We start from the raw sequence: 56646 nt of genomic DNA on the forward strand, positions 1-56646 counted from the left end.
TACGGCGTGGGCATCGTCCCGTGGAGCCCCCTGGCCGGCGGGCTGCTCGCCGGTGTCCTCGCGAAGGGCGAGGGTGACCGGCGCCGCGCCGCCGAGGAGCGGGTCGAGCGGCACCGGCCGGCGCTGCAGGCCTACGAGGACGCCTGCCGGGAGTGGGGCCTCGCGCCGGCCGACGTCGGCGTCGCCTGGCTGCTGCACCAGCCGGCGGTCACCGCGCCCATCGTCGGCCCGCGCACGATGGCCCAGTTCGAGGGTGCGCTGGGCGCCCTCGACGTGCGTCTGGACGACGCCCAGCTCGCCCGGCTGGACGAGGTCTTCCCCGGCTACCGCGCGGCGCCCATGGAGTACGCGTGGTGAGTTCTTTCCACTCCTCGTGACCGACTGAGCACGCAGCGCCACGCACGATCCCCCTGTTCCCCAACTCTGGGGGCCGTCGACCCCCGCGGCCGCGTGTGGCCTGCGCCTTCGCGCCCAGGGAGGGTCGACGGCGCCGAGAGCTGCCGCAGGGGGCGGGCTCTCCTCTGCGCCGGGGGGCGTTCATGCGCGAGTTCGGGGACGGGTCCGGGGGCGGCTGCCCCTTCAGCGGGGCCGGCGCGGGGGACGACGGGGGCGCGCGCGGGCGGCTGTCCCGGCGGTCGGTGCTGGCCGCGGGGCTGGCAGGCCTGGCCGCGGTGCCGGTGATGGGCGGGACCGCGTTCGCGGCGCCGGAGCGGCGGGCGGCGCCGGCACCGGCGTCCACGACGGCGCTCCAGCCCACGCGCCGGACGGCCCGGGCCACCAAGGGCGCGCACGCCGTGGGCAACCCGCGCGGCGCGGACATCGCGGTGCGGGTCGGGCGCGACCGGGAGGCGCGCTTCGGCGTCATGTTCAAGCAGCTGCCGGCGTTCAGCCCGCCGGACGCACTGCTCACCGCGCTCGCGCTGAAGATGAACGACGGCAAGCTGCCGCTCAGCGACGTCAAGGACTCCGACGTCGCGTTCGACAACCCGGGCATGCCCGCCGGCTACATCTACCTCGGCCAGTTCATCGACCACGACATGACGCTGGACACCACGCCGCTGACCGAGCAGCAGTACGACCCCCGGGGCATCACCAACTTCGACACGCCCCGCTTCGACCTGGCCAGCGTCTACGGCAAGGGCCCCACCGGCAGCCCGGAGCTCTACGACCCGGCCAAGCCGGGGTACTTCCTGGTCAACGACCACGACGGACTGCACGACCTGCCCCGGGACGTGGTGGGTGCGGCGTTCCTGGGCGACCCGCGCAACGACGAGAACCTGATCGTCGCCCAGCTGCACGTGGCCTTCCTGCGGCTGCACAACAAGCTGCGGGACGAGGGCAGGACCTTCGAGCAGGCCCAGCAGCAGATCCGCTGGACCTACCAGTGGCTGATCGTCAACGACTTCCTGACCCGCATCGTCGGCGGCGACGTCGTGCGCAGCAAGGTCACCCGCCGCCGCAACGGGCCCATCGAGTTCGTGGGCAAGTTCTACAAGCCCCGCGACCGGCAGCGGCCCTACATGCCGATCGAGTACTCGGGTGCGGCCTACCGCTTCGGGCACAGCATGATCCGCGCGGAGTACGAGATGCAGGACGGCCACACCGTGCCGATCTTCGGCCGGGACGGCTACGAGGACCTGCGCGGCAGCCGGCCCATCCCGCACGACCTGTGGGTGGACTGGAACTACTTCTTCGACATCCCCGGCATGGACACCCCCGACGACCGCAACATGGCCCGCCGCATCGACACCCAGCTGTCGCTGCCGCTGACCACGCTGCCGTCGACCGTGGTGGCCCCGACCGCGGGGGCGATCATCTCCCTCGCCGAGCGCAACCTGCTCCGCGGCAAGCGGCTGGGCCTGCCGGCCGGCCAGGACGTCGCGACCGCCATGGGCATCAAGCCGCTGACCAACCAGGAGCTCGGCCTGACCGAGCCGGGGTGGAACGGCAAGGCGCCCCTGTGGTTCTACATCCTCAAGGAGGCCGAGCTGCTCGGCGGCACGAAGCTGGGCCCGGTGGGCGGCGGCATCGTGGCCGAGGTGGTCCTCGGCCTGCTGGCCTGCGACAGCACCTCCTACTTCAACGCCAACCCCGGGTTCACCCCCGGCAGCGGCTACGCCATGGGCGACTTCCTGCTCTGGGCCGACGCGATCGACCCCCGCGCCCTCGTGAAGGCCGACGAGGAGGACGAGGTCGAGGACGGCACCGAGGAGGAGCCGGAGGAAGGCGAGGAAGGCGAGGAGGACGAGGTCGAGGACGGCACCGAGGAGGAGCCGGAGGAGGGCGAGGAGGGCGAGGAGGCCGAGGAGGCCGAGGCCGACCGCGGCGCCCAGCCGCTGGAGCCGGACGAGCGGATCAACCCCGACGCCACCTCGCCCGTGGAGGGCCCGGTCGTCTGAGGCCGGTCAGCCCTCGAGGGGCCAGGCGGCGAGCCGCTCGTAGCGCGCCGCCGGCCCGAGGTGGCTCTCCAGCAGCTCCACCTCGGTCACCGGCCAGCTCGGACCGCGGTAGCCGGCCAGCCGGTCGGGCAGGTCGCCGTCCCCCGGACGCCCCGGGCGCCAGCGCCCCAGGGTGAGGTGGGCTCGGAACGGCCGGTCCTCCACCGGCAGGCGCAGCCGCCGGGCGGCACGGGCCAGCCGGACGGCGAGCGCACCCAGCTCGCCGACGTCCCCGCCGAGCCCGGCCCAGCACACCTGCGGCCGCCGGCGGGAGCCGAACCGGCCGCCGCCGGCCAGCTGCAGGGTCAGCGGTGGCGTGCCCGCCACGGCCGGGGCGGCGGCCGCGACGAGCGGCTCCACCGCCTGCTCCGGCACGGCGCCGAGGAACAGCAGCGTGAGGTGCCAGCGGCCGGGCGCGGTCCAGCGGGGGGCGCCGGGGGCGTCCCGCAGCGGCGCCAGGGCCCGGTCGAGGTCGTCGCGCGCCGCAGCCGGTGGGGTGACCGCGAAGAACAGCCGCCGCGTCGCCGGGCCGGTCAGTCCTGCTCCACCAGGCCGGCGTCGGCCAGCGCCGCGCGCACCCGGAGCCGCTCCACGTCGCGGGCCAGCCCGGGCGGTGTGCCGGTCATCGTGTGCGGCACCTCCAGCAGCTCCGCGGCCTCGACGAGGACGTCGTCGTAGGCGGCCTGCAGCCCGCGCCGGCGGGCCATGGGAGCACCGGCGGGCACGCGGGCCAGCTGGCGGCCCAGGCGGCGCAGGTCCGCGGCCACGGCCTCCACCGGGCGGTGCACCGGCCGCAGCGGCTCCTGCGCCCGCCGCCGGGACGGGACCGGCAGCCGCGCGGAGCCGAACAGCCAGCGGGCCAGCCAGCCGAGGCCCGCCACCGCACCGACCACGCCCACGACGATCGACCCGAGGTACAGCAGCGAGGGGGCCATGTCGCCTCCGCGGACGACTCGACGGGAACCCCCGTCACCGTACGTCGGAGCGGCGTCCACCGGCAGCGCGGCGCTCATCCGCCGCTCGCCGCCTGCTGCCCGGGTGCCTGCTGCGCCGCGGCCTCCGCCGCGGCGCGCACCTGCGGCGGGGGCACCGCACGCGGGCCCACGTGCAGCTGCAGCCGTGGCGGGGCGAGGGAGGCCTCCAGCCGGACCCGCCGCCCCCGCGCCAGCCACGCCGCGCCCACGCACCCGGCGAGGACGGCCACCGCACCGCCGATGATCAGCCCCCACGGCGCCCCGAGGTGCTCGGAGACCCAGCCGATCGTCGGCGCCCCCAGCGGCGTCCCACCCATGAAGCACATGAAGTACAGCGCCATCACCCGGCCGCGCATCTGCGGATCGACGCCCAGCTGCACGAAGCTGTTGTTGGCGACGCTGAACACCAGCCCGGCCGCACCGGTGGGCACCAGCAGCACCGCGAACGCCCAGTACCCGGGCACCAGCCCGCAGGCGATCGTGAGCAGGCCGAAGACCGCGGCGGACACGACCAGGAAGCGCTGCCGCGGCCGGGTGCTGCGGCGGGTGGACAGCAGCGCGCCGGACAGCGAGCCGACGGCGAAACAGGTCGACAGCAACCCGAACGCCTCAGCCCCCAGGTCGAACACCTCGCGGGCCATCAGCGCGATGGTCACCTGGTAGTTGAAGGCGAAGGTGCCCAGCACGAAGGCCAACCCCATGGCCAGCCGCAGGTCCGGGTGCGCCCAGGCGTAGACCAGCCCCTCCCGCAGCTGCCCCTTGGCCCGCGGCACCCGCGGGCTCGGGTGCAGCTCGCCGGGCCGCATGCTCAGCAGGGCACCGATGGTGAAGGCGAAGCTGGCGGCGTTGACGAAGAAGGCCGGCGCGGTGTCCCCCGACGCGGCGCCGATGAGCAGCCCGGCGACCGACGGCCCCACCAGCCTGGCCCCGTTGAAGATCGTGGAGTTGAGGCTGACCGCGTTGGTCAGCAGCTCGGGGCCCACCATCTCGGACACGAACGCCTGGCGCACCGGCGCGTCGATGGCCGAGACGGCGCCGAGCGCCCCGGCGAGCACGAACACGTGCCACAGCTCGATGCCGTCGGCGGCGACCAGCAGCCCCAGCACGAGGGCCAGCAGGCCCATCAGCGCCTGGGTGACCACGAGCACGCGGCGCTTGGCGTAGCGGTCGGCCAGCACCCCGCCGTACATGCTCAGCAGCAGGGTGGGCCCGAACTGCAGGGCGGTGATCAGCCCCAGGGCGATGCCGCTGTCACCGGAGAGCTGGAGGACCAGCCAGTCCTGGCCGATCCGCTGCATCCACGTGCCGGTGAGGCTGAGCAGGTTGGCCGATGCGTAGATCCGGTAGTTGCGGACGTGCAACGACCGGAACATGCCCGTGCCCTCGGTACGGGCGCTCACCCACTCGCCAGCTTGCCCATGATCGCCGCGGCGTCCCGCAGGACGGCCCGTTCCTCGACCGTCAGCTCCTGCAGCCGCCCGGACAGCCAGGCCTCGCGGGCGCGGGCCTCGACGGTGAGCAGCTCCTCGGCGGCGGGGGTGAGGTCGATGACGACCTGCCGACCGTCGGTGGGGTGGGGGCTCCGGGTGACCAGGCCCATCCCCTCCAGGGCGACGACGACCCGGGTCATCGACGGCGGCTGCACCCGCTCGTGCGCCGCCAGCTCCCCCGGGCTCATGGCGCCGTGCTGCTGGAGCGTGGACAGCGCCGCGAGGTGGGTCAGCGTGACCGACTGGTCGACCCGCTGGTTGCGCAGCCGCCGCGAGAAGCGCATCACCGCCAGGCGCAGGTCATGGGCCAGCGCCGCGGTCTCCAGCGTCGTCCGGCTCACTTCATCAGCCTAGCTAACGGTCTCCCCGGCGGCTCAGAACAGCTGCTGGAGCGGCTCCAGGGCGAAGTAGACGAGGAAGAGCACCGCGATGACCCACATGAGCGGGTGCACGTCGCGGCGCCGTCCGACGATCGAGCGCAGCAGCACGTAGCTGATGACGCCGGCGCCGATGCCGTTGGTGATCGAGTAGGTGAACGGCATGAGCGCGATCGTGAGGAACGCCGGGATGACCAGGGACATGTCGTCCCACTCGAGGTTGCGGATCTGGCTGATCATGAGCGCGCCCACGATGACCAGGGCCGGCGCGGCGGCCTCCGACGGCACGACCTGCACCAGCGGCGTGAACAGCATCGCCAGCAGGAACAGCACGCCGGTGGCCACGCTGGCCAGGCCGGTGCGGGCACCGTCGGCCACACCGGCGGTGCTCTCGACGTAGGTGGTGTTGGAGGACACGCTGCCCGCGCCACCGGCGGCGGCGGCCAGGGAGTCGACCAGCAGCACCGGCTGGGACTTGGGCAGGTTGCGGTTCTGGTCGAGCAGGTCGCCCTCGGCGCCGACGGCGGTCACCGTGCCGACGGTGTCGAAGAAGTCGGCGATCATGATCGAGAAGACGATGAGCAGGGCGGCGACCACGCCGATCCGCTCGAAGCCGCCGAACAGCGAGAACTGCCCGATCAGTGAGAGGTCCGGCGTGCTGACGACGTCCTCGGGCAGCGTGGGCACCTGCAGCGCCCAGCCGCGGGGGTTGTCCTCGCCGACGCGCGGGCCGATCCCGGCGACCGCCTCGATGACGATCGCCAGCACGGTCGAGACGACGATCCCGATGAGCAGGGCACCCTTGACCCGGCGGACGACGAGCACGCTGGTGAGCAGCAGGCCGACGACGAACACCAGCAGCGGCCACCCGGCGAGCTGCCCGTTGACGCCGAAGCTGATCAGCGGGTTGCCCGGCCGGATCACGCCGGCGTCGGCCAGGCCGATGATGGTGAGGAAGAAGCCGATGCCGACCGCGATGGCGGTCTTCAGCTGCGGCGGGATGGCCTCGAAGACCGCGCGGCGGAAACCGGTGAGCACCAGCACGGTGATCAGCAGGCCCTCCAGCACGACCAGGCCCATGATCTCCGGCCAGGACAGCTGGGTGGCCGCGAAGACCGCGACGATGGCGTTGATGCCCAGCCCGGCGGCCAGCGCGAACGGGTACCGGCCGACGACGCCCATGAGGATCGTCATGACGCCGGCGATGAGCGCGGTCACCGCGGCGACGGAGGCGAACGGCAGCGAGCCGCCGGTGACGTCCGTGCCCGACAGGATGATCGGGTTCAGGATCACGATGTAGGCCATCGTGAAGAAGGTCGTCAGGCCGCCGCGCAGCTCCCGGGCGACGGTGGAGCGCCGGGCGCTGATCTCGAAGTAGCGGTCCAGGCCGTTCCTCGGCTTCACCCGCGGACCGTCGCTGCGGCGCGGCGTGCGCACCCCGGCGGCGACGTCGGCCGGCGTGTCACCGGGGGCGTTGCTGCCCGTGGACGGGCCGGACTTCTCTGCCATGGAAGGACTCCCGGACGGGTGGCCGGGCGGGCGAGCGGCGGGGGAAGCGCGCGCCGGCCGACCGGTGGGGTCTGCAACGAGCGGCGACAGCGTGCCACACGCGGTGAACAGCGGTGTGCAGGCAGGGGCCGTGCAGCGCCTAGGGTCGGGGCGTGCCCGGTCCGACGAAACAGGCCCCACCCCCGCTGCGGGTCGACACCGTCCGCGTGGTGCTGGCCGGGACGGCGGTGTGGGCCGTCGCGCTCGTCGTGCTCCTGCTGCTCGGCGACCGCGTCGACCGCGTCTGGACCTGGACCTGCGTGGCCGGCATCGCCCTGGCCGCCGTCGGGCTGGGCATCATGCGCGTGCAGGGCCAGCTCGACGACCGCCCCAGGCACTGAGGCGGGACCGCGGGAGCCTCCGGCGGCGGCCGGCCTCAGTCGGTCAGGACGTCGAAGGCGCCGGTGTCGTAGCGCGCCGAGGTGACCACCTCGGTGGCCTCGTCGGCGACCAGCGTGGCCTGGCTGTGCGCACCGCAGCCGTAGTCCACGGCGACGACCCGACCGTCGGCCGGGGCGTAGACGTTGCCGCAGGCGCCGTAGCCGTGCCGCAGCGAGCCGGCCAGCGGGAGGAAGAAGCCGCAGGTGCCGCACGGCCCGGGCGCGTGCCGGGCCATCGCCGAGCCGGGGCCGAACTCCCCCGCGCTCCACCGGGCGGCCGCCTCGCTGCGCCCCTCGCGGGACATGACCCGCTCCCGGCCGAGCCCGATCTCGGCGGCGACGACGGAGCCCTCCGGGTCCTCGGCGGAGTCGTCGTCGACCGCGTAGGCCGGGACCAGGCGGGGGTCGTCCTCCGTGGCGGGCAGGACGTCGCCCACCGAGAGGTCACCCGGCCGCAGCCGCTCGTGCCACGGCACCCACGCCGGGGCGAGCAGCGCCTGCTCCCCCGGCAGCAGCACCACCTCGTCGACGGTGACGGTGTCCTCACCCGGCACCCGGGCCAGCGTCACCGCCCAGTGCCAGCCCACGTAGCCCGGCAGGCGGCTGGCGAAGGAGTGGGTGACCACGTCGCCGAGCTCGGCGGGGCCGGCCACCTCGGGGGTGGCGCCGAGGTGCTCCCCGACGACGTCCGGGGAGCCGGCGGTCTCGACCGCCGCCGCCCGGGCCTGCTCGACCGCCGCGGACAGCACGTCGTTCCCCGCCGCGGCGGGGTCGGAGAAGTCGGTCACGCGCCCATTGTCGCTGACGCCGGCGCCCCGCCCGTCGGCGCGGGGGCGACTCGTCGACCGCCTGCTCAGACGGGTGCGGCACGATGGGCGGGTGCCCAGCTCCCGCCCACCCGCGCCCCGGCGCGGCGTCCTGCGCGGGCGTCCGTTGCCGCCGGGCGCGGAGCGGATGGACACCACCCCCATCGACGTCCCCCGGCCGGCGACCCGCCCGCTCCCCGAGGCGCAGGCGGGTGGGGCCGGTGCACCGCCGCCCGCGCTGCCCCCGGGGCCGCCGACGCCGCCCCCGACCGCGCCGCTGCCGCCGCGCAAGCTGACGGTCACCCGCGTCGCGGCGGCCCGGTCGCGGGAGCTGACCGGCGCTGCGGTGCGGCGGGTCCGTGCCGCCAGCCGGGCGGACGGCGCGGGTGAGAGCGGGCTGACGCACCTGCTGTGGGTCAACGCCCTGCACATGGCCGGGGACGCGATGATCGCCGTCTCGCTGGCCGGCACGCTGTTCTTCGCCGCGACCACCGACGCCCAGCGCGGCAACGTGGCGCTCTACCTGCTGGTCACGATGGCGCCGTTCGCCGTCGTCGCCCCGGTGATCGGGCCGTTGCTGGACCGGCTGCAGCGCGGCCGTCGCTGGGCGATGGGCGCGAGCCTGTCCGGCCGGGCCGTGCTGGCGCTGGTCATGGCCGCCCACTTCGACGACTTCGCCCTGTACCCCGCCGCCCTGGGCGTGCTGGTGCTGTCGAAGGCGCACAACGTGCTGCGCGCGGCGGTGGTCCCCCGGGTGCTGCCCGGGGCGATGTCGCTGACCTCGGCCAACGCCCGGACGTCGGTGTTCGGGTTGCTCACCGCCGGGGTGTTCGGCGGCATCGGGGCCGGGCTGGCGTGGGCGCTGGGCTTCGAGTGGCTGCTCTACGCGACCGCGGCGGTGTTCGTGGTCGGCGCGGTGGCCGCGGTGCGGCTGCCCCGCCACGTCGACGTCCCGACCGGGGAGCTGCCCGCCGACGTGCTCACCACCGCGCCGCAGCCGGCGACCGGTGGACGGCGTCGGCGGGCGGTCAACCCGCACGTGGTCGTGGCGCTGCGGGCCAACGCGGCGCTGCGCGGGCTGGGCGGCTTCCTGACCATCTTCTCGGCGTTCCTGGTGCAGGCCACCGTCGACGGCGGCTGGCCGGCGACCCTGGCCCTCGGCGCGGTCGCCGGGGCGGCCGGGCTGGGCAGCGTGGTCGGGACGGCGGTCGGCTCCCGCCTGCACCGGGTGAGCCCCGACCCGATCGTGCTCTGGTCGGCCGGCACCGCGGCGGCGATCACCGTGCTGGCCGCGGTCTTCTTCAGCCTCGCGATGGCCGCCGTCGTCGCCGGCGTGGCGGCCGTGGCCAACGCGCTGGGCAAAGTGGCCCTCGACGCGATCATCCAGCGGGAGGTCCCCGAGAGCCTGCGCGCCTCCGCGTTCGCCCGCTCGGAGACCATGCTGCAGCTCTCCTGGGTGGTCGGCGGCGCACTGGGCATCGCCCTGCCGCCCACCGGCTGGCTCGGGTTCACCGTGGCCGCCGCGCTGCTCGTGCTCGCCGTCGGGCTGGTCCTGTGGCGGCCGCGGCGCCGCACCGCGGCCGCTCCCGACGCGTGGGCGCCGGGTGCGGCCGACCCGGCCCCGGGGTGGCAGCAGTGAGGCGGGCGGCCGGGCCGGCCGTCGGCGTCCTGCTGCTGGCCGGGTGCGGCTCGGGGCCGACCGGCCCCGAGGAGGTCGTCGTGGTGGCGGGGGCGCAGGAGGTGGGCGTCTCCCCGACCCAGACCTGCCTGGACGGCGAGGGGCAGCGCTACTCGACGACCCCGCCGATCCTCGAGGTCTCCCCCGACACGACGATCCGGCTCACCGTCCCCGAGTCGGTCGCCGAGCGCGGCTGGAGCGTGCAGGTCTTCGACGAGCAGCTCGAGCAGCAGCTCGGCGTGGTCGACGTCGACCGCGGCGCGACGGTCCTCGACGAGATCAACAGCTCCGACGTCGTCCCGCCGGCGTTCTACCTCGTCGTCGTCGAGGACGCCGTCGAGGACTGCGACGGTTTCAGCGGCGCGTGGCCGGTCGGGTTCGTCCGCGCCGGCGGCGCCGTCGGCGGCACCGCGACCGCCCCCGCGCCGTGACGTGCCGAAACGGCCCCCGTGCAGGGTCCCGCCGCGAGCGAGCGGTGGGGGCACGGGGGTCCTCGCTCAGTGCTCCAGGTCGGTCGCGACCGCGCGCAGCACCGAGGCGACCTTGCGGGCCACCGCCTTGTCGGGGTGCCGGCCGCGGCGCAGGCCGTTGGAGACGTCGTCGAGCAGCTTGATGAGGTCCTCGATGATCGGCACCAGCTCGTCGGGCTTCTTGCGGGTGCGCTCGGCGTGCGCGGCCGCGACCGACGGCAGCGGGTCGAGCACCCGCACCTGCAGCGCCTGGTCGCCGCGACGGCCGGCGACGATGCCGAACTCCACCCGCTGGCCGGGCTTGAGCTCGCTCGTGCCCGTCGGCAGGGCGTCCTTGTGCACGAAGACGTCGGGACCGTCCTCGCGGGAGAGGAAGCCGAACCCCTTCTCCGGGTTGAACCACTTGACTCTGCCGGTGGGCACGTTGATCCCTCAGTCGGTCGCGGACGGACCCGGCACCGGGCCGGGCGGACGGTCGCGGCACGGGGCCGCCACCTGCCAGGTTAGTCGTCGTCCCGGCCAGGCTCCGCGTCCTCTCCGCCCGGCGCCCTAGCCTGGCCGGGTGCCGACCGCCGACCAGCCCGCCGGCCACCCGGACTACCGGTTCACGCTGGCCAACGAGCGCACGCTGCTCGCCTGGCTCCGGACCGGGCTCGCCCTCGTCGCCGGCGGGGTGGCGGTGGCGCAGTTCGCCCCCGACCTGGGCGTGCGCTGGGGCAGCGCGGCGGTCGCGGTGGCGCTGGTGCTGGCCGGCCTGGGTACCGCGCTGGGCGGCTACCGGCGCTGGCGGGGCAACGAGCGGGCCATCGCCGCCGACCGGCCCCTGCCGGTCAGCCGCGTCCTGCCGACGGTCGTGGCGGCGGTGGCCGCCGTCCTCGTCGTCGTGGCGGTGCTCGTCGGCATCGAGGTGGTCGGCGGGTGAGCGACTCGTGAGCGGGGGGCCGGTCCGGGAGACCCAGCCCGAGCGCACCCACCTCGCCTGGCAGCGCACCGGACTCGGGGTGCTCGGGGTGGCCGGGCTGCTGGCGCACTCGTCGGCCGAGGCGGCGGCGCCGGTGCGGCTGGTGGTGGCCGGGGGCGTGGCGCTGCTGGGGCTCGGCGTGCTCGGCGGGCTGGCGCCGCTGAGGGCCCGGCAGGTGCGCCGGGCCCTCGCCCGCGGCCGGGGCGCGACCGCGGCCGGGATGGCCGCCCTCGTCACCGCCGTGGTCGTGGTCGTGGCCGCGGCGGCCCTGGTCGCGGTCCTCGCCCCACGCTGAGGTCGCGGGAAGTCGGTTGCCCGCCCGGCGACACTGCGTCCATGCGCATGACGTTCCAGCGGATGGCCGACCGTCGCCCGGTGGAGACGGTGGTCGAGCGGGACGACGGCGTCACCTTCGCCATGCGCGGCGCGGGCGGTGGCACCGACCTGCCGCACGACCTGGTGCACGCACTCGTCGAGACCGGGCTGGGCGTGACGGACGGCGTCTGGGGGTGCGTCGCCGACGGGGTGGTGTGGGGCAGCATGCGGCACGTCACCGGTCGCCGGCCGCCGCACGCCACCGAGCGGTCGGAGCGGCTGAAGCGCGAGCGCGCCGCCGCGGTGGACCGGGCCGAGCACCTGGCCGACCTCGTCGGCCGGCTGGCACGCGGGGCGGAGGTCCTGCCGGGCCAGGTCGCCGCGTCGGGCGTCCCGCCGGAGCGGCTGCAGGCGGTGGTCGGGGCGCTGCGGGAGGCGGCCGCCCGCTGGGCCGCCCTGGCGCCGGGAGAGACCTGGGTCGTCGAGTGGGTCCCCGCGCCCCGGGCCCGCGGGCCGCGGCGGACGTCCGGGAGCCGGCCCGGCCGGCTGCCCCGCGCTGCGGGGCTCAGTCCTCGCTGAGCGCCCCCTCCACGACCCCGAGCCGGTCCAGCAGGATGAGGAAGACCGCGGCGAAGTCGTTGGCCTCGACGTCGCGGCGGACCCGCGCCCAGTCGACCTGCTCGCGCAGCGCGCGGGCCACCGGCAGCAGCCGCGAGTAGTCGCAGTAGTGCTCGTCGAGGGCCATCAGCTTGGTGACGACGATGTCGGTGGCCTCCAGCACCGGCATGTGCACCGAGAGCACCGGCAGCTCCTCGGCGCGGTCGATGAGGTCCATCTCCACCGGGTCGCCGCAGGTGCGCCACAGCACGTCGACGAACGAGTTGCCCTGGACGACCTTGGTCAGCCAGTCCTCCGCCGGGTCGACGACCTCCAGCCCGGCCTCGGCCAGCACCTTCGCCGCCCGCTCGGCCTCCGCGGCCGGGACGAGGAAGTCCGCGTCGTGGTCGGGCTCCGGTGCGCCGCGGACCCACGCCGCGTAGCCCCCGCACAGCGCGAAGGGCACGTCGCCCTGCTTGAGCGCGACGGCGGTGCGCTTGAGGAGGTCACGGATCTCGTCCCGGTCGTCTGGCAGCACGCGGGACTGCTACCCGGCGTCGCGTCGTCGGAACGTGCCGGTGTGGACGCCGCGGGCCGGGGCACTGGAGGTCCGTGCGGATCGCGACGTTCAACATCCTCCACGGCCGCTCCCCCGTCGACGACCGGGTCGACGTCGAGCGCCTGGCGGCCGCGGTGAAGACCCTCGACGCCGACGTCCTCGGCCTGCAGGAGGTCGACCGCGACCAGCCGCGGTCCATGGGCGCGGACCTGACGGCGGTCGCCGCCGAGGCGATGGCCGCCGTGGACTCCCAGTTCGTGGCGGCGCTGTCGGGCACCCCCGGCGGCACCTGGATGGCGGCCACCGGCGACGAGCAGCCGGGGTCGGCCAGCTACGGGATCGCGCTGCTGTCGCGGTACCCGGTGGTGTCCTGGCGGGTGGTCCGGCTGCCGGCGCTGCGCAGCCGGGTGCCGGTGTGGTTCCGCGGCGCGCCCCGGCCCAAGCTGGTCGGCGACGAGCCGCGGGTCGCCGTCGCCGCGGTCCTGGACGGGCCGGACGGACAGTTCACCGTGGCCAACACGCACCTGTCGTTCGTCCCCGGCTGGGGCGCGCTGCAGCTGTCCAAGCTGGTGCGCTCGCTGACCGGCACCCGCGAGCCGCTGGTGCTCATGGGCGACCTGAACATGGAGCGCGGGCAGGCGGTGCGGGTGAGCGGGCTGCAGCCGCTGGGCCGGGCCGCCACCTTCCCGGTGGACACCCCGACCCGGCAGCTGGACCACGTGCTGGCCCGGGGCCCGATCACCGCCACGGGGCCGGCCGAGGCGGTGCGGCTGCCCCTGTCGGACCACCGCGCCCTCGTCGTCCCGGTGCGGATCGGGACGGCTCCGGCATAGACGAACCGCCCGGCCCCGTCCAGAGGCTCGCCGCGAGCCTGCGAGTGGTGAGGAGGACGGGGTCCTCTCTCAGGCGTTCCGGACCGCCGCGGCCGCCTGCAGGCCCAGCTCCTCGACCGAGACCTCCCGCATCTCGACCTTGCGGACCTTGCCGGTGACCGTCATCGGGAAGGCGTCGACGATCTTGACGTACCGCGGGATCTTGTAGTGGGCGAGCTTGCCCGTGCAGAACTCGCGCAGCGCCTCGGCGGTGAGCGGCTCGGCGCTGGACCGCAGCCGCACCCACGCCATGAGCTCCTCGCCGAACCGCTCGTCGGGGACGCCGATGACCTGGGCCTCGATGATGTCCGGGTGGGTGAAGAGGAACTCCTCGACCTCCCGCGGGTACACGTTCTCCCCGCCGCGGATCACCATGTCCTTGATCCGGCCGACGATGTTGAGGTAGCCCTCGGCGTCCATCACCGCGAGGTCCCCGGTGTGCATCCAGCGAGCGGCGTCGATGACCTCGGCGGTCTTCTCCGGCTGCTCCCAGTACCCGAGCATCACCGAGTAGCCGCGGGTGCAGAACTCCCCCGGCGTCCCGCGGGGCACGGTGAGCCCGGTCTCGGGGTCGACGACCTTGACCTCGAGGTGCGGGTGCACCCGGCCGACGGTGGAGGTGCGCCGGTCCAGGTCGTCGTCGGCGCCGGTCTGGGTGGAGACCGGCGAGGTCTCGGTCATGCCGTAGCAGATGGTCACCTCGGTCATGCCCATCTCGGCGACCACCCGCTTCATCACCTCGACCGGGCACGGGGAGCCGGCCATGATCCCGGTCCGCAGCGACGAGAGGTCGTAGGTGCCGAAGTCGGGCAGCGCCAGTTCGGCGATGAACATCGTGGGGACGCCGTACAGCGAGGTGCAGCGCTCCTCCTGCACCGCCTCGAGCGTCAGCGCGGGGTCGAAGCCGGGTGCCGGGATGACCATCGTCGCGCCGTGCGAGGTGGCCGCGAGGTTGCCCATGCCCATGCCGAAGCAGTGGTAGTAGGGCACCGGGATGCAGATCCGGTCGGCCTCGGTGTAGCCGCAGCCCTCGCCCACGAAGAACCCGTTGTTGAGCAGGTTGTGGTGGGTGAGCGTGGCGCCCTTGGGGAAGCCGGTCGTCCCGGAGGTGTACTGGATGTTGATCGGGTCGTCGGCCGACAGCTGCGTCTCGCGCTCGGCGAGCAGGCCGCGGTCCCCGCCCCGGCCGGTGGCCACCAGCTGCTCCCACTCCGGCGAGCCGAGGAACAGCACCTCGCGCAGGTCCGGGCACTCGTCGCGGACCTCGCCCACCATGGCCCGGTAGTCGCTGGTCCGGAACTCGGGGGCGCTCACCAGCACCGAGATGCCGGCCTGCTGCAGCACGTAGGCCAGTTCATGGGTGCGGTAGGCGGGGTTGATGTTGACCAGGATCGCGCCGAGCTTGGCGGTGGCGTACTGGACGAACGCCCACTCCGCGCAGTTCGGCGCCCAGATCCCGACCCGGTCGCCCTTGGCCACGCCCAGGGCGTCCAGCCCGAGGGCGACCGCGTCGACCTCCGCGACGAACTGCGGGTAGCTGAACCGGCGGCCCGTGGCGCACTCGACGAGCGCCTCGTGCTCGCCCACCCGCGCCGCCGTCCGGTCCAGGTTCGCCCCGATCGTGTCCCCGAGGAGGGGGACGGTGGAGGTGCCACTGCTGTAGGACGGCAGCGCGGGCTGGGTCATGCTCTTCCTCCTCGATGTAGGCCCCCCTGCAGGGGCCCGCTGCGAGCTTGCGAGCTGCTGGGGGCAGGGGGTCCTTCTACTACTCGCCCGCCATGACGCCGGCCCGGTTGGGCTTGTCGGTGGGGTGCGCGTACCGCAGGCGGCTGGGCGGCAGCGGGAACTCGTGGTCCTCGCCGAAGGGGTTGAGCGGGCCGGCCGGCTCGGCGGTGAACTCGGTCAGCGGTGGGCCGCCGTCGTCGGACCGACCCCAGGTGGGCTCCACCAGGTGCGCGTGCTTGGTCTTCCGCTTGGCCATGTCGCCGTTGCCTCCGTTGCCGTGTCTGCGAGCACCACGCGGTGCCGCGTCGCTGGACATCTTCTCGGACGCGGTACCCAGAACGCACGCACTACGCCACGGCAGCCGCCTCAGCGGCGCCGGACCGCCCGTGCGCCGTACACCGTGCTCACGCCGTCGGCGGTGATCACCCACTCCCGGGGCCCCACCGGCGCGGCCCGCACCACCGCGTCGTGCAGCTGCTGGACCGCCCGCGTGCGGAAGACGGTGGTGCTCTCCAGGCGCAGCCGCACCGGCTCGGCCAGCGGGTCGGTCTCGTCGTAGCCCTCCGGCTCGAACGCCAGCACCGCGGGGCCGGCGATGCGCAGCACCCCGGTCTGCCAGCGCACCGTCCGCAGCGCCCGCCGCCAGCGGCGGTGCCGCAGCAGCGCCCCGGTGCCGGCGACGACGGCGACGGTCCCCGAGACGACCAGCACCACCACCGCGAGGCCGACGCCGGGGATCCCCTCGCCGCGGTCGCGGGCGATCGTCACCGCCGCGGCACCGAGCAGGACCCCGAGGACGACGGCGATCCCGCCCCCGGCCAGCCAGCGCAGCGCCCCGGCCTGGTAGCCGGTCAGCGCGCTGCTGGTCTGCGGGTCCTCGGCGGCGGGGTGCACGCGGTCATGCTGGCCCAGCACCCGGGGACGGCGCGGCACGGGGTGGCGCGGGCGACGTAACTTTGACCGGATGTCTGCCGACCGCCCGGCCACGCTGGCCGCCTGGCTGCGCACCCGCAGCGACGAGCAGCTCGGCGCGTTGCTGGCCGCCCGTCCCGACGTCGCCCGGCCGGCGCCGTCCGACGTCGTGGCCCTGGCCAGCCGGCTGGCGGTCCCGGTGTCGGTCGACCGCGCGCTCGACGAGCTGGACGCCGCGACGCTGCAGGTGCTCGACGTGGTCCTGCTCGCCGGCACCGACGGGGTGGACGCCGCGGACCTGCCCGCCGCGCTGCCCGAGGTCCCCGACGAGGTGCTCGCCGCCGCGCTGGAGCGGCTGGCGACGCGGGCCCTGCTGTGGGGCGACGACGTCCTGCACGCCCCGGACCCGGTGCGCCGGGCGGTGCGCTACCCCGCCGGGCTGGGCCGGCGGGCGACCGAGCTGCGGCTGGCGCTTCCGGCGGACCTGCCCCGGGCGATCGGCGAGCTGAGCGCCGAGGAGCGCGGGGTCCTCGAGCGGCTGGCCGGCGACCGTCCGGTCGGCCACCTGCCCGACACCAGCGGCAACGGCGCCTCCCCGGCCCGCCGGCTGGTGCAGCAGGGCCTGCTGGCCCGCATCGACGCGCTCAACGTGGAACTGCCGCGGGAGATCGCGCTGCACCTGCGCGGCGACCGCCCCTACGGCCCCCCGCGGGTGCGCCCGGAGCCGGCCGTCGTCACGCGGGACCCCGCCGTGGTGGACCGGCAGGCGGCCGGGGCGGCGATGGAGACCGTGGGCCGGGTCGGTGAGCTGCTGACCCTCCTGGAGGAGGAGCCCGCGGGGCTGCTGCGCAGCGGCGGGGTCGCCGTCCGCGACCAGAAGCGGCTGGCGCGGGCCCTGCACGTGGCCGAGCCCGAGGCCGGCTGGCTCCTCGAACTCGCGCACGTGGCGGGCCTGCTCGACGTCGGGGGCCCGCACCGCGACGAGTGGCTGCCCACCCGCGCCTACGACCTGTGGCGCGAGCAGGACCTCCCCGACCGGTGGGCCACGCTGGCCGGCGGCTGGCTGGACGCCGTCCGGCTGCCCGCGCTGGCCGGGCAGCGCGACGTGAGCGGCAAGGCGGTGAACGCGCTCTCCCCCGACCTGGTCCGGCACACCGCACCGGCGATCCGGCGCTCCGCGCTGAGCGCCCTGGCCGAGTACCCGCGCGGCAGCGGCGTGGCCGCCGACGACCTGGTCGCCCTGCTGCGCTGGCGCACCCCGCGGCGCGCCGACCGCCTCGCGCCGGTCCCGGACCTGCTGGCCGAGGCCACCAGGCTCGGCGTGCTGGTCGGCGGGGTGCTGTCCACCGGCGGTCGCGGCCTGCTGGCCGCCGGGGATGACGGCGCCGCCGACGGCATGCGGGGCCTGCTGCCCGAGCCGGTCGACCACGTGCTGGCCCAGCCCGACCTCTCCCTGGTCGCGCCCGGCCCCCTGGTCGCCGAGCTCGCCGACACCCTCGCCGTCGTCGCCGACGTCGAGTCCTCCGGCGGGGCCACGGTGTTCCGGGTGTCGGAGGCCAGCATCCGCCGGGCCCTGGACTCCGGCTGGTCGGCCACCGACCTGCACGAGTTCTTCGCCCGCGCCTCACGGACCCCGGTGCCGCAGGCGCTGGACTACCTGGTCGACGACGTGGCCCGCCAGCACGGTCGGCTGCGGGTGGGGGCCATCGAGAGCTACGTGCGCTCCGACGACCACGGGCTGCTCTCCCAGGTGCTCAACGACCGGCGGACGGCCGGCGCCGAGCTGCGCCGGCTGGCGCCCGGTGTCCTGGTGAGCGGGCTGGGCGCCGACGAGGTGCTCACCGTGCTGCGCGAGGCCGGGTACGCCCCGGCCGGTGAGTCCCCGGGCGGCACCGTCCTGACCCGGCCCCCGGCGCGCCCGCGCGCCGCCGGCCGCCGCCCGGGGGCCGCGACCGCCGCGGCGCCGCGGCCGCTCACCGGCGACGAGGTGGCCGCGACCGTGCGCGAGATCCGCGCCGGGGACGCCGCCCTGGCCGCGCGGCGCGGCGAGGCGGTGCGCCAGGTGCCCGGGGTGACCACCGCGGGCACGCTGGAGCTGCTCTCCCGCGCGGTCCGCGAGGGCGTGCCGGTGTGGCTCGGGTACGTCGACGCGCAGGGCAGCGGCAGCCAGCGCGTCGTCCAGCCGGTGTCCCTGGCCGGCGGCTTCCTCCAGGGGTACGACGAGCGCCGCGGCGAGAGCCGCACCTTCGCCGTCCACCGGATCACCTCGGTGGCGCTGGTCGAGGACGAGGAGCCGGCCGCGTCGTCGTGACCTGCGCGACAACCGCTTGATCATCCCGTGGGCGGCGGCCACCCTGCCTGCCCATGGGGAGCGAGGAGAGCACCGCCGCAGCCCTGGTCACGGCCCTGCAGCGGGTCCTGGGCGTCGAGGAGGTGCCCGTGCGGCTGCGCGCCTGGGACGGCTCGGTCGCCGGGCCCGAGGGGGCGCCGGTGGTCGCCGTCCGGTCGCGGCGCGCCCTGCGGCGGCTGGCCTGGGCACCCGGCGAGCTCGGCCTGGGCCGCGCCTACGTCGCCGGTGAGCTCGACGTCGAGGGCGACGTCTTCGCCACCCTGGAGGCACTGACCTCGGCCGGCCGGCTGGCCGCCGGCGACGCGCACGCCGCCCCGACCGTGCGCGAGTGGCTGGACCTGCTGGGCACGGCCGCCCGGCTCGGCGCCCTCGGCCCCGCGCCCGCGCCCCCGCCCGAGGAGGTGCGGCTGCGCCGGTTCGGACGCCGGCACTCCCGCACCCGGGACGCCGCCGCGATCGCCCACCACTACGACGTCAGCAACGACTTCTACCGGCTGGTCCTCGGCCCGACGATGGTCTACTCCTGCGCCGTCTGGGAGTCCCCCGCCACCGGGCTGGACGCCGCGCAGGAGGCCAAGCTCGACCTGGTCTGCCGCAAGCTGGGCCTCACCGCAGAGTCCCGGCTGCTCGACGTGGGCTGTGGCTGGGGCAGCCTGGCGCTGCACGCCGCCGGTGGGTACGGGGCCTCCGTCGTGGGGGTCACCCTCTCGCGGGCCCAGGCCGAGCTGGCCCGGGCGCGGGTGGCCGAGGCGGGGCTGACCGACCGGGTGGAGATCCGGGTGCAGGACTACCGCGACGTCCCCGACGGCCCGTTCGACGCGATCAGCTCGATCGGCATGGCCGAGCACGTCGGCGCGGAGCAGATGGCGGGGTACGTCGCGACCCTCCGCGACCTGCTGCGCCCGGGCGGCCGGCTGCTCAACCACGCCATCGCCTGGAACGACGCCGCGACCGCCGCCTGGGACCCCGACACCTTCATCACCCGGTTCGTCTTCCCCGACGGGGAGCTGCTCAGCCTGGCCGGCACCGTCGCCGCCCTGGAGGCCGGCGGGCTCGAGGTGCTCGACGTGGAGGCCCTGCGGCGGCACTACGCGCTGACGCTGCGCGCCTGGGTGGAGCGGCTGGAGAAGCACTGGGACGCCGCCGTCGCCGAGAGCACCGAGGGCCGCGCCCGGGTCTGGCGGCTGTACATGGCGGCGAGCGCGCTGGCGTTCGAGCGCGGGGTCATGGGCGTGAACCAGGTGCTGGTGCGGCGTCCCGGCGGTGACGAGGCCCCGCTGCGGCTGCGCGACTGGCGCTGACGCCCGCGCGGGCGGATCCGTTCTGCTGTCCAGAATCAGCGGGCGTGGCGCGGGACACGCGCGCACCCTCGACGGGGAACGACCTCCCCGTGCCGCGGCTCCGCCCGTCGCCACGGGAGGCCCCGGAGCAGGGCCGACGACCTGTCCACCGGACCACGCCGCATCGGAGGGATGCCCGCCATGACCCAGCAACTCGCCTCCCCGGTCTCGCTGACCGCGGTCGACGCGCCCGGCCAGCCGACGCCCACGCCCGCGCTGGAGGAGCTGTACCGCGGCTTCGAGAAGGAGCTGCTGGTCCCGCTGTGGACCGAGATCGGCGACCTCATGCCCGCGCACCCGCGCTCCAAGGCGGTGCCGCACGTGTGGCGGTGGCAGAACCTGCTCCAGCTGGCCGACCAGGCCGGGCACCTGGTGCCGGTCGGGCGCGGCGGGGAGCGCCGGGCCATCGCCCTGGCCAACCCCTCCCTCGGCGGCAAGCCGTACGCCACCCCCACCCTGTGGGCGGCCATCCAGTACCTGATGCCGGGTGAGGACGCCCCCGAGCACCGCCACACCCAGCACGCCTTCCGCTTCGTGGTCGAGGGCGAGGGCGTGTGGACCGTCGTCGGGCGGGACCCGGTCCCGATGAACCGCGGGGACTTCCTGCCCCAGGCCGGGTGGAACTGGCACGCCCACCACAACGCCGCCGAGAAGCCGATGGCCTGGATCGACGGCCTGGACATCCCGTTCCAGTACGCCACCGAGTCGCAGTTCTTCGAGTTCGGCCGCGAGCAGATCAGCGACGCCGAGCGCACCACCCCGGAGCGGTCCCGCTCCCAGCGGCTGTGGGGGCACCCCGGCCTGCGACCGGTGTCCGCCCCCGGCGCCACGCCGGGCACCCCGCTGCTGAACTACCGCTGGGTCGACACCGACGCCGCGCTGACCGACCAGCTCGAGCTGGAGGCCGAGGGCCACCCCGGCGTGGTCGAGCCCGGCCACGCCGCGGTCCGCTTCACCAACCCGACCACCGGCGGGGACGTGCTGCCCACCATCCGCGCCGAGGTGCACCGCGTGCGCGCCGGCACCGAGACCACGCCGCGGCGGGAGGCCGGGTCGTCGGTCTACCAGGTCTTCGACGGCACCGGCACGGTCACCGTCGGGGAGGTCTCCTGGCAGGTCGAGCGCGGTGACCTGTTCGTCGTCCCCTCCTGGGAGCCGCTGTCGGTGCGCTCGGAGGCCTCGGCGTCGGACTCCGACTCCGGCGCGCTGGACCTCTTCCGGTTCAGCGACACCCCGATCTTCGAGGCCCTGCGCCTGGACCGCGTCTCCGTGGGAGGAACCGACCGATGAAGCTGGCCACCATCCGCACCCTGGAGGGCCGCACCCGCGCGGTCCGCGTCGACGACGACCACCTGGTCGACCTGGGCGCGGCCGACCTGGGCGAGTTCCTGGCCACCCCCGGGTGGGAGGAGCGGGCCGCGGCGGCGACCGAGCGGGTCGCCGAGGTGCGCGGTGCCGCCTACGCCCCCGTCGTCCCCCGCCCCGGCAAGGTCGTCTGCGTCGGGCTGAACTACCGCAACCACATCCTGGAGATGGGCCGGGACCTCCCCGAGTACCCGACGCTGTTCTCCAAGTACGCCGACACCCTCGTCGGCGCGACCGACGACATCGTCAAGCCCCCGGAGACGACGGAGTTCGACTGGGAGTGCGAGCTCGCCGTCATCATCGGCGCGCCGGTCCGCCGGGCGAAGGGCGTCGAGGCGGAGGCCGCGATCGCCGGGTTCGCGGTGCTCAACGACATCACCTGCCGCGACTGGCAGTTCCGCACCCGGGAGTGGCTGCAGGGCAAGAACTGGGAGGCCACCACCCCGCTGGGGCCGTACCTGGTCACCCCCGACGAGCTGCCCGGCGGCGTGCGGCCCACGCTGGAGATCAGCACGCGGATCGACGGCGAGACCGTGCAGAAGGACACCACCGGCGACCTGCTGTTCGACCCCGTCGCCCTGGTCGAGTACGTCTCCACCATGATCACCCTCCGGCCCGGCGACGTCATCGCCACCGGCACCCCCGGCGGCGTCGGCCACGCCCGCAAGCCGGCCCGCTACCTGTCCGCCGGCCAGGTCGTGACCACCGAGATCGCCGGCCTCGGCCGCTGCGAGAACACCGTGGTCGACGACCTGACGGCCGCCGAGGCGTCGTCGTGAACGACGTCGACGTCCTCGTCGTCGGCGGCGGAATCGGAGGGCTGGCCAACGCCCTGGCGCTGACGCGGAAGGGCCTGCGGGTGCGCGTCCTGGAGCGCGCCGCCGAGTTCGGCGAGGTCGGGGCCGGGCTGCAGATCGCGCCGAACTGCACCCGGATCCTCGACTCCTGGGGCCTGCTCGACGAGGTGCTCCGCCTCGGCGTGCAGCCGGAGAACCTGGTCATGAAGGACGCCGTCGACGGCTCGGAGCTCACCCGCCTCGACCTCGCCGACGCCCGGCAGCGCTACGGCTCGCCCTACGTGGTCATCCACCGCAGCGACCTGCACGGCACGCTGCTGCGGGCCTGCCGCGACGCCGGCGTGGACCTGGTCACCGACGTGCAGGTCACCGGCTACGAGCACCTGGACGGCGGCGTGGCGGTGGTCTCCGAGGGGGGCCGCGAGGTCGCTCCCGTCGTCCTCGCCGCCGACGGCCTGTACTCCGTCGCCCGGAAGATGATCAGCGACGACCAACCGGTCAGCTCCGCCTACGTGGCCTACCGCGGCGCGATCCCCGCGGAGCAGGTCGCGCAGATGGACGTCTCGATGTCCGACGTCGTGGTCTACGTCGGGCCGCACTGCCACTTCGTGCAGTACCCGCTCCGGCAGGGCGAGATGTTCAACCAGGTCGCGGTGTTCCGCTCCCCCAAGGCCCTCGCCGGCCAGGAGGACTGGGGCACCCCCGACGAGCTCGACGCGGCCTTCGCCGACACCTGCGACCAGGTCCGGGCCGGCCTCCCGCTGATGTGGCGGGACCGCTGGTGGCGCATGTTCGACCGCGAACCGATCATGAACTGGGTCCAGGGCCGGCTCGCGCTCACCGGGGACGCCGCCCACCCGCCGCTGCAGTACCTCGCGCAGGGCGCGGTCATGGCCATCGAGGACGCCTGGGTGCTGTCCGAGCACGTCGGGGCGCAACTGGCCGCGGGCGGCCTGGACTGGGACGCCGCCCTCGCCGCGTACAACGCGGTCCGGCCGGAGCACTGCCGGCGGGTGCTCACCACGGCCCGGGCGTGGGGTGAGCTGTGGCACCTCACCGACGGCCCGCGGGAGGCGCGCAACGAGCTGCTGCGGCACCGGGACGTGCACGACTACGCGTTCGTGGACTGGCTGTACGGGCCCACCGCCCTGACGCCGGACCAGGAGCCGCCGATGTTCACACCGCAGTCGCTGGAGCAGCCTGCGCGCGCCTGAGCGACGCGACACAGCGGCACCGGCCACGCCCGCCGAGGGGAAGCTCCTGTCGGCGGGCGTGGTTAGTTTGGACGTGGTCCTCGTGACCGCGTCCCCCTGCTGACCGCGCCCGTCGGCAGGACGCTGCTGCCGGAAGGTGCCCGTGAACGACGGACCCCTCATCGTCCAGTCGGACAAGACCCTGCTGCTCGAGGTCGACCACCCCCTCGCCCGCGACTGCCGGGCGGCGATCGCCCCGTTCGCGGAGCTGGAGCGGTCCCCCGAGCACGTGCACACCTACCGGGTCACCCCGCTCGCGCTGTGGAACGCCCGCGCCGCGGGGCACGACGCCGAGCAGGTGGTCGACGCCCTCGTCCGCTACTCCCGCTACCCGGTGCCGCACGCGCTGCTGGTCGACGTCGCCGACACCATGGACCGCTTCGGCCGGCTGACGCTGGCCAACAACCCGGTGCACGGGCTGGTGCTCACCAGCTCCGACCGCGCCGTCCTCGAGGAGGTCGTCCGCAGCAAGCGGGTGGCCCCCATGCTCGGTGCCCGGATCGACGCCGACACCGTGGTCGTCCACCCGTCGGAGCGCGGGCGGCTCAAGCAGGCGCTGCTCAAGGTCGGCTGGCCCGCCGAGGACCTCGCCGGCTACGTCGACGGCCAGGCCCACCCCATCGACCTGGACCAGAGCGGCTGGCACCTGCGCGACTACCAGCAGGAGGCCGTGGACGGCTTCTGGGCCGGTGGGTCGGGCGTCGTCGTCCTGCCCTGCGGGGCGGGCAAGACGCTCGTGGGCGCCGCGGCGATGGCCGAGGCCAAGGCCACCACGCTGATCCTGGTGACCAACACCGTCGCCGGGCGGCAGTGGAAGCGCGAGCTTATCGCGCGCACCACGCTCACCGAGGACGAGATCGGCGAGTACTCCGGGGAGCGCAAGGAGATCCGCCCGGTCACCATCGCGACCTACCAGGTCATCACCACCCGCCGGAAGGGCGAGTACCGGCACCTGGACCTCTTCGACGCGCAGGACTGGGGCCTGATCGTCTACGACGAGGTGCACCTGCTGCCCGCGCCGATCTTCCGGCTCACCGCCGACCTGCAGTCCCGCCGCCGGCTCGGCCTCACCGCCACGCTGGTGCGCGAGGACGGCCGGGAGGACGACGTCTTCTCCCTCATCGGCCCGAAGCGCTACGACGCCCCGTGGCGCGACATCGAGGCCCAGGGCTACATCGCGCCGGCCGAGTGCATCGAGGTGCGGGTGTCCCTCGACGACGAGGAGCGGATGACCTACGCGGTCGCCGAGCCCGAGGAGCGCTACCGCATCGCCGCGACCGCCACGTCGAAGCTGCCGGTGATCCGGCGGGTGCTGGAGCGCCACCCCGAGGAGCAGAAGCTCGTCATCGGGGCCTACCTCGACCAGCTGGAGGAGCTCGGCCGGGCCCTCGACGCACCGGTCATCCAGGGCTCGACCACGAACAAGGAGCGGGAGAAGCTCTTCGACGCCTTCCGCGCCGGGGAGATCCGCACCCTGGTGGTGTCCAAGGTCGCGAACTTCTCCATCGACCTGCCCGAGGCGGCCGTCGCCGTCCAGGTGTCGGGCACCTTCGGCTCGCGGCAGGAGGAGGCCCAGCGGCTCGGCCGGGTGCTGCGCCCCAAGGCCGACGGCCGGCAGGCGCACTTCTACACCGTGGTCAGCCGCGACACCCTCGACGCGGAGTACGCCGCGCACCGGCAGCGGTTCCTGGCCGAGCAGGGCTACGCGTACACGATCGTCGACGCCGACGACCTGGCCGGCCCCGGTGAGGTCAACGGCCCCGACTGGGTCGACGAGGGCGCCTGAGCTCCTCGGGTGGAGTGCCACGGCGCCGGGCCCGCGCCCGTGGCACTCCACTCAGATGCGTGTCACCGCCCAGGCGGCGATCTCGGCCCGCGACCGGAAGCCCAGCCGGGTGAGGATCTGCTCGACGTGTGACTCCGCCGTCCGCGGGGAGATGACCAGGCGGGCGGCGATCTCGCGGTCGGTGAGCCCCTGCGCCACCAGCCCGGCCACCTCCAGCTGGCGCGGGGTGAGCGGACCGGCCGGCTCCGGCGGTGCCGGCGCCGGCACCGGCGTCTCGGCCAGGGCCAGCGCGACCGCGCCCGCCCGGTCGACGCCGCTGCCCTCGGCGTACCCCGCGGCCCACCGCCGCGGGCCCACCGCGGCCCGGGCGGCTCGTCGCCAGCGGTCGTCCACCGCGGTCAGGGGTGCGGGCAACCGGGCGGGGATCGAGCGCCACACCGCGTCGGCGGCACCGGCCAGCCGGGCGGCCGTGTCGCCGTCCCCGCCGGCGGCCGCGGCCCACCCCAGCGCGGCCACGCAGAGCGCGATGCCGCTGCGGTCGTCGACCTCCCGCATGAGCCGCAGCGCGTCCTCCTCCAGCCGGGCCGCCGCGACGGGGTCGCCCGCGGCCAGCCGCCCGAGGCCGCGGCCCCACAGCGCGTGCGAGCGGGTCCACGGGTCGGCCGCCGCGGCGAGGCCGGTGCCGAACGCGGCGTCGGCGGCGGCGAGGTCGCCGGCGAGCAGGGCCACGACGCCGACGTCGGCCCAGCAGAAGGCCGCGGTCTCCTCGGTGGCCGCGGCCGCCTCGCGCAGCAGCCGGTCGGCGGCCGGCAGGTCGCCGCGGAACAGCGCCGCCTGGCCGAGGTACTGGGTGGCCAGGGCGACCACCCCCGGCGCGGTCGCGGTGCGCCGGCCCTCCTCCAGCAGGGGGACGGCGGCCTCCGGGTCGGTCGCGACGAGCGCCAGGTAGCCGGCCACCACCAGTCCCCGTGCCCGCTCCGGACCGGGGACGGGCACCGCGCGCAGCAGCAGGTCCAGCCAGTGCCGGCCCTCACCGAGGTGACCGCGGGCGGCCCAGTACAGCCAGGCGTCGGCGGCGGTGGCCAGGCCGGCCCGCGCCTCGCCGGGCGTCCGCAGGCAGTGCTCCAGCGCGCCCGCGAGCTCCGGGTGGACGGCGGCCAGCCGGTCGAACGCCGCCACCTGACCGGGCCCGAGGAACTCCGCGGCCGCCTCCGCCACCCGGCCGGCGCACCAGTCGCGGTGCCGCCGGCGCACCGGACCGCCCTCCCCGGAGCCGTCGAGCAGCTCGCGGCCGAACGCCCGGACCGTCTCCAGCATGCGGAACCTCGTCCCGGCGCCGGTCCGGTCGACCACCAGCAGCGAGGCCTCCACCAGCCGGGTCAGGGCGTCGAGGACGTCGTCCCGTGGGAGCTCGCCGTCGGCGCACACCGCCTCGGCGGCGGCCAGGTCGAAGCCGGCCGCGAAGACCGCCGCCCGACGCCACAGCAGCCGCTCGGCGGGACCCAGCAGGTCCGCGCTCCACGCCATCGTGGCGCGCAGCGTGCGGTGCCGGTCGGGCCCGGCCGGACCGGGGCGCCGCAGCAGGCCCAGCCGGTCGTCGAGGCGGTCGAGCAGCTGGGCCGGCGTCAGGGTGCGCAGCCGGACGGCGGCCAGCTCCAGGGCCAGCGGGATGCCGTCGAGCCGCCGGCACAGCTCGGCCAGCGCGGCGTCGTCGGCGGACGTGAGCACGAGGTCGGGGACCGCCGCCGCGGCCCGCTGCCGCAGCAGCGTGGTGCCGTCGCCCCCGGCCAGCGGCGGCACCGCGCACAGCGCCTCCCCGGGGACGTCCAGCGGCGTCCGGCTGGTGGCCAGGACGGTGAGGCCCGGGCAGGCGCCGGTCAGCGCGTCCACGAGGACGGCGGCGGCGTCGCGCACGTGCTCGCAGTTGTCGAGGACCAGCAGCAGCCGCCGCTCCCCCAGCACCTCGGCCAGGGACGCCGGAAGCCAGCGCCCCGTGGAGTCCCGGACGTCGAACGCGGCGGCGACCTGCGCGGCCGCCAGCGCGGGGTCGGACACCGCGGTGAGGTCGGCCAGCGCGACGCCGTCGGGGAAGGAGCGGCGCAGCTCGGCGGCGGCCCGCAGCGCCAGCCGGGTCTTGCCCACCCCTCCGGGGCCCACCAGCGTGACGAGCCGGGACTCCCCGAGCAGCGCCCGCAGCCGGGCCAGCTCGGCCCGCCGGCCGACGAACGAGCTGCGCTCCGCGGGCAGCCGGTGCCCGGGAGCGGGGGCTGCCGGCCGCGCCATGGCCGGGACGGTAACGGCGCGGTACGGGTCCCCGGGAGTACCCGTACCGCCGTCCGTACCTCCCCGGATGTCCGCGCGACGCCGCCGCGGGAGCGTGCCCGCGTGGTCGACCGGCGGCACGGGCGGACGGGCCTCTACCTGGTGGAGGTCCGCAGTTGCCCGCCGTCGGCGGACGACGCGGTGCGGATGCACCGCGCCCTGGCGCGGGCGGTGACCCGGCTCGGCACGGCCGGGACGCCGATCCGCTGGTGCGCGGCGTGGCTGCTCCCCGGCGACGGGCGGTGCCTGTGCGTGGTCCGGGCCGCCCGCCGGGCCGACGTCGTCCGCGCCCTCGACCTCGCCGCCGTCAGCACCGCGTCGGTCTCCCCCGCCCGCGCGCTGGCCGACTCCCTCACCCACGTCGGAAGCAGGTCCTGACATGTCCACCGTCGACGCACGTCCCCCGCTCCGCGCCGCCGCGGCCGACGGCGGCCTCCGGGGCCGGGTCGCCCGGCGCCCGCTGACCGCCTTCCTCGTCCTCGTCTTCGGCCTCGGGTGGCCCCTGGTCTCGATCCCCGCACTGACCGCGCACGGCGTCCTCCCGGGCGGCGCGCTGCCCCAGGAGCCGTTCACGCTGGCCCTCACGCTGGTCGTCATGCTGCCCGCCGCGCTGTGGGTCACGGCCGTCACCGAGGGCCGCGCCGCCGTCCGTGCGCTCCTGCGCCGCGCGGTGCAGTGGCGGTTCGGCCCCGGCTGGTGGGCCGCGGCGCTGCTGGGCCTGCCGCTGCTGACCCTCGCCGTCGGGGCGGCCGCCGGGCAGCAGCTGCGGACCGGGGACCTCCTGGCGACGCTCGGCGCGGGCGCGGTCTCGATCGTCACCTCGGTGCTGCTGGTGCACCTGTGGGAGGAGACGGTCTGGGCGGGCTTCTTCCAGGACCGGCTCGAGCGGCGGCACGGCCTCCTGGTCGCGGCCGCGCTGACCGCGCTGCCGTTCGCGGCGATCCACCTGCCGCTGCAGTTCACCGGCGACCTCGCCCTCGGCCCCCTGGCGTTCGCGATCGGGGTGCTGGTCGTCTTCGGCGTCGTGATCCGCCTGCTGGTCGGCGCCACCGTGCGCGGGGCCGCGGGCAGCGTGCTGGCCGCGGGGGTCGTGCACGCGACGTTCAACGCCTCGAACAACGAGGGGAACGTGGTCGACGACCTGCTCGGCGGGGGCCAGCCCACGCTCTACGCGGTGGTCGCCGCGGTGCTGTTCACCCTCGGCGTCCTGCTGGCCCTGCGCGCCCGCCGCTGATCCGCCGGTCGAGTGCCACGGGGCGCGGGCACCGCGCCCCGTGGCACTCCCTGCGCACGGCGGGACGACTGGGACCGGCGGGGCGTGACGTGACGGTCCGGTACGGGCATGACGATGCCCACACCGACACCCCAGGCGGCACATCCGTGCTGGTCAGGGCGGTGCGGGTGGCCGCCATACGTCGGCGGCCGGACGGCGCGCGGGAGGAGGCCGGTTGGGCGTGTCGCCCCCGGCCCCGCGAAGATGGGTCCCGACATGGCGAGTGCAGCACGAGCGGAGGCCGCGGGCCCGCAGACGACCAGCCGACCGCTCCGGGCGTGGCAGCAGGCCGCGCTCGCCAGGTACGAGGAGAGCTCACCCAAGGACTTCCTGGTCACCGCGACCCCGGGCGCGGGCAAGACCACCTTCGCCCTGACCCTCGCCGCGCGGCTGCTCTCCCGTCGCGAGGTGGCCCGCGTCATCGTCGTCTGCCCCACCGACCACCTGCGGCTGCAGTGGGCCGACGCGGCCGACCGGATGGGCATCGTCCTCGACCCGGGGCTGACCAACGCCGTGGGCCCGGTGCGCGCCGGCACGCAGGGCTACGTCACCACCTACGCGCAGGTCGCCGGCAAGCCGATGCTGCACGCCGCCCGCGCCACCGCCGTCAAGACGCTGGTCATCCTGGACGAGGTGCACCACGCCGGCGACGGCCTCTCCTGGGGCGAGGCGGTCGAGGAGGCCTACGGCATGGCCGCCCGCCGGCTGTGCCTGACCGGCACCCCGTTCCGCACCAAGCCCGACGAGCGCATCCCCTTCGTCCGCTACGAGGAGGACGCCTTCGAGGGCGACGACGGGGAGGGCGGCATGGGCCTGGTCAGCCGGGCCGACTACACCTACGGCTACAAGGAGGCGCTGGCCGACAACGTCGTCCGCCCGGTCGTCTTCGCCGCCTACACCGGCACCTCGCGGTGGCGGAACTCCGCCGGTGAGGTCGTCGCCGCCTCGCTGTCGGAGGCCGGCACCCGCTCGGTGGAGATGCAGGCCTGGCGCACCGCCCTGGACCCCAAGGGCCAGTGGGTGCCGCACGTCATCGCCGCGATGGACGACCGCATCACCCACCTGCGCGAGAACGGCATGCCCGACGCCGCGGGGCTGGTGCTGGCCAGCGACCAGGACGACGCCCGCGCCTACGCCAAGATCGTCCGCCGGGTCACCGGCAAGGCCGCCGAGCTGATCCTCTCCGACGACCCCAAGGCGTCGAAGAAGATCGAGCGCTTCGCCACCGGGTCGGCCCGGATCGCCGTCTGCGTCCGGATGATCTCCGAGGGCGTCGACGTCCCGCGCGCCGCCGTCCTCGCCTGGATGACCTCCTACCGGACGCCGCTGTTCTTCGCCCAGGCCGTCGGCCGCGTCGTCCGCTCCCGCGCGCCGCACGAGTCGGCCACGGTGTTCCTCCCCGCCGTCCGGCCGCTGCTGTCGCTGGCCGCGTCGATGGAGGAGCAGCGCAACCACGTCATGCCGCCGCCCAAGACGGAGCAGGGGGACGAGCTCGACCTCGAGCCGCTGCCGCCCAAGGAGCGCGAGGTCGGCGACAGCGTCAGGCAGTTCGAGGCGCTGGAGGCCGACGCGCGGTTCGCGCACGTCCTGGCCAGCGGCACCGCGCACACCGGCGAGGGCCGCCCCGCCGCGGTGCCCCTCGGCGCCGAGGAGGAGGAGTTCCTCGGCATCCCCGGCCTGCTCACCGCCGAACAGACCGCGTCGCTGCTGGCCAAGCGGGACGACGAGCTGCGGCTGCGCATCGCCCAGCGGGCGCACTCCGAGGACGACGAGCCCGGGCTGTTCCCCGTCGAGGACCACCCGGAGGAGACCGACGCCGGCCGCTCCTGGCGGGACGCCGCCGAGCTGCGGCGCGAGATCAACCGGCTGGTCAGCCGGGTGGCCGCCCGGACCTCGCAGCCGCACGCGGTGGTGCACACCCAGCTGCGCCAGTCGGTGCCCGGACCACCGTCGGCGTCGGCCTCGGTCGACGTCCTCCGCGCCCGCCGGGAACGCCTCCGCACGATGCTGTGACACTGCGGTCCTCCGGACCGCACCGCGGCCACGTGCCGTCCCCGACCGCCGCTGAGCCGCTGCTCGACCGACCTCACAGCAGGCCCCTGCTGGCGGCGAGGGCGACGGCCTCGGTGCGGCCGCCGGCGCCGAGCTTGGCCAGGATGTTGCTGACGTGCACGCTCGCCGTCTTCTCGCTGATGTAGAGCTCCGCACCGATCTGCCGGTTGGTCCGGCCCTGGGCCAGCAGCCGCAGCACCTCGGTCTCCCGCGGTGTGAACACCGCCCCGCCCTCGACGACGCGCCGCGCCCCCGGGAGGTCCAGCGGCAGCCGCCCGCGACGGGCCAGCGCGACGACGGCCGCCTGCAGCGGCGCCGCGCCCAGCCGGACCGCCGTCTCCCCCGCCGCGCGCAGCTCCTCGGCGGCGCCGTCCCGGTCACCGGTGGCCAGCAGCGCCTCGGCGAGCCGGAACCGCGACCGCGCCTGCTCGAAGACGTGCCCGTACCCGAACCCGTCGACGGCGGCCCGCCACAGCTCCGGTGCGGCCCGCCCCGACAGCCGGCCCGTCTCCGCGTCCAGCCGGGCCACCCACGCGGCGGCCTCCACGCCGTACGCGCCGATCGCCCGGAGGTGGTCCTCGACCGCCGAGCGCGCCGCGGCGGCCAGCTCCTCCCCGGCGGCCGCCCAGCGCCGGACCGCCGGCTCGTCGCCGGTCAGCCGGGCGGCGGCCGCGGCGTCGGCCACCGGCGCCAGCGCCGTCGCGACCAGCCGGACCACGGCCAGCCGGTCGTAGTTCCAGTACGTCCGCACCTGCTGCACCGCGGCGCGGGCGCGCGCCACGGCGGTGCCGGCGTCGCCGGCCCAGGCGGCGAGGTCGATCTCCGCCCCGGCGGTGGCCAGCAGCAGCAGGACGTGGGCGTCCAGCCGGGCGGTGAGACCGCGCGCCCACACCACCCGCTCCGCCGCCGCGGGGTCGCCGCGGCCGACCTGGACCAGCAGCCCCGCCGCGCGCACGTGCGCGGCCATGTCCGGCACCCGTGCCAGCTCCTCGGCCAGGGCCAGGCTGCCGTCCCAGTCGCCGGACACGTAGCGCACGACCACCCCGAGGTGCCGCAGCTCGGCGGGGTAGAACGCCCACTCCACACCCAGCACGCGGGCCCGCTCCAGCCCGGCGTCGACCCAGGTCAGCGACTCGGTCAGCGCGCCGTCCTCGTAGGGGACGACGGCGAGGTTGAACAGCACCCGCAGCTCGACGTCGGTGTCGCCCGAGCGGCGGGCCCGTGCCAGCGCCTCCTCCAGCCGGGCGCGCACCGCGGCGCGGTCGCCGACGCCGCGGACCCGCGCCAGCGACACGGCGGTGTCGGCCCAGGCGCTGTCCAGGCCCAGCGCGTCGGCGGCCGCCAGCGCCTCCGCGGCCGCGGCGTCCCCCTCGGCCCACCGGCTCACGTCGTAGCTGGTGCGCGCGTGCGTGGCTGCCGCCCAGGTGCGCACGACCGACGGCGGGTGGGCCGGCACCAGCTCCATCGCCCGGCTGCTCTCCCGGTGCGCCGCGGCCTGGTCCTCGATCCGCCCCAGGGCCTGGGCGAGGGTGTGGTGCACCTGGGCCCGCACGACCGGGTCGCCGTCCTCGCCCAGCAGCTGCAGCGCCTCGCGCAGCAGGGCCACCGCCCGGTGCAGCTCGCCGCCGCGCCGGGCCGCGGCCGCGGTGTCCAGCAGCAGCGCGGTGTGGTCGCGGCCGGCCCGCTGGTCCGCGTCGGGGACCGCCGACCACAGCGCCAGCGCCGCCTCCAGGTGCTGCAGCTGCTCGGCCGGCGCGCCGGCCCGGCCGGCCTCGGCGGCGGCGTCGAGCGAGGCGGTGAACGCCCGGGGGAGGTCGTTGCTGCCCCGCGCGTGGTGCGCCAGCTCGGCGGCGGTGCCCGCGCCCGGGGTGGCGGTGAGGTGGGCGGCGATCGCGGCGTGCGCCCGGACCCGCTCCCCCGGCAGCAGGTCGGCGAGCACGGCCTCGCGCAGCAGGGCGTGCCGGAAGCGGTACCGGCCGCCGTCGGACACCACCAGCAGGTGGTGGTGCACCGCCTCGGCCAGCGCGGCCTCCAGCTCGGCGGGCGCCAGCTCGCTGACCGCGGCCAGGAGGTCGTGGTGCACGCGTCGCCCGGCGACGGCGGCCACCCGCAGCACGCGCTGGGCGGCCTCCCCGAGCTGCTCGACCCGCGCCAGCAGCACGTCGGTGAGCGCGAGCGGCAGCGTCTCGCCGGCCAGGCCCGCGGCGGTCAGCTCCTCGGCGTAGAAGGCGTTGCCCTCGGCCCGCGCCACGACGTCGTCCACCGTCTTCTCGGGGACGCCGGCGGCCAGCCCGCGCACGAGCTCGCCGACGGCGGCGTCCGGCAGGGGTCCCAGCTCCAGCCGCTCCACGCCCGGCAGCCGCACCAGCTCGGCCAGCAACGGGCGCAGCGGGTGGCGGCGGTGCAGGTCGTCGGAGCGGTAGGAGACCACCATCGCCACCGGCTCCTCGGCCAGCCGGGCGAGGAGGTAGCGCAGCAGGTCGCGGCTGGAGTGGTCGGCCCAGTGCACGTCCTCCAGCACGAGCAGCAGCGGCGTGGCCGCGGCCAGCTCGGTGAGCAGGGCGGCGACGGCCTCGAACAGCTGCAGCCGGCCGTCGTCCAGCAGCGGGCGGGGCCCCCGGTGCGGGCGCAGCCGGCCGAGGTCGGCCGCCTCGCCGCCCGGCGGGTCGGGGACGGCGACCGGCGCGCGGCCGGCCAGCAGCCCGGCCAGTGCCGGCTGCCCGGCGGCCACCAGCGGCTCCCCGGTCACCGGGCGCAGCAGGTCCACGAACGGCAGGTAGGGCAGGCCGACGTCCCCGAGGTCGACGCAGTGCCCCACGAGGACCCGCACGCCGCGCCCGGGAGCGCGGGCGGTCAGCTCGTCGAGCAGTCGGGTCTTCCCGACGCCGGCGTCGCCGGAGAGCAGCACCGCGCTGCCGCGGCCCTCCAGCGCGCGGTCGACCGAGGCCAGCAGCCGGGACAGCTCCTCGGCGCGGCCCACCAGGGGTCGGTCGTCCCACTGCGGCACGCCCTGGATCGTGGCAGAGGCCAGGGACCCCGATCGGGGGTCCTCCCTCAGTGCGCCCGCCACCACCGGCGGGCAGACCAGGGGCCGCGGCGGGTGCGCGTGCCGCGGCCGATCTGCTGCAGCACCTCCCGGCGGTAGGCCAGCTCGGCCTCGAGGCCCGGGTTCGGGTAGGTCGCCATCACCGTCTCCTGTCGTCGTCCGTTCCGACGACGTCGACGGTCGTGCTGAGGCGGCACCCCCGGCATCGGCCGGTCGGGCGGTCTGCGCCGGCCCGACCGGGCCTGAGGCCCCTCAGGTCACCTCAGCTCGGTGCCCTTGGTCTCCTTGAGGGTGAGGATGACGGCGAACGCCACCGCCGCGGCGATCGCGACGTACCAGAAGAACCACAGCGGGTGGCCGGCGTCGGACAGCGCGACGATGACCAGCGGGGCGGTGCCGCCGAAGAGGGCGACCGTGAGGTTGTACCAGGCCCCGATGCCGGTGGCGCGCAGCTCCGTGGGGAACAGCTCGCTCATGACCGCCGGGGCGATGGAGGCCAGCAGCGCGTACAGCCCGAGGCCGGTGCAGAAGACCACGATCAGCGACAGCAGGTTGTCCTGGACGAGGAACGACAGCGGGACGATGAGCAGCGCGTACCCGCCGGACCAGACCAGCATCTGCGGCTTGCGCCCGAACCGGTCCGACAGCGCCCCGAACGGGTAGCACAGCGCCACGAACAGGGCCGTGCCGATGGACAGCGCGAGGAAGACGTCGGTCTCGTCCGCGTCCCGGAACCGGATCGCGAACGGCGTGAGGGCGCTGAAGAACGTGTAGTACGACAGCGTCGACAGCAGCGTGAAGGCGCACAGCTGCAGGACGGCACGGGGGTGGTGCTTGATCGTCTGCAGCAGCGGGTGCTTGGTCGCCCGCGCCTTCTCGGCGCTCTCCTCGAACTGCTCGGTCTCCACCAGCGACCGGCGCAACCACATGCCGATCAGGCCGAGCAGGCCCCCGATGAAGAAGGCGATCCGCCAGCCGTAGGACTCCAGCTGCTGCTCGTCGAGCACGCTGGTGAGCAGCACGCCGAGCAGGGAGGCGGCCAGCAGGGCCGTCCCCGTGGAGATGTAGAAGAACGACGAGTAGCGGCCGCGGTGGGCAGGAGGGGCGATCTCGCCGAGGTAGGCCGACGCGTTGGAGACCTCGCCGCCCAGCGACATGCCCTGCGCGATGCGCGCCAGCAGCAGCAGGATCGGAGCGAGCCACCCCACCTGCTCGTACGTGGGCAGGATCGCGATGACCATCGAGCCGCCGGCCATCAGCAGGATGGTGAGCAGCATCCCGGCCTTGCGGCCGCGCAGGTCGGCGAAGCGGCCCAGCAGGATGCCGCCCAGCGGCCGGAAGAAGAAGGCCAGGGCGTAGGTCGACGTCGTCCCGATCAGGGCGAGCGCCTCGTTCTCGGCGGGGAAGAACTGGCCGGCGAAGAAGACGAGGAAGGTCGCGTAGACCGTCCAGTCGAACCACTCGACGGCGTTGCCGATGCTGGCCGAGACCAGCGTCTTGACCGGCAACCGGTGGCGTTCGTCCACCGTCGTGCCGCGCCCCTGCTGCACCGCGCCTGCCATGCGAACTCCCGACGTCGCCCCGGTCACACCCGGGGACGACGGTAGGCGGGAGCCGCTGCCGCGGCATGTCGGGGACTTGGGTCCGGACCGGATGACGGCCGCCTCGCGGCGAGATGCACAACACGGCTCCAGGCCCCCGACCGGAGTCGGGGCGGTAGTCCGTGAAGGCGGTAACCAAATGGCACCCGGGGGCACGATGCACCCGGCCCGGACACCTCCGAGGCTACCCCCGGTCGCGGCGGCTCACACGGGCCGAGGGGGTCCGATCGGGGTCGCGGTCGCCCGGACGGGCCGGGGTCGCGTGCCAGACTCCGCTCCGTGGTGGAGCTGACGAGGTCGGGGAGGTCGGGCTCCGCGGGCGCCGGCGAGGTGGGTCTGACCGACGTGGAGGCCCGTGTGCTGGCCGCCGTCGACGAGCAGTGGGCCGTCGACCGGCTCCGCTCGCTGGTCGCCGTCCCCTCGGTCGGGGGCACGGCGGCCGAGAGCGAGGTGCAGCACCTGGTCGCCGGCTGGCTGGAGCAGCTCGGCTGCGCGGTCGACCGGTGGCCGATCGACCTCGCCGCGGCCGCGACCGCTCCGGACGCCCCGGGCCAGGAGGTCGAGCGCACCGAGGCGTGGGGCGTGGTCGGGACCGCACCGGCCGCCGACGACGGGGTGCCGGCACTGGTCTTCGCCGGCCACACCGACGTCGTCCCCGCGGGCGACCGCGCCCTGTGGCCGCGGGACCCCTTCGACCCGCACGTGGCCGGCGGCGCGGTGCACGGCCGGGGCGCGTGCGACATGAAGGCCGGCGTGGTGGCCGCCCTCGCCGCCCTCGACGCCGTCCGGACGGCGGGGGTGCGCCTGGCCCGCCCCGTGGCGGTGCACGCCGTGGTCGGCGAGGAGGACGGCGGCCTGGGGGCCTGGGCCACGCTGCGGCGGGGCCACCGCGGCGACCTGTGCGTCATCCCGGAGCCGACCGCGGGCGCGGTCGTCACGGCCAACGCCGGGGCGCTGACCTTCCGGCTGGAGGTGACCGGCCGCGCCGCGCACGCCGCCCACCGCGACCAGGGCGTCAGCGCCGTCGAGCTGTTCGCGGCGGTGCACGCGGACCTGCGCGCGTTCGAGGCCGAGCGGCAGGTCGGCGCCGACCCCCGGTTCGGCGGCGCCCGCTACCCGTACGGCATCAACATCGGCCGGGTGCGGGCCGGCGACTGGGCCAGCTCGGTCCCCGACCGGCTGGTCGCCGACGGGCGCTACGGCGTCCGGCTGGGCGAGCCGGTGACCGCGGCGCGGGCGGCGTTCGAGGCGCGGCTGGCCGCCTTCTGCGCCGCGGACCCGTGGCTGGCCGAGCACCCGGTCCGGCTCACCTGGACCGGCGGCGCCTTCGCCAGCGGCCGGCTCCCCGACGGGCACCCACTGCTGGCCGACGTCCGGCGGGCGGTGGCCGACACCGGCGCCGGGGTGCCGCCGGAGCGGGCCATCCCCGCCGGCAGCGACCTGCGCCTGTACGCCGGCGCGGGCATCCCGACGCTGCACTACGGCCCCGGCGACCTGCACCTGGCCCACGGGCCGCTGGAGCGGGTGCCGATCGCCGAGCTGGTCACCGCGGCGCGGGCGTTCGCCCTGCTCACCGTGCGCAGCTGCGGGGCGGCATGAGCCTCGTCGGCTTCGAGGCGTGGACGCCGCTGGCCGGCGACTCCCCCACCTCGCGCACCGAGTGGGCCGCCGTCGTCGCCGCCTGGGGCGAGCCGCACCGCCGGTACCACGACCTCGCGCACCTGGCCGCCGTCCTCGGGCTGGTCGGTGAGCTCGCCGGGTCGGCCGCCGACCCGGACGCCGTCCGGCTGGCCGCCTGGTACCACGACGTGGTCTACGACCCCACCCGCGCCGACAACGAGCAGGTCAGCGCCGAGCGGGCCCGGGCCGGGCTGCGCGGGCTGGTGCCCGGGGAGCGGGTCGAGGAGGTGGCCCGGCTGGTGCTGCTGACCGCCGGGCACGACCCCGCGCCCGACGACGCCAACGGCGCGGTGCTCTGCGACGCCGACCTCGCGGTGCTGGCCGGGCCGCCGGAGTCCTACGCCGCCTACGCCTCGGCGGTGCGCGAGGAGTACGGGCACCTGTCCGACGCCGAGTTCACCGCCGGGCGCACCGCCGTCCTGGAGCACCTGCTGGCGCTGCCGCAGCTCTACCGGCTGCCGGCCGTCGCCGCGGAGTGGACCCCGCGCGCCCGCGCGAACCTGACCGCCGAGCTCACCCTGCTGAGGAGGCGCGCGGCGTCTTCCTGAGCCGCAGGCCGGCGCCGGCCAGGCGGGACAGCAGCTCCCGGCACCCGACCGGCAGCGCCCCGGCGGCCACGGCGACGTCGTAGAGCTCCTGGGGGACGTCGTAGTGGTCGCCCTGGAACGCCCGCCGCGGGATGCCCAGCTCGGCGGCGACGAACGCGTGCAGCTCCTCGTAGGAGACGTCGCTGACCAGGTGCGACCACAGCCGGCCGCGCCAGTGCCACACGGGGGTGTCGATCAGCACGGCCACGGCGCGAGTCTCCCCCGCCCCCGCTAGCGTCGCGCGGGTGACCGACGAGATCCGCTGGGGCATCGTGGGGCCCGGCCGCATCGCCGAGAGCGTCCTGCCCGACTTCGCGCACGTCCCCGGTGCGCGGCCGGTCGCGGTCGCCTCCCGCTCGGCCGACCGCGCGGCGGCGTTCGCCCGACGGCACGGGCTGGAGCGCGCGCACGGCTCCTACGCCGACATCCTCACCGACCCGGACGTCGACGTCCTGTACGTGGCGACGCCGCACCCGCAGCACCACGCGATCGCGCTGGCCGCCCTCGACGCCGGCAAGGCCCTGCTGGTGGAGAAGGCCTTCACCGCCACCACCGCGGGGGCCGCCGAGGTCGTCGACCGGGCCCGGGAGCGGGGCGTCTTCGTCATGGAGGCGATGTGGACCCGCTTCCAGCCAGCCGTGGTGCGGGTGCGGGAGCTGGTGGCCGACGGCGCCATCGGCGAGGTGCGCTCGGTGCAGGCCGACCTGGGCGTGGCCCGCGACTACGACCCCCTGGACCGGCTGTTCGCCCTGGAGCTGGGCGGCGGCGCGCTGCTGGACCTCGGCGTCTACGTCGTCTCGTTCGCGCAGATGCTGCTCGGCGCCCCCGACACCGTGCACGTCGCCGGCTCGCTGTTCCCGACCGGTGCCGACGCCGAGGCGGCGCTGCTGCTGGGCTACGAGGACGGCCGCACCGCCACGCTCACGACCTCGCTGCGCCACCCGACACCCGGCCAGGCCCGCGTCTTCGGGACCACCGGCTGGATCGACGTCCTCCCCCGGTTCCACCACCCCCGGACGATCGTGCTGCACCGCACCGGCGCGGAGCCGGAGACCATCACCCGGCCACCGACCGGCATCGGCTACGCGCACGAGCTCGTCGAGGTGACGGAGTGCCTGCGGGCCGGCCGCACGGAGAGCGCGGTCATGCCCCTGGCCGACACGCTGGCGGTGCAGGCGGTGCTCGGCCAGGCGGCCGACCGGCTGGGCATCCGGCACGCCGAGGACCGCTCCGTCCTCTAGGCCGGCGTGGGCAGGCCCGGCGTCCGCTGGGCGGGGTCCCAGGCCGCGCCCAGGGCCTGCTCGGCGGTGGGCACCCGGGTCGGCGTCCCCCCGGCCCGGCGGACCGCCTCGGCGAAGTGGACGGCGTCGATCGGAGCCGCCCCGCCGGGGTCGTTGTTGAAGTACACGAGCACGTCCTCGTGCGGTGCCCAGGTGGCGGCCAGGCGGTCGGCCCACAGCTGCAGCGTGCGCGGCCGGTAGCGCCAGTCCTCCACGCCGGTGTGGAACCGCAGGTAGCCCCAGTCGGTGGTCCGCCAGAGCGGCGTGACCGGCTGCTCGTCGCGGTCGGCCCAGCACAGCGCGGCCCCGTAGCGCTCCAGCAGGGCGCGGACCTCGTCGGTCCACCAGCTCTCGTGCCGCGGCTCGACGGCGACCCGGGTGCCGGCGGGGAACTGCGCGAGGCACTCCCGCAGCAGCTCCGCGTCGGCCTTCAGCGTCGGCGGGAGCTGCAGCAGGACCGTGTCCAGCCGGTGCTCCAGGCCCTCGGCGCGCGCCATGAGCCGGGCGACGGGCTCCTCCGGCTCGCGCAGCCGCTTGATGTGGGTGAGGAACCGGCTGGCCTTGACCGCCCAGCGGAAGTCCGGCGGGGTGCGCTCGCGCCAGGCGACGAAGGTGGCGTGCTCGGGCAGCCGGTAGAAGGCGTTGTTGCTCTCGACGGTCGCGAAGAACCGGGCGTAGTGCTCCAGCCACAGCCGCTGGGGCAGCTTCGGCGGGTAGAAGCGCCCCCGCCAGTCGCGGTACTGCCAGCCCGAGGTCCCGATCACCACCGCCACGGACGGCCGCCTACCCTGCGCGGTCATGGCCGACGCACCCGCCCGATTCAAGGACCTCTGCCTCGACGCCCTCGACCACCAGGCGCAGGCCGACTGGTGGTGCGCCGCCCTCGGGTACGTGCGCCTGACCGACCTGCAGCCCGGCGACTACCAGGCACCGCGGCCGGCGGAGTGGCCGGTGCCGATCGTCGACCCCGCCGGCGCGGGGCCGGTCATCTGGCTCAACCCGGTGCCCGAGGCCAAGGCGGTCAAGAACCGCATGCACCTGGACGTCGTCGGCGACACCGCGGCACTCCTGTCCGCCGGCGCCACGCTCGTGCGGGCCAAGGACGAGGAGGTCGCGTGGGACGTGCTCGCCGACCCCGAGGGCAACGAGTTCTGCTGCTTCGCCCCCGTGGACTGAGGCCGCCGCCCCGTCGAGATCGCCGGATCTCGCACGCGCCGGGCCGCCGGACGGTGCGAGATGCGGTGATCTCGACAGGGAGCCGGCAGAGGCCCGGACGCCGACAGGGGCGGCCCCGCGGAGTGCGGGACCGCCCCTGCCGGGCAGTGCTGGTGGTGCTCACGCGAGGGACCTGAAACGGCCCCTCTGCAGGGTCCCGCGCCGAACGTGCGAGGCGCGGGGGGCAGAGGGGTCCTTCGTCAGAAGTCCATGCCGCCCATGCCGCCGTCGGCGCCCGGCATGGCCGGGGCGGCCTTCTCCGGCTTGTCGGCGATGACGGCCTCGGTGGTGAGGAAGAGCGCCGCGATGGAGGCGGCGTTCTGCAGCGCCGAGCGGGTCACCTTGGCGGGGTCGATGATCCCGTTGGCGACCAGGTCCACGTACTCGCCGGAGGCGGCGTTGAGGCCCCAGCCGGTGTCGGAGTTGCGGACCTTCTCCGCGACGACGCCACCCTCGAGGCCGGCGTTGACGGCGATCTGCTTCAGCGGCGCCTCGAGCGCGACGCGCACGATGTTGGCGCCGGTGGCCTCGTCACCCTCGAGCTCGAGCTTGTCGAACGCGACGGCGGTGGCCTGCGCCAGGGCGACGCCACCACCGGCGACGATGCCCTCCTCGACGGCGGCCTTGGCGTTGCGCACCGCGTCCTCGATGCGGTGCTTGCGCTCCTTGAGCTCGACCTCGGTCGCGGCACCGGCCTTGATGACGGCGACGCCACCGGCCAGCTTGGCCAGGCGCTCCTGCAGCTTCTCGCGGTCGTAGTCGGAGTCCGACTTCTCGATCTCGGCGCGGATCTGGTTCACCCGACCGGCGATCTGGTCGCTGTCACCGGCACCCTCGACGATCGTCGTCTCGTCCTTGGTGACGACGACCTTGCGGGCGCGGCCGAGCAGCTCGAGACCGGCGGACTCCAGCTTGAGGCCGACCTCCTCGCTGATGACCTGGCCACCGGTGAGGATGGCGATGTCGGTCAGCATGGCCTTGCGGCGGTCACCGAAGCCGGGGGCCTTGACCGCGAGGGACTTGAAGGTGCCGCGGATCTTGTTGACCACCAGGGTCGCCAGGGCCTCGCCCTCGACGTCCTCGGCGATGATCGCCAGCGGCTTGCCCGACTGCATGACCTTCTCCAGCAGCGGGAGCAGGTCCTTCACCGAGCTGATCTTGCTGTTGACGACGAGCACGTACGGGTCGTCGAGGACGGCCTCCATGCGCTCGGCGTCGGTGACGAAGTAGGGCGAGATGTAGCCCTTGTCGAAGCGCATGCCCTCGGTGAGCTCGAGCTCGAGGCCGAAGGTGTTGCTCTCCTCGACGGTGATGACGCCTTCCTTGCCGACCTTGTCCATCGCCTCGGCGATGAGCTCGCCGATGGCCGGGTCAGCGGCGGAGATCGACGCGGTGGCGGCGATCTGCTCCTTGGTCTCGACGTCCTTGGCGGTCGAGAGCAGGTACTCGGTGACCGACTCGACGGCCTTCTCGATGCCCTTCTTCAGGGCCATGGGGTTCGCGCCGGCGGCGACGTTGCGCAGACCCTCGCGGACGAGCGCCTGGGCGAGCACGGTGGCGGTGGTGGTGCCGTCACCGGCGACGTCGTCGGTCTTCTTGGCGACCTCCTTGACCAGCTCGGCGCCGATCTTCTCCCACGGGTCCTCGAGCTCGATCTCCTTGGCGATGCTCACACCATCGTTGGTGATGGTGGGGGCACCCCACTTCTTCTCGAGGACGACGTTGCGGCCCTTGGGGCCGAGGGTCACCTTGACGGCGTCGGCGAGGGTGTTCATGCCCCGCTCGAGGCCGCGGCGAGCCTCTTCCTCGAAGGCGATCATCTTGGCCATGTGGTGATGTCCTCCATGCATGGATCGCTGCACGGCCGGGTTCGGCGCCCGCGACGGACGACACCGGTGGTGCGGGCACTCCGTCGGCCCGCGCACCAGCGCCTCACCGCATCCGACCTGATTGGCACTCGGCACTGTCGAGTGCCAACCAGGAGTCTGGCACTCGCCCCTGCCGAGTGCAAGAACGGGTGGGCAGACAGCGGGTGTTCCCGGGGACGACGGAGGCCCGGCCCCCCGAGGGGGACCGGGCCTCCGTGTGCCCTGCGGTGGTTCTCAGGCGACGCGGACGGCGTCGGCCTGCGGACCCTTCTCGCCCTGGACGACCTCGAAGGTGACCCGCTGGCCCTCGTCGAGGCTCTTGTACCCGTCCATCTGGATGGCCGAGTAGTGGACGAAGACGTCCTGGCCGCCGTCGACGGCGATGAAGCCGAAGCCCTTCTCGGCGTTGAACCACTTCACGGTGCCCTGTGCCACGTGTGCTCCCACGTTTCGTGCGTGCGGACGACGCCAGCCGTTCCGGCGCCGGGTCTAGCTCTTCCGCCCGTCGGACACGAACGTGGAACTGGAACCGCGGGAGAACGTACAGCACAAAAGGCGTGGTGAGAGCAAACTCACGCACACGCCACCCCGGATCGGGGGACACCCACCGACCGGATCGACGCCGAGCCTACCCGGTCACCCGATGAGGCCCGCGGCCCGCACCGACCGCAGCGAGGGCTCCACGACGTGCGTGGGGCCCACCACCGGCTCGAGCGGGTCGAGGGTCTTGAGGCCCTCGCCGGTGTTGAGGACGACGGTCTCCTTCGCCGGGTCCAGCCGGCCGTCCTCGACCAGCTGGCGCAGCACCGCGACGGTCACCCCGCCGGCGGTCTCGGCGAAGACCCCGGTGGTGCGGGCCAGGTCGCGGATGCCCTGGACGATCTGCTCGTCGCCGACCCGGCCCACCGCCCCGCCGGTGCGGCGGATGGCGTCGAGGGCGTAGGGGCCGTCGGCGGGGTTGCCGATGTTGAGCGACTTCGCGATCCCGGTCGGCTTCACCGGCTTGACGACGTCCCACCCGTTGTCGAACGCGGTGGCGATCGGGTCGCAGCCGGCCGACTGGGCACCGAAGATCGTCCACTCGGTGGCCTCGACGATGCCGGCGGCGGTGAGCTCGCGGAACGCCTTGTCCACCTTGGTCAGCAGCGACCCGGAGGCCATGGGGATGACCACCTGGGCCGGGATCCGCCAGCCGAGCTGCTCGGCGATCTCGTAGCCCATCGTCTTGGAGCCCTCGGCGTAGTAGGGCCGCACGTTCTGGTTGACGAAGGCGGTGTCCTCGAACTCGTCGGTCTCGGCGAGCTCGCTGGTGAGCCGGTTGACGTCGTCGTAGGAGCCCTCGACGGCGACCAGCGTCTGGCCGTAGACCGCGGACTGGACGACCTTGCCCGGCTCCAGGTCGGCGGGGATGAAGACGAACGAGGGCAGCCCGACGCGGGCGGCGTGCGCGGCGACGGAGTTGGCCAGGTTGCCGGTGGAGGCGGCGGCGATCTTGGTGTAGCCCAGGCCCTTGGCGGCGGTGGCGGCCAGGCTGACCACGCGGTCCTTGAACGAGTGCGTGGGGTTGGCCGAGTCGTCCTTCACCCAGAGCCCACCGGTGAGGCCCAGCTCGGCGGCCAGCCGGTCGGCGCGGACCAGCGGGGTCAGGCCCGGGTCCAGGGAGACGCGCGAGGCCGGGTCGTGGCCCACCGGCAGCAGCGCGACGTAGCGCCAGATGTTCTGCGGGCCGGCCTCGATCTGCTCCCGGGTCACCGCCCGCATGACCGCCGGGTCGTAGTCGACCTCCAGCGGGCCGAAGCACTCGGCGCAGGCGTGCTCGGCGATCAGGCCGAAGGTGGCACCGCAGTTGCGACACACCAGCCCGCGGGCGGGGTTCGGCGGGACGGGCCCACCGGCGGACGAGTCGGCCTGGACGGAACCGGGAGCGGTCAGGGTCATGCGACGACTACCTCCTCATCTTCCCCACCCCGGGCCGTCGAGCCGGGTGGGACGGAATTGGCACCTTCCGCTGCGCGGACGCGCAGGCGGCGGTTGCCGGGGCTTCGTCGGGCCGTGTCCCTCTGCCCCTCTGGATGAGTGGAACGCCGTCGACTGTACCCAGGTGGGCCGCGTCGCAGTGGTCCGGGCCAGGATGGGCCGGTGAGCACGCGCGTCGTCTACACCGACCTCGACGGCACGATGGTCGGGCCGCGGGGCTCGTTCTGGCACACGGCCGGCCGGGACCTCACCGCCACCCCGGCCGCCGCGCTGCTCGACCTGCACCGCGCCGGGGTCGAGCTGGTGCTGGTCAGCGGCCGGACCTACGAGCAGGTCGTGGAGGCGGCGCGGATCTTCGCGGCCGACGGCGCGATCGCCGAACTGGGCTCGGTGGTCAGCTGGGACGCCGGGCGCAGCGTGCACCACCTCACCGGCGACCTGCCCGAGCGGTACGCCGGGCGGGCGCCGGTCGACGTGATGGAGGAGCTGGGCGTCGTCGACACGCTGTTGGCCCGCCACGCCGGCCGGCTGGAGTGGCACGCCCCCTGGCACACGACCCACCGGACCGACGCGCTGCTGCGGGGGCGGGTCGACCCCCTCGCCGTGGACGCCGAGCTGGCCGAGCTGGGGGCCGGCTGGCTGACGCTGAACGACAACGGCTCGATCCCGGCGACGGCCCGGATGACCCTCGCCCCCGAGGCGCTGCCGCCGCGGGTCTACCACCTGATGCCGCGCGGCATCTCCAAGGGCGCGGCGATCGCCTGGGACCTCGAGCGCCGCGGCCTCACCCCCGCCGACGCGGTGGCGATCGGCGACAGCGTGAGCGACCTGGAGATGGCGCCGGCGGTGCAGCGGCTGTGGATCACCGCGAACGGGGCCACGGTCGACGGGATGGCCGACCTGCTGGCCGCCGTCCCCAACGTGACCGTGACCGACGCGCCCATGGGCGAGGGCTGGGCCCAGGCCGTGCGCGCCTCGCTGTGAGTGGAGTGCCACCGGCGCGTTCCCCGCGCCGTGGCACCCCACTCAGGAGGTGACGTCGCGGCGGGCGAAGTGGCGGAACGCCAGCGCGGTGAACACCGCCGCGTAGACCAGCGACTGGACGACCCCGCGGAACAGGTCCCCGGAGTCGACCGGGGTCTGCAGCAGGTCGGTCCAGGCAAACTCCTCCGCGGTGGGGAACCAGTCGCGGATCGAGCCCAACTGCTCCACCTGGTCGAGGATCGCGAAGACGAACATCGTGAACACCGCGCCGCCGACGGCGGCCAGCGGCGCGTCGGTGATCGTGGAGAACCAGAACGCCAGGGTGCCCACGACCAGCAGGTGGACGGCGAGGTAGCCGACCATGCCGGCCAGTCGCAGCAGCCCCTCCCCCTGCGGCAGGGTCACCCCGACCGGGGTCTGGATGGCCTCGAACCCGAAGGCGATGCCCCCGGCGACGAGCCCGACCAGCACGAGGGTCAGCAGCGCGCCGACGGACAGCACCAGCGCCGCGTACCACTTCTGCCGGAGCAGCCGCAGGCGCGGCACCGGGGTGGCCAGCGTGTACCGCAGCGACCCCCACTGCGCCTCGGCGGCCACGGTGTCGCCGAAGAACAGCGCGTAGACGACGACCAGGAAGAAGCTCGTCGTCGCGAACAGCACGAACAGGGTGAAGTTCAGCCCGCTGGAGGTGGCGACGTCGACCAGGTTGAGCCGGTTGTTCTCCGCGGCCTCCTCGCTGGCGCCCAGCTGCAGCGCGGCGATGAGGATCAGCGGCAGCGCCACCATCAGCGCGAAGACGCCCATGGTGCGCCGGCGCTTGAACTGCCGGCGCAGCTCGACCGACAGCCGCAGGGTGCGCTCCGGCCGGTAGCCGGCCACCGCGCCCGTCGGCTGCACGTGCCCCTCGGCCGGGACCGTCGACCGGCTCAGGCCCTCCGCGGCCCGCTGCGTCGTCATGACTCCCCCACCAGCGCCAGGAAGGCGTCCTCGAGCCGACGGCGCGGCGTGAACTGGTCGACCTCGATGCCCTCGGCCACGAGTGCCTGCAGCGCCCGCGCCCGGCTGGTGCCGTCGAGCTCGGCCACCAGCCCCTCGTCGGTGCGGCCGGCGCTCACGCCGGGCAGCCCCTCGAGGACCGCGATCGCGCGGTCGGTGTCGGCGTCGTCGGCCAGGCCGACGAGCACCGCGCCACCGACGCCGACGATCTCCTCGACCGTCCCCTGGGCGATCTTCTGCCCCTTGGCCATGACGACGACGTGGCTGCAGGTCTGCTCGATCTCGCTGAGCAGGTGGCTGGAGACGATCACCGTGCGCCCGGTCGCGGCGTAGGAGCGCAGCACCTCGCGCATCGCGTGGATCTGGGGCGGGTCCAGCCCGTTGGTCGGCTCGTCGAGCACCAGCAGGTCGGGCAGGCCGAGCATCGCCTGGGCGATCGCCACCCGCTGGCGCATGCCCTGGCTGTAGCGGCGGACCGGGCGGTCGATGGCCGCGCCGAGGCCGGCGACCTCGATCGCCTCCTCCATGTGCGCGTCCTCGGCCGGCCGGCCGGTCGCCGCCCAGTACAGCCGCAGGTTGTCCCGGCCGGACAGGTGCGGCTGCAGCCCCGTGCCCTCCACGAAGGAGCCCAGCCGGGAGAGGACGGGGGCGCCGGGGCCGGCGGCGTGCCCGAAGATGCTGATCCGCCCCTCGGTCGGCCGGATCAGGCCCATGAGCATCCGCAGCGACGTCGTCTTGCCGGCGCCGTTGGGGCCGAGCAGGCCCAGAACCTGGCCGCGGCGCACCTCGAAGGAGAGGTCGCGGACGGCGACGAAGCCGTCCTTGTAGGCCTTGGTGACGCCGGTGAACCGCAGCGGCACGTCCTCGCCGTCGGGCTCGACGGCCGAGACGCGGCGGCGCCGGCGGCGGCCCCACAGCACCGCCGCGGCCCAGCCGAGCAGGCCCAGGGCCGCCAGCACGCCCAGCAGGACCCACCAGCGGGACGTGCCGGCCGCCCCCTCGGCTCGCGCCTCGACCTGCGGGACATCGAGCGCGGCGCCGTCCCCGCCGGCCAGCGCGACGGAGTACACGGTGGACTCCGCCGGCAGGGCGAAGGCCTGGTCGGTGGAGGAGACCACCAGGCGCATCGTGTGCCCGGCCTCGAAGCGGTGCACGATCCCCGGCAGGGTCACCGGCACGGTGGTGGGTGCCGTGGGGTCGGCCGAGAGGCCGGTCAGCGCCAGCGGCGCGACCAGGCCCGACGGCAGCGTGGTGGCGCCGTCCGGGCCGACGTCGTAGAGCTTGGCGAACAGCGTCGCGGTGCCCGACGGCGAGGCGACGGCGAGGTCGACCGTGGCCGCGCCCACCACCTCCACGGCCTCGTCCAGCGGCCGGCTGTCGAAGGCGGCGGCCTGGCCGGGGATCTCGATGGTCGTGCCCCCGAGCGCCGCGGTCACCGCGCCGAGCCCCGGGTAGGTGGTGAGCGCCGCGGGGGAGCCGCCGGCGGGGGTCACGACCGGCTGCACGCCGCCGTCCAGGGCGACCGGACGGCGCTCGGCGGCCGCGGTGCCGGTCAGCCCCGGGTAGCTGTCGGAGGCGACCGTCTGCGACCCGCCCTGCACGTTCAGCCCGCTGCCCACCCCCGTGGGCTCGGGGAACTCGAACCCGGTGCCGGGGTCGGGGCCCCGGGCGGGGTCGTCGGGGTCGCGCAGGTGCCAGTCGAACCAGCCCGCGACCTGCTCGCGCAGCCGCTCGGTGGTGCGCTCCGAGGCCTGCGCGTCGTGGCCGCCGGCGTACCAGACGACCTTGACCGGGGCGCCGGTGGCGGCGATGCCGCGGGCGTTGGCGTCGGCCTGGTCCAGGCCGAACAGCGAGTCGCGGGTGCCCTGCACCAGCAGGGTGGGCACGTCGATCCGGTCGAGGACGGTGCCGGGGCTGCTGCGGTCCAGCGCGGCGGCGATCTCCGGCGTCAGCGTGCCCGTGGCCGCGGCGGTCTGGTACGCGGCGCAGATGTCGGCGCGGAAGCGCCCGCAGGTCAGCACCTGCTCCACCGCGGCCGGGTCGACGGCGGCCGGGTCCAGGGGCGGCAGCGCGGCACCCGCGCCGCCCGGCGGGGCACCGTCGGCGCCGTCGCCGCCACCGAGCACGGCGGCCAGGCCGTCGGCGGGGGCGCCACCGATGCTGAAGAACAGGCCGGCCCAGACGCGCTTGAACACGCCGGCGTCCGTGCTGGCGGGGGTGGCGGCGACCGTCCCGGCGGCGTCCTGCCCCACCTGCGAGGGGAACAGCGCGGTGGTCAGCGAGTTCCAGGTGATCTGCGGGGCGATGGCGTCGACGCGGTCGTCGTAGGCGGCGCCGAGCAGCGCCAGCGCCCCACCGTAGGAGCCGCCCGCGACGCCGACGCGCGGGTCGCCGTCCCCGTCGAGGAGGACCTCGTCGCGCTCGGCCAGCCGGTCGAGCAGCGTGGAGAGGTCGGCGACCTCGAAGCGTGGGTCGTTCAGCCCGATCTGTCCGGTGCTGGTCCCGAACCCGCGGGCGGAGTAGGTGAGGACGACGTGGCCGCGGCCGGCGAGGTCGCGGGCGTCGTCGGCGACGGAGTCCTTGCTGCCCCCGAAGCCGTGCGCGAGGACGACGGCCGGCGCCGGGTCGTCGGCGGTCGCGGAGGCCGGCACGTACAGGGTGGTGTCGAGCTCGACGGCGTCCGCGCCCGAGCCGGAGGGGATGCGCGCCTCCTCGGTGCTCACGTCCTCCGCCGCGGCGGCCGGCGCAGCCGGGGCGGCGACGAGCAGGACGCCGGAGAGCAGCGGGGTGAGCAGGGCGGCGAGCGTCGCGCGGGCGCCGGAGCGCGGGCGGGGACGCACGGGCCCGCGGAGGGGACGCACGGAGCGGCCAACGGACGATGGCGTCCCGGTGTTCCGGGACGGCGCGCCGCGCAGGCGGCTCAGGGCCGCCACTCGCCGGTGGTGACCACCACGAGGCCGGGGGCGGCGGCGCCGGGCACCTCGAAGAAGCGCTCCACCGGCCCGGTGATCTGCGGGAACTCCTCGACCAACTGGACGGCGGCCTGCCGCTGGGTCTCGTCGCCCGCGGTGAAGTACACGGTGGTGACCGCGACGTCGCCGCCCTGGTACTGCCCGACGCCGGGCGACTCCCAGCCCTGGGCCCCGAGCGCCTCGGCGACGTCGGCGGCGAGGCCGGTGACGCCGGTGGCGTTGAGGACCGTGACCGGGGCGCGCACCGGCTCGGCCGGGGCCGCGTCGGCCGGCGGCAGCGGGGCGACCTCCAGGGGCGGCAGGGCCGAGCTCGGGGCGGCCGGGGGCGCCGTCGCCGACGGCGTGGCCGGGGCGGTCCGCCCGGCCGAGGTCTCCTGGGCGCCCGGACCGGCGAAGGAGTAGACGCCGAGGACGAGCAGTGCCACCACGGCCACGGCGAGCAGGCCGGCGGCTGCGCGGCGCACCCCCGAGCCGCGGCGGCCCCCGCCGTCCTCGTCGTCGAGGGAGGCCGCGGTCGACCCGCCGCTGCGGCGCGCGGCCTTGCGGCGCTCGGCCTCGGCGGCCTGGCGCTCGGCGCGGAAGGCCGCCCGGCCCCCCACCACACCGGTGTCGGTGCCGGTCGACGGGCCGGTGTCCGGGCCTCGTCGGCGGTCGCGGTCGCCCTGGGGGCCGCGCTCCTCGTCGTCCCGGTCGCCGCGGGCGGGGGTGCGGTCGGGGATGGCCTCGGTGGCCGGTGGCGGGGTCCGGTCGGCTCCGGCCGCCGACTCCCGGACCGGGTTCCGGTCGGGGATGGCCTCGGTGGCCGGCGGAGCGGCGTCCCGGGTGCGCGAGGGGCTGGTCCAGTCGCGGTAGCCGGGCGCGGCGTCGTCCGGGGCCGGGGTCGGCCGGGCACCCCAGGACGGCCGGCGAGCCGGCGGCTGGGCCGGGTCCGCCTCGGCGGGGTGGCCCGTGGGGGCGGTGCCGGAGCCGCGCGGCGTCGGCTCCTGCCCCGGCCGGCCGGGGGCGGACGCGGGCTCGTCCGGCGCCGGGTCCGGCCGGGGCACGGCCTGGAACGGCGCGACCGTGGTGCTCGGCGCCGCGGGAGCGGCCGACGCGGACGCGGCGGGCGCCGACCCGGCCGGCGGGAGGGGCAGCCGCACCCGGGTCTCCGGCGCCGGCTCGACCGGCCGGGGGCGGGCCGGCGGCGGCACGGGCCGCGCGGGGGCTGCCGCGCGCGCCGCCGCGGGGGTGGCGCCGGCTCGGTCGGCCGCGGCGGCACCCGGGCCCGCGAGCGGGGCCGGGGCGCGACCGGCGAGGGGGGCTCCGGGCCGCCCGGCAGCGGGAGGAGCAGCGGCCCGCCCGGCGGCCGGTACCCCGTCGGGTCGTCCGACGGCCGGGGCGCCGCCGGGTCGTCCGACGGCCGAGGTGGCGCCGGGTCGGCCGGCAGCGGGCGGGGTGGCGGGCCGGCCGGCGACCGGCACCACGCCGGGCCGCCCGGTGCGCGGGGCGCCCGCTGCCCGCCCGGGCACCGGAGCCGCCGCGGGGCGGGCGGCGGCGGGCGTGGCCGGAGGGGTGGCACGCGGCGGGCGCGCGGTGGTGGCCGGCGCTGCCGGCGGCAGGGTCCGGGCGGGCGGGCGCCGGCGGCCGGGGTCCTCCCCCGCGTCGAGCAGGCCGTCGCGGCGGCGGTCGGCGCGGCTGCGACCCGGCGTCGTCGGGTGGTCGCTCAGGTCGGACTCGACCACGACCGGGGGTGTCGGGCCGTCCGTCCGGCGTCGACCGTGGGGGACCGGGGTGGCCCCCCGGTCCGATATGTCACTGCCTGACGCGGCGTGCCTGCCCACGGTGACCAAATCTAGATGGCTGAGCCCCTGTTGCCCAGGACGTGGGACGCACGGCGCCGTCCCCGTGCCTCCCGCAGCCGGCGCAGGCGGCGGACGAGCAGCGGATCGGCCTCCAGCGCGGCGGGCCGGTCGACCAGGGCGTTGAGCACCTGGTAGTAGCGGGTCGGCGCGAGACCGAACCGCTCCCGGATCGCCGTCTCCTTCGCACCGGGCCGCCGCCACCACTGGCGCTCGAAGGCGAGCATCTCCTGCTCGCGCCCGCTCAGGCCGCCGGCGGGGACCGGCGCCGTCTCGGGAGTGGGCGGTTCGGACGCGGGCGGGGGCAGCACCTCGCCCCCCGGCGGGGAGACCGCGGGAGCTGGTTCGGCAGGCATCGGACGTCCTTCTCGGGAGGTGGTGAGGACTCGACGGTAGCCCCGCCCACCGACATCCCGGGACCCCTCACCGGCGCGCCCTCAGACCGGTGCGACCGCCGCCTCGGCGGCCCGCCGGCGGCTGCCCGCACGGGCCTGCCGGAGGCTGTCGACGGTGAACACGGCGAGGGCGACCCAGACGATGACGAAGCCCACCAGCCGGGCCGCGGGCATCGGCTCGTGGTAGACGAACACGCCGATCGCCAGCTGCATGAGCGGCGTGACGTACTGCAGCAGCCCGACCGTCGACAGCGGGATGCGGCGGGTGGCGGCGGCGAACAGCAGCAGCGGGATCGCGGTGGCGATCCCCGAGCTCATGAGCAGCAGCAGGTGCCCCGTGCCCGCGGTGCCGGCGGTCCCCTCCCCCTGCGCGTGCAGGACGGCGAGCACCACCCCCGCCGGGACGACGACCAGCGCCGTCTCCACGAACAGCCCGGGCGCCGCCTCCACCCGGACCACCTTCTTCATCAGCCCGTAGAGGCCGAAGCTGACCGCGAGGGCCAGCGCGATCCACGGCGGGCGCCCGTAGTCGACGGTGAGCACGGCCACCGCGACCGCGGCGATGCCGACCGCCGTCCACTGCAGCGGGCGCAGCCGCTCACTGAACACGACCACCCCCAGCAGCACGCTGACCAGGGGGTTGATGAAGTAGCCGAGCGAGGTCTCGACGACGTGGCCGGAGTTGACCGCGTAGACGAAGACCAGCCAGTTCACGGCGATCAGCACCGCCGCGCCCAGCAGCACCAGCAGCGAGCGGCGGTCGCCGAACACCGCACGGACCAGCGACCAGCGGCGGACGGCGGTCAGCAGCCCGGCGACGAAGACCAGCGACCACAGCACGCGGTGGGCCACGATCTCCAGCCCACCGGCCGGCTCCAGCAGGGGGAAGTACAGGGGGAACAGCCCCCACATGCCGTAGGCGGCCAGCCCGGAGGCGACCCCCGAACGCCGTTCGTCCACCGGGGCACCGTACGCCGGGGCGCGCCCGCGACGCGGGAGCCCTCAGGAGGTCTGGATGTAGTCGACCAGCTGGGCGCGTTCGTTCTCCAGCTCGTCCAGGCGGGCCTTGACGACGTCCCCGATGGACACGATGCCCACCAGCCGGCCGCCGTCCACGACCGGCACGTGGCGGACGCGGTGGTCGGTCATGGTGCGGGCGAGCTCCTCGACGCCGGATGCCGGGACGCAGGTGTGCACGTCGGCGGTCATGACGCTGGAGACGGGGTCGGCGAGCAGCTCCGCCCCGCGCTCGTGCAGCGCCCGGACGACGTCGCGCTCGGAGACGATGCCGTCGATGGAACGCCCGTCGGCGGAGACGACGAGGGCACCGACGCCGTGCTGGGCGAGCAGCGCGAGCGCCGTGCGGATGCTGGCCGAGGCCTCGACGGTGGCGACGTGGGCGCCCTTGCGGCGGAGCAGCTGGCTGATGTGCACGGGACCTCCCGGGCGAGACGGCGGGAGCAGTGTGCTCCTGGCCACAGGGCCCCGGCAACGCCGCGGAGGCCTACCGTCGAGGTGTGCAGCAGACCCGGTCCACCGAGCGCCGCCCCACCGCCTGGCAGTGGGTGCGGTACGCGTTCGGCGGCGGTCTGCCCGCGGAGCTGTCGCCGTGGGTGCTCGCCGACACCACCGAGCCCGGCTGGGTCCGGCGACACCTGACCCGCGCCCTCGTCCAGCTGCTCCCGGTCCTGGTGCTGTGCCTCGCGGTGGTGCCGGTGCCGTTGGCCTACCGGCTGTCCGCGGCGGCCGGCGGGCTGCTGCTGGGGTTGTTCTTCTCCACGGCGTTCATGACCGAGACCATCGAGCACCGCGTGGCCAAGGCCGGCTACCCGGCCGGCACGGCGGCCCGGGTGCGCGCCGAGCGCGCCGAGCGGGAGCAGCGGGAACGCCGCGCCCCCTACCGCCGGGACGGCGCCGGCAGCTTCGACTGACCGTGTGCCCGACCGGCCCCGCCGGCCGGGTGGGGCACGATCCCCCGGTGGTCCCGCCCGCCTGCCCGTCCCGCCGCGCCCTCCTCACCGCCACCGGCGCCGGCCTGGGCGCCCTCGCGCTGGCCGCGTGCGGAGGGGCCGACGTCCGCCAGGTGACCGACGCGGGCAGCGGCACCGTCCTGGCGCGGCTGGACGACGTGCCCGAGGAGGGCGCCCTGGAGCTGGCCGTGGGCGACCGCCGGGTGCTCGTCGTCCGCGCCGGCGACACGGCGGCGGCCTACGACGCCGAGTGCCCGCACCAGGCCTGCGCGGTGCGCCCGGCCCGCAGCGGCCGGCTGGTCTGCCCGTGCCACGGCTCGGCCTTCGACCCGGCGGGCGGCGGGGTGGTGCAGGGTCCGGCCACCGCCCCGCTGGCGCCCGTCGCGGTGGTCGTGGCCGGCGGCGAGGTGCGGCTGGCCTGAGCCCCGCCCGGGCCACCTGCCCGTTTGACGGACGTGACCCGGGTCACGGATGGTGCTGGGGGCTGCGGAACGCCGTTCCCGCCCCGCCCCCGGACAGAGGAGCCTCCGTGCACCCATCCCCCCGGCGCCGCTGGGCCGCACCGGTCCTGCTCGCCCTCGCCTCCCCCACCCTCGTCGCGGTACCCGCCGCAGCCGCCGACGGGCCCGACACCTCCGCGCTGCGCGACGCGGTCACCGTGGAGGGGATCGGCGAGCACCTCGAGGCGTTCCAGCAGATCGCCAAGGACAACGGCGGCACCCGCGCCAGCGGCACCCCCGGGTACGACGCCTCGGGCGACTACGTCGCCGACCGCCTGCTGGACGCCGGGTACCGGGTGACCGAGCAGGAGTTCACCTTCCCCTACTTCGAGCAGACCGCCCCCGCGACGTTCGTGCGGACGGCGCCCACCGAGCGGGTGTACGCGGCGGAGGAGTTCGCCGTCGCCGAGTACTCGGGCTCGGGCACCGTGTCCGCCCCCGTGCAGGCCGTGGCCGACAACCTCGTCCCCCCGCCGCCGGAGCCCAACAGCTCGACCGCCGGCTGTCAGGCCGAGGACTACGCGGGGTTCACGGCCGGCAACATCGCGCTGGTCCAGCGCGGCACCTGCACCTTCGGGGAGAAGGCGACGGTGGCGGCGGCCGCGGGTGCCAGCGCGCTGATCATCTTCAACGAGGGCCAGGAGGGCCGGACCGAGGTGCTGCAGGGCACGCTCGGCGGGCCGCTGCCCGCCGAGGCCGCCATCCCCGTGGTCGGCACCAGCTACGCCGTCGGCGAGGAGCTCACCACCCTCCTCGGCGGCGGCGAGGTGCGCGCGGACATCACCACCTCGACCCTGTCGGAGCAGCGCACCACCTCCAACTACCTCGCCGAGACCCGGACCGGCCGCACCGACGAGGTCGTCGTCGTCGGCGTCCACCTGGACTCGGTGCCCGCCGGTCCGGGCATCAACGACAACGGGACGGGGTCGGCCACCGTCCTGGAGATCGCCGAGCAGTTCGCCGAGCTCGGCATCGAGCCCCGCAACGCCGTCCGCTTCGCGTTCTGGGGCGCCGAGGAGTCCGGCCTGCGGGGCTCCACGCACTACGTCGCGGGCCTGACCGAGCAGGAGCGGGCCGGCATCGCCCTCAACCTGAACTTCGACATGCTCGGCAGCCCGAACGCCGTCCGCTTCGTCTACGACGGCGACGCCTCGGACACGCCCACCGCCGGGCCGGCGGGCAGTGCCGACATCGAGCGCGTCTTCGTCGACCACTTCACCTCCGTGGGCCTGGCCACCGCGCCGACGGAGTTCAACGGCCGGTCGGACTACGGCCCCTTCATCGCCCAGGGCATCCCGGCCGGCGGCCTGTTCTCCGGCGCGGAGGGGATCAAGACCGAGGAGCAGGTCGCGCTCTTCGGCGGGACGGCGGGCGTCGCCTACGACCCCTGCTACCACCAGGCCTGCGACGACACCGCCAACGTCGACGAGCAGGTGCTCGGTGAGCTCGGGGACGGCGCGGCCCACGCGGCGCTGTGGTTCGCCCAGGCCGAGACCCTGCCCGGCGCAGCACCGGCGGCGGACCCGGGCGCGGGCGGGTCGGGCGGCGGCGGGGCGGCGGACGGCGGCTCCGCCGGGCACCCGGACCGCTGACCCCGGCCCGACGGCGGGGGTGCGCCGCGGCACCCCCGCCGTCGGTCGCGTGAGCCGACGAGGGGACTCGAACCCCTAACCGCCCGATTACAAGTCGGGTGCGCTACCAGTTGCGCCACGCCGGCGGGACACGGGACACGTCCCGGCACCAGCATAGGGAGGCCGCGGCGGAGGTCCGTGCCGCGCCGGCGGTGACCCGGGCGCCCACGGCGCTCGGCGCCGGGGCGGGGGTACGGTCCGGCCGGGGACGGGGGTGTGGGCCGGACCCCCGCGTCCAGCACCATGACGGAGGCGACGGTGGTGATCGACGACACGCCCAGCAGCAGCGGGAACCGCGCCGGGGCGTCCCCGGCGCCCGGCCGCGACGAGGCCGGCTGGGACCGGGACGAGGCCTCCGCGCGGAGGGACGACGCCGCCCTGGAGCGGGACCAGGCCGCCCGGCGGCGGGACGCCGACGCCGCGGACCGTGCAGAGCGCGCCGCGGACCGGGCCGCCGCCGCGGTCCGGCGGGACGCGGCGAGCGCGCAGCAGGCGGACCCCCCTCCGCGAGCACCCGGCCGGTCCGGCACCGGGCCGCTGTCGGGCCCCGACGCACAGCAGGCCGAGATCGACGACGAGGTGCGGGCCACCGTCCGGGAGCAGGTCCGCACCACCCGGCAGCAGGCCGACAGCGACCGTCGCCTGGCCGCGGCCGACCGCGCCGCCGACGCCCTCGACCGCGCCGCCGACGCCGCCGACCGGGCCGCGGCGCGACGGGACCGGGAGGCCGCCGCCGAGGACCGCGCCGCCGCCCGCACCGACCGGACGGTGGCCGCCGCGGAACGCGAACAGGCCGAGGTCGACCGCGCCCAGTGGTCGTAGGGCGCCGCGGCGGGGAGCCCTAGGCGGCCGGGTCGCCGTGCCGGAGGTGGACGGCGGGGTCGCTGCCGGGCAGCGGGACGGCGGCCATCCACCGGGCGAACCCGACCGGGTCACGGCGCTCCAGCTCGTCCAGCGTCTCCTGGCGGCGCGCCACGATCGCCTGCCGGGCCGTCGCGTCCAGGGGACCGGCCAGCGCGGCCGTCGTCCGGACCCACTCGCGGCCCAGGTCGCCGGTGGACAGCGCCGACACCGGGGACGACGTCACCACGGGCGCCGGCGGCGCCGCGGCCGGACGGGCCGGCGGACGGCTGCGCACCATCCACACCGCCAGCCCGGCGGCGACGCCCGTGCCCGCGACCAGGAGCGTGAGGAGGGCCCCACCGAGCGCCGCCGTGCCGCTGAGCACGAGGAGCACCACGACCGTGACCACGGCCGCCTGCCACGCGGCCGCCACGGTCCTGCGGCGGTCCTGCCCGGAGGACTCCCGCGCGATGCCCGCAGCCAGACACCCGGCGACCACCGCGGCGATGCCGACGGCGACCAGACCCGTCGGGGGCAGCGCGAGGCCGCCGACCACGACGAAGCCGCTGAGGGCGACGCAGCCGGTCCCCAGCAGGAGACGGGCGAGAGGTCCGCGGATGGGC

Annotated in this window: 54 protein-coding genes, 1 tRNA gene and 1 riboswitch (2 of these 56 cut by a window edge); of the genes, 27 read left to right on the top strand and 28 right to left on the bottom strand. The window is 75.8% G+C overall.

The window, feature by feature from the left end:
* Positions 1–357, top strand: partial view of an aldo/keto reductase gene (locus ACI79E_RS01150; RefSeq protein WP_456930709.1) — the final stretch only. 606 nt of this gene lie to the left of the window's left edge; 357 of the gene's 963 nt are visible here — the last part of the coding sequence; its start codon lies off the left edge, out of view; it ends in the stop codon at positions 355–357.
* A gap of 182 nt (positions 358–539) precedes the next feature.
* Complete coding sequence (locus ACI79E_RS01155; protein ID WP_456930710.1) at positions 540–2399, top strand: peroxidase family protein; 1860 nt, start codon at positions 540–542, stop codon at positions 2397–2399.
* 6 nt (positions 2400–2405) lie between these two features.
* On the opposite strand, the gene thpR is transcribed toward ACI79E_RS01155, so the two are convergent.
* The 5 genes from thpR to ACI79E_RS01180 all read right to left on the bottom strand — a co-directional run bounded on the left by thpR (position 2406) and on the right by ACI79E_RS01180 (position 6788).
* A complete protein-coding gene (gene thpR, locus ACI79E_RS01160; RefSeq protein ID WP_456930894.1) occupies positions 2406–2975 on the bottom strand; it encodes an RNA 2',3'-cyclic phosphodiesterase in 570 nt (189 codons plus the stop codon).
* A complete protein-coding gene (locus ACI79E_RS01165) occupies positions 2972–3373 on the bottom strand; it encodes a hypothetical protein (protein ID WP_456930711.1) in 402 nt (133 codons plus the stop codon). Before ACI79E_RS01165 ends, thpR begins: the two co-directional genes overlap by 4 nt.
* Before the next feature lie 74 nt (positions 3374–3447).
* Complete coding sequence (locus ACI79E_RS01170; RefSeq protein WP_456930712.1) at positions 3448–4812, bottom strand: MFS transporter; 1365 nt, start codon at positions 4810–4812, stop codon at positions 3448–3450.
* Complete coding sequence (locus ACI79E_RS01175; RefSeq protein WP_456930713.1) at positions 4809–5243, bottom strand: MarR family winged helix-turn-helix transcriptional regulator; 435 nt, start codon at positions 5241–5243, stop codon at positions 4809–4811. Before ACI79E_RS01175 ends, ACI79E_RS01170 begins: the two co-directional genes overlap by 4 nt.
* Positions 5244–5276: 33 nt before the next feature.
* The gene (locus ACI79E_RS01180; RefSeq protein WP_456930714.1) at positions 5277–6788 is read right to left on the bottom strand and encodes an NCS2 family permease; all 1512 of its coding nucleotides are present in this window, start codon (positions 6786–6788) and stop codon (positions 5277–5279) included.
* A gap of 152 nt (positions 6789–6940) precedes the next feature.
* On the opposite strand from ACI79E_RS01180, the gene ACI79E_RS01185 reads away from it, so the two are divergent.
* Entirely contained in the window at positions 6941–7168 is a 228-nt protein-coding gene (locus ACI79E_RS01185) for a DUF2530 domain-containing protein (protein WP_456930715.1), read from the top strand.
* A 35-nt stretch (positions 7169–7203) separates the two neighbouring features.
* Here ACI79E_RS01185 and ACI79E_RS01190 read toward each other — a convergent pair whose 3' ends face one another.
* The gene (locus tag ACI79E_RS01190; protein ID WP_456930716.1) at positions 7204–7995 is read right to left on the bottom strand and encodes a DUF3027 domain-containing protein; all 792 of its coding nucleotides are present in this window, start codon (positions 7993–7995) and stop codon (positions 7204–7206) included.
* A gap of 166 nt (positions 7996–8161) precedes the next feature.
* Between ACI79E_RS01190 and ACI79E_RS01195 the strand changes: the two genes are divergently transcribed.
* Together ACI79E_RS01195 and ACI79E_RS01200 are read left to right on the top strand one after the other, a co-directional pair.
* On the top strand, positions 8162–9652 hold the full coding sequence (locus tag ACI79E_RS01195) for an MFS transporter (RefSeq protein WP_456930717.1): 1491 nt from the start codon (positions 8162–8164) through the stop codon (positions 9650–9652).
* The gene (locus ACI79E_RS01200) at positions 9649–10122 is read left to right on the top strand and encodes a DUF2771 family protein (RefSeq protein ID WP_456930718.1); all 474 of its coding nucleotides are present in this window, start codon (positions 9649–9651) and stop codon (positions 10120–10122) included. Before ACI79E_RS01195 ends, ACI79E_RS01200 begins: the two co-directional genes overlap by 4 nt.
* 66 nt (positions 10123–10188) lie before the next feature.
* On the opposite strand, the gene ACI79E_RS01205 is transcribed toward ACI79E_RS01200, so the two are convergent.
* Entirely contained in the window at positions 10189–10584 is a 396-nt protein-coding gene (locus ACI79E_RS01205) for a cold-shock protein (protein WP_456930719.1), read from the bottom strand.
* 139 nt (positions 10585–10723) lie between these two features.
* On the opposite strand from ACI79E_RS01205, the gene ACI79E_RS01210 reads away from it, so the two are divergent.
* Genes ACI79E_RS01210 through ACI79E_RS01220 form a run of 3 tightly spaced genes read left to right on the top strand, consistent with a single transcriptional unit; the run spans position 10724 to position 12016 of the window.
* Positions 10724–11083: a YidH family protein gene (locus tag ACI79E_RS01210; RefSeq protein WP_456930720.1), complete on the top strand. Its 360-nt coding sequence runs from the start codon at positions 10724–10726 to the stop codon at positions 11081–11083.
* Between the two features lie 7 nt (positions 11084–11090).
* Complete coding sequence (locus ACI79E_RS01215) at positions 11091–11417, top strand: DUF202 domain-containing protein (RefSeq protein WP_456930721.1); 327 nt, start codon at positions 11091–11093, stop codon at positions 11415–11417.
* 41 nt (positions 11418–11458) lie between these two features.
* Complete coding sequence (locus tag ACI79E_RS01220; protein ID WP_456930722.1) at positions 11459–12016, top strand: hypothetical protein; 558 nt, start codon at positions 11459–11461, stop codon at positions 12014–12016.
* Here the strand turns inward: ACI79E_RS01220 and ACI79E_RS01225 are convergent.
* Entirely contained in the window at positions 12003–12572 is a 570-nt protein-coding gene (locus ACI79E_RS01225) for a nucleotidyltransferase family protein (protein WP_456930723.1), read from the bottom strand. The two genes, ACI79E_RS01220 and ACI79E_RS01225, sit on opposite strands and share 14 nt — an antisense overlap.
* A gap of 74 nt (positions 12573–12646) precedes the next feature.
* On the opposite strand from ACI79E_RS01225, the gene ACI79E_RS01230 reads away from it, so the two are divergent.
* On the top strand, positions 12647–13426 hold the full coding sequence (locus tag ACI79E_RS01230) for an endonuclease/exonuclease/phosphatase family protein (protein WP_456930724.1): 780 nt from the start codon (positions 12647–12649) through the stop codon (positions 13424–13426).
* Positions 13427–13495: 69 nt separating this feature from the next.
* Here the strand turns inward: ACI79E_RS01230 and ACI79E_RS01235 are convergent, their stop codons facing one another.
* The 3 genes from ACI79E_RS01235 to ACI79E_RS01245 form a co-directional block, all read right to left on the bottom strand.
* Positions 13496–15151 carry an AMP-binding protein gene (locus ACI79E_RS01235; RefSeq protein WP_456930725.1) on the bottom strand — a complete coding sequence of 552 codons (1656 nt, stop codon included), beginning with the start codon at positions 15149–15151 and terminating at the stop codon, positions 13496–13498.
* Positions 15152–15230: 79 nt separating this feature from the next.
* Positions 15231–15446, bottom strand: a complete 216-nt coding sequence (locus ACI79E_RS01240) for a hypothetical protein (protein ID WP_456930726.1) — start codon at positions 15444–15446, stop codon at positions 15231–15233.
* Positions 15447–15556: 110 nt separating this feature from the next.
* Entirely contained in the window at positions 15557–16084 is a 528-nt protein-coding gene (locus ACI79E_RS01245; protein ID WP_456930727.1) for a hypothetical protein, read from the bottom strand.
* Positions 16085–16154: 70 nt separating this feature from the next.
* On the opposite strand from ACI79E_RS01245, the gene ACI79E_RS01250 reads away from it, so the two are divergent.
* From ACI79E_RS01250 to ACI79E_RS01275, 6 genes are all read left to right on the top strand, one after another.
* Positions 16155–18413: a helicase-associated domain-containing protein gene (locus ACI79E_RS01250; RefSeq protein WP_456930728.1), complete on the top strand. Its 2259-nt coding sequence runs from the start codon at positions 16155–16157 to the stop codon at positions 18411–18413.
* A 53-nt stretch (positions 18414–18466) separates the two neighbouring features.
* Complete coding sequence (locus tag ACI79E_RS01255) at positions 18467–19753, top strand: class I SAM-dependent methyltransferase (RefSeq protein ID WP_456930729.1); 1287 nt, start codon at positions 18467–18469, stop codon at positions 19751–19753.
* Positions 19754–19933: 180 nt separating this feature from the next.
* Complete coding sequence (locus tag ACI79E_RS01260) at positions 19934–21082, top strand: cupin domain-containing protein (protein WP_456930730.1); 1149 nt, start codon at positions 19934–19936, stop codon at positions 21080–21082.
* Entirely contained in the window at positions 21079–21936 is an 858-nt protein-coding gene (locus tag ACI79E_RS01265) for a fumarylacetoacetate hydrolase family protein (protein ID WP_456930731.1), read from the top strand. Before ACI79E_RS01260 ends, ACI79E_RS01265 begins: the two co-directional genes overlap by 4 nt.
* Positions 21933–23168 (top strand): FAD-dependent monooxygenase, encoded by a 1236-nt coding sequence (locus ACI79E_RS01270; protein ID WP_456930732.1) that lies wholly within the window; start codon positions 21933–21935, stop codon positions 23166–23168. The genes ACI79E_RS01265 and ACI79E_RS01270 overlap by 4 nt, the downstream gene beginning before the upstream one ends.
* Before the next feature lie 142 nt (positions 23169–23310).
* Positions 23311–24993: a DNA repair helicase XPB gene (locus ACI79E_RS01275; RefSeq protein WP_456930733.1), complete on the top strand. Its 1683-nt coding sequence runs from the start codon at positions 23311–23313 to the stop codon at positions 24991–24993.
* A 51-nt stretch (positions 24994–25044) separates the two neighbouring features.
* On the opposite strand, the gene ACI79E_RS01280 is transcribed toward ACI79E_RS01275, so the two are convergent.
* Positions 25045–27276, bottom strand: a complete 2232-nt coding sequence (locus tag ACI79E_RS01280; RefSeq protein WP_456930734.1) for an ATP-binding protein — start codon at positions 27274–27276, stop codon at positions 25045–25047.
* 102 nt (positions 27277–27378) lie between these two features.
* Here ACI79E_RS01280 and ACI79E_RS01285 point away from each other — a divergent pair, with 102 nt between their 5' ends.
* The 3 genes from ACI79E_RS01285 (at position 27379) to ACI79E_RS01295 (ending at position 30601) form a co-directional block, all read left to right on the top strand.
* Positions 27379–27693: a hypothetical protein gene (locus tag ACI79E_RS01285; protein ID WP_456930735.1), complete on the top strand. Its 315-nt coding sequence runs from the start codon at positions 27379–27381 to the stop codon at positions 27691–27693.
* Position 27694: 1 nt separating this feature from the next.
* Positions 27695–28549 carry a CPBP family glutamic-type intramembrane protease gene (locus ACI79E_RS01290; RefSeq protein ID WP_456930736.1) on the top strand — a complete coding sequence of 285 codons (855 nt, stop codon included), beginning with the start codon at positions 27695–27697 and terminating at the stop codon, positions 28547–28549.
* Between the two features lie 255 nt (positions 28550–28804).
* The gene (locus tag ACI79E_RS01295) at positions 28805–30601 is read left to right on the top strand and encodes a DEAD/DEAH box helicase (protein ID WP_456930737.1); all 1797 of its coding nucleotides are present in this window, start codon (positions 28805–28807) and stop codon (positions 30599–30601) included.
* A gap of 73 nt (positions 30602–30674) precedes the next feature.
* Here the strand turns inward: ACI79E_RS01295 and ACI79E_RS01300 are convergent, their stop codons facing one another.
* The 3 genes from ACI79E_RS01300 to ACI79E_RS01310 form a co-directional block, all read right to left on the bottom strand.
* A complete protein-coding gene (locus tag ACI79E_RS01300) occupies positions 30675–33647 on the bottom strand; it encodes a helix-turn-helix transcriptional regulator (RefSeq protein ID WP_456930738.1) in 2973 nt (990 codons plus the stop codon).
* Between the two features lie 47 nt (positions 33648–33694).
* Positions 33695–33826: a hypothetical protein gene (locus ACI79E_RS01305; protein ID WP_456930739.1), complete on the bottom strand. Its 132-nt coding sequence runs from the start codon at positions 33824–33826 to the stop codon at positions 33695–33697.
* Positions 33827–33943: 117 nt separating this feature from the next.
* Positions 33944–35248 carry an MFS transporter gene (locus ACI79E_RS01310; RefSeq protein ID WP_456930740.1) on the bottom strand — a complete coding sequence of 435 codons (1305 nt, stop codon included), beginning with the start codon at positions 35246–35248 and terminating at the stop codon, positions 33944–33946.
* A 318-nt stretch (positions 35249–35566) separates the two neighbouring features.
* On the opposite strand from ACI79E_RS01310, the gene ACI79E_RS01315 reads away from it, so the two are divergent.
* Positions 35567–36886 (top strand): ArgE/DapE family deacylase, encoded by a 1320-nt coding sequence (locus ACI79E_RS01315; RefSeq protein ID WP_456930741.1) that lies wholly within the window; start codon positions 35567–35569, stop codon positions 36884–36886.
* A complete protein-coding gene (locus ACI79E_RS01320) occupies positions 36883–37515 on the top strand; it encodes an HD domain-containing protein (protein ID WP_456930742.1) in 633 nt (210 codons plus the stop codon). The genes ACI79E_RS01315 and ACI79E_RS01320 overlap by 4 nt, the downstream gene beginning before the upstream one ends.
* Here the strand turns inward: ACI79E_RS01320 and ACI79E_RS01325 are convergent.
* Positions 37481–37762, bottom strand: coding sequence for a DUF4031 domain-containing protein (locus tag ACI79E_RS01325; protein ID WP_456930743.1), 282 nt, complete (start codon positions 37760–37762; stop codon positions 37481–37483). The genes ACI79E_RS01320 and ACI79E_RS01325 overlap by 35 nt on opposite strands.
* 37 nt (positions 37763–37799) lie before the next feature.
* On the opposite strand from ACI79E_RS01325, the gene ACI79E_RS01330 reads away from it, so the two are divergent.
* The gene (locus ACI79E_RS01330; RefSeq protein ID WP_456930744.1) at positions 37800–38795 is read left to right on the top strand and encodes a Gfo/Idh/MocA family protein; all 996 of its coding nucleotides are present in this window, start codon (positions 37800–37802) and stop codon (positions 38793–38795) included.
* On the opposite strand, the gene ACI79E_RS01335 is transcribed toward ACI79E_RS01330, so the two are convergent.
* Positions 38792–39607 (bottom strand): DUF72 domain-containing protein, encoded by an 816-nt coding sequence (locus tag ACI79E_RS01335; RefSeq protein ID WP_456930745.1) that lies wholly within the window; start codon positions 39605–39607, stop codon positions 38792–38794. The two genes, ACI79E_RS01330 and ACI79E_RS01335, sit on opposite strands and share 4 nt — an antisense overlap.
* A 25-nt stretch (positions 39608–39632) precedes the next feature.
* Here ACI79E_RS01335 and ACI79E_RS01340 point away from each other — a divergent pair, with 25 nt between their 5' ends.
* A complete protein-coding gene (locus tag ACI79E_RS01340; RefSeq protein WP_456930746.1) occupies positions 39633–40010 on the top strand; it encodes a VOC family protein in 378 nt (125 codons plus the stop codon).
* Between the two features lie 239 nt (positions 40011–40249).
* Here the strand turns inward: ACI79E_RS01340 and groL are convergent, their stop codons facing one another.
* The 3 genes from groL to thrC form a co-directional block, all read right to left on the bottom strand.
* Positions 40250–41878, bottom strand: coding sequence for a chaperonin GroEL (gene groL, locus ACI79E_RS01345; RefSeq protein ID WP_456930747.1), 1629 nt, complete (start codon positions 41876–41878; stop codon positions 40250–40252).
* A 273-nt stretch (positions 41879–42151) separates the two neighbouring features.
* Positions 42152–42352, bottom strand: a complete 201-nt coding sequence (locus tag ACI79E_RS01350) for a cold-shock protein (RefSeq protein ID WP_091218572.1) — start codon at positions 42350–42352, stop codon at positions 42152–42154.
* 201 nt (positions 42353–42553) lie between these two features.
* Complete coding sequence (gene thrC / locus ACI79E_RS01355; protein ID WP_456930748.1) at positions 42554–43855, bottom strand: threonine synthase; 1302 nt, start codon at positions 43853–43855, stop codon at positions 42554–42556.
* A 12-nt stretch (positions 43856–43867) separates the two neighbouring features.
* Positions 43868–43996, bottom strand: a riboswitch (SAM riboswitch).
* Between the two features lie 60 nt (positions 43997–44056).
* On the opposite strand from thrC, the gene ACI79E_RS01360 reads away from it, so the two are divergent.
* On the top strand, positions 44057–44878 hold the full coding sequence (locus tag ACI79E_RS01360) for an HAD family phosphatase (protein WP_456930749.1): 822 nt from the start codon (positions 44057–44059) through the stop codon (positions 44876–44878).
* A 42-nt stretch (positions 44879–44920) separates the two neighbouring features.
* Here ACI79E_RS01360 and ACI79E_RS01365 read toward each other — a convergent pair whose 3' ends face one another.
* From ACI79E_RS01365 to ACI79E_RS01390, 6 genes are all read right to left on the bottom strand, one after another.
* On the bottom strand, positions 44921–45835 hold the full coding sequence (locus ACI79E_RS01365) for an ABC transporter permease (protein WP_456930750.1): 915 nt from the start codon (positions 45833–45835) through the stop codon (positions 44921–44923).
* Entirely contained in the window at positions 45832–48714 is a 2883-nt protein-coding gene (locus ACI79E_RS01370; protein ID WP_456930751.1) for an alpha/beta fold hydrolase, read from the bottom strand. Before ACI79E_RS01370 ends, ACI79E_RS01365 begins: the two co-directional genes overlap by 4 nt.
* An 80-nt stretch (positions 48715–48794) precedes the next feature.
* The gene (locus ACI79E_RS01375; protein WP_456930752.1) at positions 48795–49985 is read right to left on the bottom strand and encodes a LytR C-terminal domain-containing protein; all 1191 of its coding nucleotides are present in this window, start codon (positions 49983–49985) and stop codon (positions 48795–48797) included.
* A 692-nt stretch (positions 49986–50677) separates the two neighbouring features.
* Positions 50678–51040, bottom strand: coding sequence for a DUF3263 domain-containing protein (locus ACI79E_RS01380; protein WP_456930753.1), 363 nt, complete (start codon positions 51038–51040; stop codon positions 50678–50680).
* Positions 51041–51121: 81 nt separating this feature from the next.
* On the bottom strand, positions 51122–52039 hold the full coding sequence (gene rarD / locus ACI79E_RS01385; RefSeq protein WP_456930754.1) for an EamA family transporter RarD: 918 nt from the start codon (positions 52037–52039) through the stop codon (positions 51122–51124).
* A 42-nt stretch (positions 52040–52081) separates the two neighbouring features.
* Positions 52082–52513, bottom strand: coding sequence for a CBS domain-containing protein (locus ACI79E_RS01390; protein ID WP_456930755.1), 432 nt, complete (start codon positions 52511–52513; stop codon positions 52082–52084).
* An 83-nt stretch (positions 52514–52596) separates the two neighbouring features.
* Between ACI79E_RS01390 and ACI79E_RS01395 the strand changes: the two genes are divergently transcribed.
* The 3 genes from ACI79E_RS01395 to ACI79E_RS01405 all read left to right on the top strand — a co-directional run bounded on the left by ACI79E_RS01395 (position 52597) and on the right by ACI79E_RS01405 (position 55141).
* Complete coding sequence (locus ACI79E_RS01395; RefSeq protein WP_456930756.1) at positions 52597–53010, top strand: DUF5313 family protein; 414 nt, start codon at positions 52597–52599, stop codon at positions 53008–53010.
* Positions 53011–53057: 47 nt separating this feature from the next.
* Positions 53058–53471 (top strand): Rieske (2Fe-2S) protein, encoded by a 414-nt coding sequence (locus tag ACI79E_RS01400; RefSeq protein WP_456930757.1) that lies wholly within the window; start codon positions 53058–53060, stop codon positions 53469–53471.
* A 107-nt stretch (positions 53472–53578) separates the two neighbouring features.
* The gene (locus ACI79E_RS01405) at positions 53579–55141 is read left to right on the top strand and encodes a M20/M25/M40 family metallo-hydrolase (protein ID WP_456930758.1); all 1563 of its coding nucleotides are present in this window, start codon (positions 53579–53581) and stop codon (positions 55139–55141) included.
* Between the two features lie 52 nt (positions 55142–55193).
* On the opposite strand, the gene ACI79E_RS01410 is transcribed toward ACI79E_RS01405, so the two are convergent.
* Positions 55194–55266 (bottom strand) — tRNA-Thr (locus tag ACI79E_RS01410).
* A 157-nt stretch (positions 55267–55423) separates the two neighbouring features.
* Between ACI79E_RS01410 and ACI79E_RS01415 the strand changes: the two genes are divergently transcribed.
* Complete coding sequence (locus ACI79E_RS01415; RefSeq protein ID WP_456930759.1) at positions 55424–56002, top strand: hypothetical protein; 579 nt, start codon at positions 55424–55426, stop codon at positions 56000–56002.
* 19 nt (positions 56003–56021) lie between these two features.
* On the opposite strand, the gene ACI79E_RS01420 is transcribed toward ACI79E_RS01415, so the two are convergent.
* On the bottom strand, positions 56022–56646 hold the 3' portion of the coding sequence (locus ACI79E_RS01420; protein WP_456930760.1) for a hypothetical protein. It continues 2 nt past the right edge of the window; only the last 625 of its 627 coding nucleotides appear in the window; only part of the start codon is in view: it crosses the right edge, with 1 base visible at position 56646; the stop codon is at positions 56022–56024.

It is taken from the genome of Geodermatophilus sp. SYSU D00079, assembly GCF_054050635.1.

Bases quoted from the DNA above. Each gene is read 5' to 3' on its own strand.
- ACI79E_RS01155 (WP_456930710.1), top strand. From the start codon at position 540: ATGCGCGAGTTCGGGGACGGGTCCGGGGGCGGCTGCCCCTTCAGCGGG.
- ACI79E_RS01165 (WP_456930711.1), bottom strand. From the start codon at position 3,373: ATGGCCCCCTCGCTGCTGTACCTCGGGTCGATCGTCGTGGGCGTGGTC.
- ACI79E_RS01180 (WP_456930714.1), bottom strand. From the start codon at position 6,788: ATGGCAGAGAAGTCCGGCCCGTCCACGGGCAGCAACGCCCCCGGTGAC.
- ACI79E_RS01195 (WP_456930717.1), top strand. From the start codon at position 8,162: ATGGACACCACCCCCATCGACGTCCCCCGGCCGGCGACCCGCCCGCTC.
- ACI79E_RS01220 (WP_456930722.1), top strand. From the start codon at position 11,459: ATGCGCATGACGTTCCAGCGGATGGCCGACCGTCGCCCGGTGGAGACG.
- ACI79E_RS01235 (WP_456930725.1), bottom strand. From the start codon at position 15,151: ATGACCCAGCCCGCGCTGCCGTCCTACAGCAGTGGCACCTCCACCGTC.
- ACI79E_RS01240 (WP_456930726.1), bottom strand. From the start codon at position 15,446: ATGGCCAAGCGGAAGACCAAGCACGCGCACCTGGTGGAGCCCACCTGG.
- ACI79E_RS01250 (WP_456930728.1), top strand. From the start codon at position 16,155: ATGTCTGCCGACCGCCCGGCCACGCTGGCCGCCTGGCTGCGCACCCGC.
- ACI79E_RS01255 (WP_456930729.1), top strand. From the start codon at position 18,467: ATGGGGAGCGAGGAGAGCACCGCCGCAGCCCTGGTCACGGCCCTGCAG.
- ACI79E_RS01260 (WP_456930730.1), top strand. From the start codon at position 19,934: ATGACCCAGCAACTCGCCTCCCCGGTCTCGCTGACCGCGGTCGACGCG.
- ACI79E_RS01265 (WP_456930731.1), top strand. From the start codon at position 21,079: ATGAAGCTGGCCACCATCCGCACCCTGGAGGGCCGCACCCGCGCGGTC.
- ACI79E_RS01280 (WP_456930734.1), bottom strand. From the start codon at position 27,276: ATGGCGCGGCCGGCAGCCCCCGCTCCCGGGCACCGGCTGCCCGCGGAG.
- ACI79E_RS01290 (WP_456930736.1), top strand. From the start codon at position 27,695: ATGTCCACCGTCGACGCACGTCCCCCGCTCCGCGCCGCCGCGGCCGAC.
- ACI79E_RS01295 (WP_456930737.1), top strand. From the start codon at position 28,805: ATGGCGAGTGCAGCACGAGCGGAGGCCGCGGGCCCGCAGACGACCAGC.
- ACI79E_RS01305 (WP_456930739.1), bottom strand. From the start codon at position 33,826: ATGGCGACCTACCCGAACCCGGGCCTCGAGGCCGAGCTGGCCTACCGC.
- ACI79E_RS01310 (WP_456930740.1), bottom strand. From the start codon at position 35,248: ATGGCAGGCGCGGTGCAGCAGGGGCGCGGCACGACGGTGGACGAACGC.
- ACI79E_RS01320 (WP_456930742.1), top strand. From the start codon at position 36,883: ATGAGCCTCGTCGGCTTCGAGGCGTGGACGCCGCTGGCCGGCGACTCC.
- ACI79E_RS01340 (WP_456930746.1), top strand. From the start codon at position 39,633: ATGGCCGACGCACCCGCCCGATTCAAGGACCTCTGCCTCGACGCCCTC.
- groL (WP_456930747.1), bottom strand. From the start codon at position 41,878: ATGGCCAAGATGATCGCCTTCGAGGAAGAGGCTCGCCGCGGCCTCGAG.
- thrC (WP_456930748.1), bottom strand. From the start codon at position 43,855: ATGACCCTGACCGCTCCCGGTTCCGTCCAGGCCGACTCGTCCGCCGGT.
- ACI79E_RS01365 (WP_456930750.1), bottom strand. From the start codon at position 45,835: ATGACGACGCAGCGGGCCGCGGAGGGCCTGAGCCGGTCGACGGTCCCG.
- ACI79E_RS01380 (WP_456930753.1), bottom strand. From the start codon at position 51,040: ATGCCTGCCGAACCAGCTCCCGCGGTCTCCCCGCCGGGGGGCGAGGTG.
- ACI79E_RS01415 (WP_456930759.1), top strand. From the start codon at position 55,424: ATGACGGAGGCGACGGTGGTGATCGACGACACGCCCAGCAGCAGCGGG.